This is a genomic window from Pseudomonas sp. 2725, from assembly GCF_050434585.1.
In the GTDB taxonomy this organism is placed as follows: Bacteria; Pseudomonadota; Gammaproteobacteria; order Pseudomonadales; family Pseudomonadaceae; genus Aquipseudomonas; species Aquipseudomonas jessenii.
The window spans coordinates 686,517-744,187 of the sequence record NZ_JBNDIV010000001.1 but is presented as its reverse complement, the minus strand read 5'-3'; the positions used below and the strand labels follow the sequence as shown (position 1 = coordinate 744,187).

Sequence of the window (57,671 nt, the reverse complement as noted above, 5' to 3'; positions counted from 1 at the left end):
CAGACATTGAGAACCATCAACGTAAAACTCCAGGACTCAAGCTGCAACCGTACCGCGCCCCCTCCCTTAAAGAGCGTTCGCAGCACACGACATAGCAAAACCCCGACTGAGCGCTCGAACACCCAGCTTCAATCTTAATGAGAAACTTGCCGCACTCTCCTCCTGGATCTCAAGGCATAAACGGCCACCATCAACCCACCCATGATCATTCCGACCAGGAATGCGACAACTCCAACAATTGATACCTGCAGCTCGGGGGATGAAAAACCGAAAAAGGAAACGACAACAAGCTGCTGATTTTCCAATACAAAAAGTAAACACGCGACCGCGACCAACAATACCAGCCCCGTGATCGCAAACCGCACGAAGCGACTCCTGGCATGCCAGCTACTCCTCAACGTAACCTTCCTCTTCTTCATTCACCCGATCACGCAACTCTTTCCCCGGCTTGAAATGAGGAACAAATTTGCCATCGAGACTGACTGACTGACCGGTTTTCGGATTGCGACCGACACGCGGCGCTCTGTAGTGCAAGGAGAAGCTGCCAAACCCACGGATCTCGATGCGATCACCGGTAGCCAGACATTGGGACATTTGTTCAAGCATGGTCTTGATGGCCAGTTCCACATCCTTGGATGAGAGCAGCCCTTGGTGGGTGACTATTCGTTCGATCAACTCCGACTTCGTCATATTTTTCCCTTCTTTTTCAAGCAGCTAGATCAAGCGCTTCAAAGGTTTTAGCACGCCCAGATCAATTTGAACAGCCCGAGTTTTTGACATTTTCCACCTGCAAAGGGATGCCCACTTCCAAAGCAGCGGAACACTGATCGTGCACTCTCACGCCGACCTAAAGACAACCAGCATGGTGCGCGTCAGATAGCCTGCAGAGTTGAAGCAAAAGGGGCCCTCATCCTCATCTTTGGCATCATCGGACCTGGCTAGAACTTTGTAGCCCTGCGCCTTGCACTCTTTGTTCGCTCGCTCGCGGCACTTCTCCCATCCCGACCCCTGTCCCGAACAATCAATCTCGATACCACTGCCCCCACGCACCGCGTGAGTCTTGGCATTAGTGCCGCAGCCAGCCCAGTACTGCCATTACTAAGATGAGCTTGTTCATTCGCTTCCTTAGGCCTGGCACGCAGCCCGACTGTCGTTCGCCTCAAGCAAAAGACTAGCTGTAAATAAACGATTCATGCTGATGTAGAAAGGGACCACTTGCCATGGGTACTAGTTTCACGACTGAAGCAAAACAAGGAGGCCAGCCAAGGATCCCAAGGAAACCGTCACATCATCCACAGAAGGCGAAACGAGTACTACTCACCCCCCCCTCGTGTGCATCGTTTTGAAATCCCGGCCCGCCTCGATCACTGCCTGATCTGCACCGAGCGGCGCACACCATCCGAGAAGATTGCGGGCTTTACTAGAGTCCACTACCAGAGATCCACAGAGCTGTTCAAAGGCACCTCCCAACCCCGCAACGCGAGCGCCCCAACGCATAAGTCCTGGCGGCATAGGCACGAGCGAGGTCCGCTTACCCATTCCTTCCGCCAAGCGCTCGATAATCTGGGGCGTGGAAAGATCCACCCCATCAGAAATCAGGAATGTTTCGTTAGCGGCCGCTGGATGCTCAATACACAGGGAAATGAAATCCACCAGGTTTCGCAGTGACACCATGCTGCGGCGATTATCGACCGACGCAAGTGGCAACGGCAGGCCAGTGGCAACCAGTTTCAATAAACGCCGAAAGTTTCCAGGGGCGTGACCAGCATACACAAGCGGTGGACGAATGATTACGAGCTCCATATCAGAACCCTTCAGAAGCTCACGCAGACCTTGTTCGGCCTCCCACTTGGATATCGCATAGTCCGCTTTGGGGGCAGGTATCGAGGACTCATCGAATGGCGTGTTTGTTGTGCTTGATCCGTTCACACCAATGGAGCTAATAAAAATGAAGCGCTTCACACCGGTGGCCAGTGCCTTTCGAGCCAGATTCAATGTGAATTCAACATTGTCTGCGCGATAGAGATCGAGAGGCGAACTCGAGGTTTCTTTCAATACGTGCGCACGACCGGCAAGGTGGATCAGCGTGGTGACGCCTTCAGGAAAGGGCGCATCGGCCCAGGCTACGTTGCTGTTGATTATGACTTGAGCTACTTCGCCCGGAACTTCCTGACTCTGTCTGCGAACCAGCGCAGTGAGATCCGCATTCTTTTTTGCTATGAGTTGCTGCAGAAGCTCCTGCCCGATAAAGCCGGTAGCTCCGGTGATCAGTATCTTTTGTGAGGGAGTCAAGAATGCTGCTCCGAGAGTCGAAGGATTGAATTCATAGCGCCGCGAGCCAATGACGTTTACGCGGGACGCATCAAATTTTACATATAAAAAAAGGGCGACCGAAGGCGCCCTTTTTTATGGTTTGACAGAACTTAGTTCTGTTTTTCCATTTGTGCACGCAGCAGGTCACCCAGAGTGGTGGCCACAGGAGCATCAGTAGCTACTGGCTTGTCGCGCAGGCTCTGGATTGCTTCTTTCTCGTCTTCAACGTCTTTCGACTTGATCGAGAGCTGAATTACACGGCTCTTGCGGTCAACGCTGATGATCTTGGCTTCTACTTCTTCGCCTTCTTTCAGAACGTTGCGCGCGTCTTCAACGCGGTCACGGCTGATTTCGGAGGCTTTCAGAGTCGCTTCGATATCGTCGGCCAGAGTGATGATGGCGCCTTTAGCGTCAACTTCCTTCACGATGCCTTTAACGATGGCGCCTTTGTCGTTCTCTTGAACGTACTCGGAGAACGGATCGCTTTCCAGTTGCTTGATACCCAGGGAGATGCGCTCGCGCTCTGGGTCAACCGACAGGATAACGGTGTCCAGCTCGTCGCCCTTCTTGAAGCGGCGAACGGCTTCTTCGCCCACTTCGTTCCAGGAGATGTCGGACAGGTGAACCAGACCGTCGATGCCGCCGTCCAGACCAATGAAGATACCGAAATCGGTGATCGACTTGATGGTGCCGGAGATTTTATCGCCCTTGTTGAACTGGCCAGAGAAATCTTCCCATGGGTTAGATTTGCACTGCTTGATGCCCAGGGAGATACGACGACGCTCTTCGTCGATGTCCAGAACCATGACTTCCACTTCGTCGCCGACTTGTACGACTTTCGAAGGGTGGATGTTCTTGTTGGTCCAGTCCATTTCGGAAACGTGTACCAGACCTTCAACGCCTTCTTCCAGCTCAGCGAAGCAGCCGTAGTCGGTCAGGTTGGTTACACGCGCGGTAACGCGAGTGCTTTCTGGGTAACGGGCTTTGATAGCAACCCATGGATCTTCGCCCAGCTGCTTCAGGCCCAGGGAAACACGATTGCGCTCGCGATCGTATTTCAGAACCTTGACATCGATCTCGTCGCCAACGTTGACGATTTCGGAAGGATGCTTGATACGCTTCCAAGCCATGTCGGTAATGTGCAGCAGGCCATCGACGCCACCCAGATCGACGAATGCGCCGTAATCGGTGAGGTTCTTGACAATACCTTTGACTTGTTGGCCTTCCTGCAGGGATTCCAGCAGAGCTTCGCGCTCGGCGGAGTTCTCGGCTTCCAGGACGCTGCGACGGGAAACGACAACGTTGTTGCGCTTCTGGTCCAGCTTGATGACCTTGAATTCCAGCTCTTTGCCTTCCAGGTGCGTGGTGTCGCGCACTGGACGGACGTCAACCAGAGAACCTGGCAGGAACGCACGGATGCCGTTAACGTCGACAGTGAAGCCGCCTTTAACCTTACCGTTGATAACGCCCTTGACCACTTCTTCGGCTGCGAAGGCTGCTTCCAGAACAATCCAGCATTCAGCGCGCTTGGCTTTTTCACGGGACAGCTTGGTTTCACCAAAGCCGTCTTCAACCGAGTCCAGAGCAACGTGAACTTCGTCACCGACGTTGATGTTCAGTTCGCCAGCGTCGTTGTAGAACTGCTCAAGCGGGATGAGTGCTTCAGACTTCAGGCCAGCGTGAACGGTTACCCAGCGAGCTTGGTAATCGATATCAACGATAACACCGGTGATGATGGAGCCTGCCTGAAGGTTCAGGGTTTTTAGGCTTTCTTCAAAGAGTTCCGCAAAGCTTTCGCTCATTTTAATTCCTGTTGATGAGGGCGAAGAATACGCCCATCTCCACACCCCAGACGGTGTGGGTTAGTTTCATTTAAAAGAAGCCACCGCAGGACTATGACTGGTCCCCTGCGGCCTTCTTGGTCACCCGGCGATATCGCGAATGGCGATCTCGCTCATGATGCGTTCCAGCACCTGGTCGATGGATAATTCCGTGGAATCCAGCTGTATGGCGTCAGCCGCCGGTTTAAGCGGGGCTACCGCTCGCTGGGTGTCACGCTCATCGCGCGCACGTATCTCATCTAGCAGACTCGACAGACTAACACCCTCGACCTTGCCCTTCAACTGCAAATATCGACGGCGCGCCCGCTCCTCGGCGCTGGCGGTCAGAAAAATTTTCAGCGGTGCGTCAGGAAAAACCACTGTGCCCATGTCGCGACCATCCGCCACAAGGCCCGGCGCCTCCTGAAAAGCCCGCTGGCGCTGCAGCAGCGCCTCGCGCACAGCCGGCAACGCAGCTACCTGGGAAGCGCCGGAACCGACGCTTTCGGTACGAATGACATCGCTGACTTCATCACCTTCCAGGATGATGCGTTGCAACTGACCGTCCGTCGCCGCGATGAACTGCACATCCAGATGAGCGGCGAGTTTCTTCAGCAGCTCTTCATTGGTCAGGTCGACACCATGGTTATGCGCGGCGAAGGCCAGCAATCGGTACAACGCACCGGAATCCAGCAGGTTCCAGCCCAGGCGCTTGGCCAGAATCCCGGCTACCGTGCCCTTGCCCGAACCACTTGGCCCATCGATGGTGATGACCGGTGCAATGTTGTTCACGACTGTGCCTCTTGTGCCACGCGAATACCGACCTGTGCGCACAGCGCCAGGAAGTTCGGGAACGACGTCGCGACGTTGGCGCAATCATGAATGCGGATTGGCGCACTGGCGCGCAGCGAAGCAACGCTGAACGCCATGGCAATACGGTGATCACCATGACCATGCACTTCACCGCCGCCGATCTGGCCGCCGTCGATGATGATGCCATCCGGGGTTGGTTCGCACTTGACGCCCAGCGCCAGCAAACCATCCGCCATGACCTGGATGCGATCCGACTCCTTGACCCGCAGCTCTTCGGCACCACGCAACACGGTGCGCCCTTCGGCACAGGCGGCGGCGACGAACAGCACCGGGAACTCGTCGATCGCCAGCGGAACCAGCGCCTCGGGAATCTCGATACCTTTGAGTTTAGCTGCACGTACGCGCAAATCCGCCACCGGCTCGCCACCCACTTCACGCTGGTTTTCCAGAGTGATGTCGGCGCCCATCAGGCGCAGGATGTCGATCACGCCGGTACGGGTCGGGTTGATGCCGACGTGTTCAAGCACCAGCTCGGAACCCTCGGCGATCGATGCCGCCACGAGGAAGAACGCCGAGGACGAAATGTCACCCGGGACTTCGATGTGGGTCGCGGTCAGCTTGCTGCCGGACTCGACCGATGCGGTCGCACCGTTGACCGTTACCGGGTAGCCGAAGCCACGCAGCATGCGCTCGGTATGGTCGCGGGTCGGAGCAGGCTCGGTCACCGTGGTCTTGCCTTCGGCATACAGACCGGCCAGCAGCAGGCAGGACTTAACCTGGGCACTGGCCATCGGCATGGTATAGGTCAGGCCCTTGAGCTTGTTGCCACCACGAATGGTCATCGGCGGACGACCTTCGGCGGCGGTTTCGATCACCGCGCCCATTTCACGCAGCGGATTGGCGACGCGATTCATCGGGCGCTTGGACAGCGAAGCGTCGCCGGTCAGGGTGCTGTCGAAGTTCTGCGCAGCCAACAGGCCGGACAGCAGACGCATCGAAGTACCGGAGTTGCCCAGATAGATCGGGCCCGGTGCCGGCTTCAGGCCATGCAGGCCAACGCCGTGAATGGTCACGCGACCGTGGTGCGGACCTTCGATGACCACGCCCATGTCACGGAACGCCTGCAAGGTCGCCAGGGCATCTTCGCCCTCGAGGAAACCTTCGACTTCGGTGACGCCTTCGGCCAGGGAGCCAAGCATGATCGAACGGTGGGAAATCGATTTGTCACCCGGTACGCGAATCCGACCGGACAGGCGGCCACCAGGTTGAGCCAGGAAAATCAGATCGTTGGAATTCATAGCGTCCACATAGGCCCTGCGGGCCAGGATTTTACTGAAATGCTCGCGGGCAACCCGGGCGCGAGTGAAAACGCCCAACAATTGGTGCCCATCCCCTGCATCGACCGCGTCGCGCAAGGCGTCGAGATCGCTGCGAAATGTATCGAGTGTGCGCAGGACAGCTTCGCGGTTGGCGAGGAAGATGTCGTGCCACATGACCGGGTCGCTTCCGGCGATTCTTGTGAAATCGCGGAAACCGCCCGCAGCGTAACGGAAGATCTCAAGATTTTCATTGCGCTTGGCCAACGAATCGACCAGGCCGAACGCCAACAAGTGCGGCAGATGGCTGGTCGCGGCCAGTACTTCGTCGTGACGCTCGACCTGCATGTGCTCGACATCGGCGCCCAACTCGCGCCACAAACGGTCGACTACCGCCAAGGCTGCCGGATCGGTTTGCTCCAGCGGCGTCAGGATCACCTTGTGGCGACGGAACAGTTCAGCGTTGGAGGCTTCCACCCCACTCTGCTCTGAACCGGCAATCGGGTGCCCCGGCACAAAGCATGACGGCATCTTGCCAAATGCTTCGGTGGCCGCGCGCACCACATTGCCCTTGGCACTGCCGACATCGGTCAGGATCGCCTGCCCCAGATCCATGCCCGCCAGACGCGCAAGCACTTTCTCCATGGCCAGGATCGGCACCGCCAGCTGGATGACGTCGGCGCCCTGACAAGCAACGCCCAGGTCTTCCTCGCAGCGATCCACCACACCCAACTCGACCGCGAGCTTGCGCGATTGCGGATCGAGATCGACTCCGACCACTTCGCGGCACAGACCGCTTTCACGCAAGCCCTTGGCAAACGAACCGCCGATCAACCCGAGACCGACCACCACCAGGCGACCGATCATAGGTTCAGCAGATTGCAGCGCAGTGACATCAACCACGAGCCAGAACCTTGGTCAGCGCCTCAAGGAAGCGGCTGTTCTCTGCCGGCAGGCCAATAGTGATGCGCAGGTGGTTTGGCATGCCGTAGTTGGCCACCGGACGCACGATCACGCCTTCACGAAGCAAGCCCTGGAACACCGGGGCCGCGACCTGATCGAGATCGACGCAAATGAAATTGCCTTTGGATGGTATCCAGCTTAGCCCCAGCTCACGGAAACCGGCCTCCAGCTGCTGCATGCCGGACTCGTTCAACTGACGGCTTTGCGCCAGATACTCTTCGTCCTTCAACGCCGCACAGGCCGCGGCCAGGGCCAGGCTGTTGACGTTGAACGGCTGGCGTACACGGTTCAGCACGTCTGCGACCACCGCCGTGGACAAGCCATAACCCACGCGCAGCGCCGCCAGGCCATAGGCCTTGGAGAAGGTGCGGGAAACCAGCAGGTTCGGATAAGCCGCCAGGAAATCCAGGCCATCCGGCAGATCGCTGCCTTCGGCGTATTCGATGTAAGCCTCGTCCAGCACGACCAGCACATGCTCCGGCACATCCTGCAGGAATTCGTCGAGCGCCTCGGCGTCGAACCAGGTCCCGGTCGGGTTGTTCGGGTTGGCGATGAACACCACGCGGGTGTTGGCATCGATCGCCGCCAGCATGGCAGGCAGGTCATGCCCCCAATCCTTGGCCGGAACCACTTTGGCCTGTGCGCCGACCGCCTGGGTGGCAATCGGGTAGACAGCGAACGCATGCTCGCTGAACACGGCGTTCAGGCCCGGCGCCAGATAAGCACGCGCAACCAGTTCCAGGATGTCGTTGGAACCGTTACCCAACGTGACCTGGTCGAGTTCGACGCGGCACTGCTCGGCCAGCAGGCTCTTGAGGGCAAAACCGTTGCCGTCCGGATAACGGGTCAGCTCGGCCAGCGCATCGCGGATCGCCGCCAGCGCCTTGGGGCCAGCGCCCAGCGGGTTTTCGTTGCTCGCCAGCTTGACGATACTGGCTGGATCGAGGTCCAGCTCACGCGCCAGTTCGTCCACGGGTTTGCCCGGAACGTAAGGCGAAAGTTGTTGCACGCCCGGCTGTGCCAGAGCGAGGAAATTGCCACTCATTTGCTACCGCCCCTTAGAGAACTGCTTTCGGGTAGGAACCCAGCACCTTGAGTGCCACTGCTTCCTGACTGATCTTTTCCAGCACACCTTTGACCAAGGGGTCGCGGTGGTGGCCGACGAAGTCGATGAAGAACACATAGGTCCATTTACCGCTGCGCGACGGACGAGTCTCGATTCGCGTCAGGTCGATGCCATTGTCGTGGAACGGCACCAGCAACTCGTGAAGCGCACCCGGCTTGTTGCTCATCGAAACGATGATCGATGTCTTGTCGTCGCCGGTCGGTGGCACTTCCTGGTTGCCGATCATGAGGAAGCGCGTGGAGTTATCCGGACGGTCCTCGATTTTTTCGGCCAAACGGGTCAAGCCGTACAGGCCGGCCGCCATATCGCCGGCAATCGCCGCCGAGTTCCACTCACCCTTGACCCGCTTGGCCGCTTCGGCGTTGCTGGACACCGCCACGCGCTCGACATTCGGGTAATGGGCGTCCAGCCACTTGCGGCACTGGGCCAGTGACTGGGCGTGGGAGTAGATGCGACTGATGCTGTCGGTCTTGGTGTTTTCACCGACCAACAGGTGATGGTGGATACGCAGCTCGACTTCACCGCAGATCACCATGTCATGTTCGAGGAAGCTGTCGAGGGTGTGGTTGACCGCGCCTTCGGTGGAGTTCTCCACCGGCACCACACCAAAATTCACCGCCCCCGCCGCCACTTCACGGAACACTTCGTCGATCGCCGCCATCGGCTTGCTGATCACGGCGTGGCCGAAGTGCTTCATGGCCGCCGCCTGAGTGAAGGTGCCTTCAGGGCCGAGATAAGCCACTTTCAGCGGCTGTTCGAGCGCCAGGCACGAAGACATGATTTCACGGAACAACCGCGCCATCTCTTCGTTGCCCAGCGGCCCCTGGTTGCGCTCCATGACACGCTTGAGCACCTGAGCTTCGCGCTCGGGACGATAGAACACCGGCACTTCGCCTTCGGCCAGCGAGGCCATCTTTACTCGCGCGACTTCCTGGGCGCAGCGCGCACGCTCACTGATCAGCTCCAGGACCTTTTCGTCCAGGGCATCAATGCGCAGGCGCAGTGCCTTGAGTTCTTGCTCAGACATTAGCCGTGTTCCTTCTCGAACTCTGCCATGTACGAAATCAGCGCATTGACGGCGTTGATGTCGACGGCGTTATAGATGGAGGCGCGCATGCCACCCACGGAACGGTGGCCCTTGAGGTTCAACAGGCCACGCTCGTCGGCACCGGCCAGGAACGGCTTGTCCAGGCGATCATCAGCCAGACGGAACGGCACGTTCATCCACGAGCGGTCCGACTTGTTGATCGGGTTGCTATACAGGCCGCTGGCATCGATGAAGCTGTACAGCGTGCGCTGCTTGACTTCGTTGAGCTTGCCGATGGCCTCGACGCCGCCCTGTTCCTTGAGCCACTCGAACACCAGGCCGGACAGGTACCAGGCCAGCGTCGGCGGGGTGTTGTACATCGAGCCGTTATCAGCCGCGACCTTGTAGTCGAGCATGGTCGGGCACAGGGAACGGGCCTTGCCCAGCAGGTCTTCGCGTACGATGTTGACGACGATACCGCTCGGGCCAATGTTTTTCTGGGCACCGGCGTAGATCATGCCGAAACGCGACACATCCACCGGGCGCGACAGGATGTCCGAGGACATGTCGGCCACCAGCGGAACATCGCCGGTTTCCGGGATCCACTGAAACTCCAGCCCGCCGATGGTTTCGTTCGGCGCGTAGTGAACGTAGGCCGCGTCTTTCGACAGCTTCCACTCGTTCTGGCCGGGAATGGCGAAATAATCGTAAGGCTTGGCGGTGGCGGCAACGTTGACGTGGCCGAAGCGCGAAGCTTCTTCGATGGCCTTCTGCGACCAGATACCGGTGTCGATATAGTCGGCCGAGCCGTTTTCCGGCAACAGGTTCAGAGGAATCTGAGCAAATTGCTGGCTGGCGCCGCCTTGCAGAAACAGCACTTTATAGTTCGAGGGGATATTCAGCAGATCACGCAGATCCTGCTCGGCCTTGGTGGCGATGGACACGAACTCATCACTGCGATGGCTCATTTCCATGACCGACAGACCCTTGCCGTGCCAGTCGAGGAGTTCACCCTGGGCGCGCTGCAGGACAGCTTCGGGAAGCGCCGCAGGACCGGCACAGAAGTTATAGGCTCTCTTGCTCACATCCAATCTCGCTCTGATTTGGTGGTATCACTGTAGGAGCGAGCTTGCTCGCGAAAAACCTGAGAGCGCAAGGGTGCACCAGACGCCCTGCGTTATCGTTGACGACCATCGCGAGCAAGCTCGCTCCTACAGGGGATCTCATTATTTCAAAAGGGACAAACAACAAGGGGGCGAATTTTCATCCGCCCCCTGCTTGCCCACTTATTCCTGTGGTTCTTCGTCAGCGGCGGCGTCGAGTTGCTGGTCTTCGGCAACGTCGTCGATCACGACTTCACCGACAAACCCTTCACCCTCTTCACCTTCCAGCTCTTCACCCTCGACTTCCGACGGTTCTTGAACCCGCTCCAGCCCGACCAGTGTTTCGTCGTTGGCCAGTTTGATCAGGGTCACGCCCTGGGTGTTACGACCCAGGCTGGACACTTCGTCGACACGGGTACGCACCAGGGTGCCCTGGTCGGAAATCAGCATGATTTCCTCGCCGTCGAGTACCTGGACCGCACCGACCAGACGGCCGTTACGTTCGTTGCTGACCATGGCGATAACGCCCTGACCGCCACGTTTGTATTCAGGGAACTCGGTGATCGCCGTGCGCTTGCCGTAGCCACGCGCCGAAGCGGTGAGGATCTGGCTGCCTTCTTCCGGAATCAGCATGGAAATCAGCTTCTGACCTTCCGGTAGACGCATGCCGCGCACACCGCGGGCGGTACGGCCCATGGCGCGAACGTCGGATTCCTTGAAGCGCGTCACTTTGCCTCCGTCGGAGAACAGCATGACTTCACGCTCGCCATCGGTGATGGCAGCAGAAATCAGCACGTCGCCTTCGTCCAGTTCCAGTGCGATCAGGCCGACGCTACGTTGACGGCTGAAGGATTCCAGCGGGGTCTTCTTCACGGTGCCGTTGGCGGTGGCCATGAAGATGTAGTGACCTTCGGTGTATTCCTCGACCGGCAGCATGGTGGTGATGTATTCACCGTCATCCAGTGGCAGCAGGTTGACCAGCGGACGACCACGGGCAGCGCGGGACGCTTCAGGGATTTCGTAGGTTTTCAGCCAGTACACCTTGCCCTTGCTGGAGAACAGCAGCAGCGTGGTGTGGCTGTTGGCAACCAGCAGGTGAGCGATGTAGTCCTCATCCTTGACGCCGGTCGCCGACTTGCCTTTACCGCCACGACGCTGGGCCTGGTACGCAGCCAGCGGCTGGGTCTTGGCGTAGCCACCGTGGGAAATGGTCACGACGCGCTCTTCTTCCGGGATCATGTCACCCAGGGTCAGGTCGAGACGGGCATCGAGGATTTCGGTACGACGCACGTCGCCGTACTCGGCGCGAATCACTTCCAGCTCTTCGCGAATCACTTCCATCAGGCGCGTGGCGCTGTTGAGGATGCGGATCAGCTCGCCGATCTGGTTGAGGATCTCTTGATACTCGGCCAGCAGCTTTTCGTGTTCCAGGCCGGTCAGGCGGTGCAGACGCAGTTCCAGAATGGCTTGCGCCTGCTCTGGCGACAGGAAGTACTTGCCGTCGCGCAGACCGTATTGCGGATCGAGGTTTTCCGGACGGCACGAATCAGCGCCGGCACGTTCAACCATTGCCACCACAGCAGAGGATTCCCAAGGGGTGCTGACCAGCGCTTCCTTGGCTTCCGACGGCGTTGGCGATGCCTTGATCAGGGCGATGACCGGGTCGATGTTCGACAGGGCAACCGCTTGACCTTCAAGGATGTGACCACGCTCGCGCGCCTTGCGCAGTTCGAACACGGTACGACGGGTCACCACTTCGCGACGGTGGCGGACGAAGGCTTCCAGCAGATCCTTGAGGTTCAGGATCCGCGGACGGCCGTCGATCAGCGCGACGATGTTGATACCGAACACCGCTTGCAGTTGGGTCTGGGCGTAGAGGTTGTTGAGGATGACCTCAGGTACTTCGCCGCGACGCAACTCGATCACGACGCGCATACCGTCCTTGTCGGACTCGTCGCGCAGCTCGGTGATGCCTTCGAGCTTCTTCTCTTTTACCAGCTCGGCGATCTTCTCGATCAGACGCGCCTTGTTCAGCTGGTAAGGGAGTTCGGTGATGACGATCTGCTGGCGGCCACCGACCTTGTCGATGTCTTCGATCATCGAGCGGGCGCGCATGTAAATGCGCCCGCGACCGGTGCGGTAGGCTTCGATGATGCCGGCACGACCGTTGATGATCGCGGCGGTCGGGAAGTCCGGACCGGGGATGTATTGCATCAGCTCGTCGACAGTCAGCTCTGGATTGTCGATGAGCGCCAGGCAACCGTCGATGACTTCACCGAGGTTGTGCGGCGGAATGTTGGTCGCCATGCCCACGGCGATACCGCTGGAGCCGTTGACCAGCAGGTTGGGAATACGGGTCGGCATGACCGCCGGGATCATTTCGGTGCCGTCGTAGTTCGGCACCCAGTCCACGGTTTCTTTATGCAGGTCAGCCAGCAGCTCGTGCGCCAGCTTGGTCATGCGCACTTCGGTGTATCGCATGGCCGCGGCGTTGTCGCCGTCCACCGAGCCGAAGTTGCCCTGGCCGTCTACCAGCAGGTAGCGCAGGGAGAATGGCTGCGCCATCCGAACGATGGTGTCGTACACCGCGGTATCACCGTGCGGGTGATACTTACCGATCACGTCACCGACAACACGGGCAGATTTCTTGTACGGCTTGTTGAAGTCGTTGCCCAGCTCGCTCATCGCGAACAGCACGCGCCGGTGCACGGGCTTCAAGCCATCGCGCGCATCCGGCAGTGCCCGCCCGACAATTACGCTCATCGCGTAGTCGAGGTAGGACTGCTTCAGCTCGTCTTCGATATTGACCGGGAGGATTTCTTTGGCCAGTTCGCCCATGAGAAGCCTGATTCCTTTTTCTGGTGAAACTTCGTCACATCCATATGGGACCAACGAAGCTCGCCGATACAGGCTGAGTGCCATGCACCGACTTACGACAAATCAACGAGTTATGCCATGGATCTGCGCAGTACGGGTCGCCACTTCGGGCAACCCTGGAAACCGCCGGATGTTATCACAAGAGCCGCCACGCACCTATCCCCCAGACGCGCATGGAGAGTAGTTAGTTGACCGGTGACAGGCTTGAAGGGGACGAGAGGGGCTTAGAGCCGTGTTGAATGGAGAATTTGTGGCTGATTCGGGTTGGTTCATTGGGTTTGACGACCCCATCGCGAGCAAGCTCGCTCCCACAGGTTTTGTGTACACCGAAAACACTGTGGGAGCGAGCTTGCTCGCGATGGCTATCTTTCAGACGCCAGAAGCTATTAATGCAGGCGCTTGCGGCACATCAACTGCGCCATCTTCGCCGTATCCGGGCGCTCGACGATGCCTTTTTCGGTGACGATCGCATCGATCAGGTCCGCCGGAGTCACATCGAACACTGGATTGAACGCTTCGACATCCGCGCCCACCCGCTTGCCACCGACCTCCAGCAACTCGCGGCCATCACGTTCCTCAATCGGGATGTCATCGCCGCTGGCCAGGTGCATGTCGATGGTCGAACTCGGCGCCACCACCATGAAGCGCACGCCGTGGTGCATGGCGTTGACGGCCAGTTGATAGGTGCCGATCTTGTTGGCCACGTCGCCATTGGCGGTGATCCGGTCAGCACCGACGATGACCCAGGTAGGGCCTTTGGTCTTCATGATATGCGCGGCGGCGGAATCGACATTGAGGGTCACGGGAATGCCTTCATTGGTCAGTTCCCACGCGGTCAGCCGCGAGCCCTGCAGCCATGGGCGGGTTTCGTCGACATACACCCGCTCGACCATGCCCTCGATGAAAGCCCCACGAATCACCCCCAGCGCCGTGCCAAAGCCGCCCGTGGCCAGTGCGCCGGTGTTGCAGTGGGTCAGGATCGCCTGCGCGTTGCCCTGATGCTTGCGGATCAGGTCCACACCCAGTTGCGCCATGGTCAGGTTGGCTTCGCGATCACTTTCGTGAATGGCAATGGCCTCTGCCTCCAGCACCTCCAGCGGATCGGCATTGTCTTTCAGGCGATCAAGCCGGTCGTGCATGCGGCCCAGCGCCCAGAACAGGTTGACCGCAGTGGGACGGGAATCGGCCAGCAGCGCGAAATCCTCTTCCAGCGCCGCGTACCAGTCGCCACCTTCGGCAATCCGGGCACGGGCCGCGAGCACGATGCCATAAGCGGCACTGATACCAATCGCCGGCGCACCGCGCACCACCATCGAGCGAATGGCCTCGGCCACACCGGCCGCACTGGTGTAGGCGATCCAGGTTTCCTCGAACGGCAAAATGCGCTGATCCAGCAGATGGAGAGCGCCATCACGCCAATCGATGGCCTTTACCTTTTCCGCAGCCAACAGTCGATCGCGCATCCCTCACCCCGCACTCATGAACAAAAGCCGCCGATTATAGCGATCCCCCCGCGAAGACGCTCGGGTATACTTCGCCATCCTTTACAAAAGCACTGGAACCGACCCTCGATGCCGAACACTGCCGCTGCGCTCGACCTGTTATTGCTGCCGACCTGGCTGGTACCCGTCGAACCTGCTGGTGTTGTCCTCAAGGAACATGGCGTGGGCATCCGTGATGGACGCATCGTGTTTATCGGCCCACGTTCCGCCGCACTGAAGCTTAACGCAACCGAAACCCGCGAGTTGCCCGACATGTTGCTCAGCCCCGGCCTGATCAATGCCCACGGGCACGCGGCGATGACGCTGTTCCGTGGCCTGGCCGATGACCTGCCATTGATGACCTGGCTGGAGAACCACATCTGGCCCGCCGAAGCCAAGTGGGTCGACGAGGACTTCGTGCGCGACGGCACGGATCTGGCCATCGCCGAGCAAATCAAAGGTGGCATCACCTGTTTCTCTGACATGTACTTCTTCCCGAAGGTTGCCAGCGAGCGCGTGCACAACAGCGGCATTCGCGCGCAGATCGCGATTCCGATCCTCGACTTCCCCATTCCGGGCGCCGCTACAGCGGACGAAGCCATTCGTCAGGGCGTCGAGTTGTTTGGCGATCTCAAGCACCACGAGCGCATCAAAATCACCTTTGGCCCCCATGCACCCTACACCGTGGGCGACGAAAACCTGGAAAAAATCCGGGTGATCGCCGAAGAACTGGACGCCTCGATCCATATGCACGTGCATGAAACGGCATTTGAAGTGCAGCAATCGGTCGAGCAGCGCGGTGAACGACCGCTGGCCCGACTGGCGCGCCTGGGCTTGCTGGGGCCACGCTTCCAGGCGGTTCACATGACCCAGATCAGCGAAGAAGACATGACGCTGCTGGTAGAAAGCAACAGCAATGTGATTCATTGCCCGGAATCGAACCTGAAGCTGGCCAGCGGGTTCTGCCCGGTAGAGCGTTTGTGGCAGGCCGGGGTCAATGTCGCGGTCGGCACCGATGGCGCGGCCAGCAACAACGACCTGGACCTGCTCGGCGAAACCCGCACCGCAGCCCTGTTGGCCAAGGCTGTCGCCGGCTCGGCCACCGCACTGGATGCCCATCGTGCCTTGCGCATGGCCACCCTCAACGGTGCCCGGGCACTGGGTATCGAAGCCGAAGTCGGTTCGCTGGAAATCGGCAAGGCCGCGGACATGGTGGCTTTCGATCTCTCGGGCCTGGCCCAGCAGCCGGTCTACGACCCGGTTTCGCAGCTTATATACGCCACCGGCCGGGACTGCGTGAAACACCTTTGGGTTGCCGGCAAGCAGTTGCTCGACGACCGTCGCCTGACGCGCCTGGATGAACAACAGCTAAGTACTGTCGCGAAGGCCTGGGGCCGGCGCATCAGTGGCCGCACCGAATCGTAAGCACCCTGGAGCACAAACCGGGGCAACAGGATTTTTCAAGTTTTAGAGGACTTAAACCATGAGCAACGTCGACTACGCCGAAATCGCCAAATTCGAGGCCCTGGCCCATCGCTGGTGGGACCGCGAAAGCGAATTCAAACCGCTGCACGACATCAACCCGCTGCGGGTCAACTGGATTGACGAGCGGGTCAACCTGGCCGGCAAGAAGGTCCTCGACATCGGTTGCGGCGGCGGCATCCTCAGCGAAGCCATGGCTCAGCGCGGCGCGACCGTGATGGGTATCGACATGGGCGAAGCGCCGCTGGCGGTTGCCCAGCTTCATCAGCTGGAGTCGGGCGTGAGCGTCGAATACCGGCAGATCACCGCCGAAGCCCTGGCCGAGGAAATGCCCGAGCAGTTCGACGTGGTCACCTGCCTGGAAATGCTTGAGCACGTGCCAGACCCGTCGTCGGTCATCCGTGCCTGCTTCCGCATGGTCAAGCCCGGCGGCCAGGTGTTCTTCTCGACCATCAACCGCAATCCGAAGGCGTACCTGTTCGCCATCGTCGGCGCCGAATACATCATGAAGCTGTTGCCGCGCGGCACCCACGACTTCAAGAAATTCATTCGCCCTTCCGAACTTGGCGCCTGGAGCCGCATGGCCGGCCTGACCGTCAAGGACATCATCGGCCTGACCTACAACCCGCTGACCAAGCACTACAAACTGGCCTCCGACGTGGACGTCAACTACATGATCCAGACCCTGCGCGAGGAATAAGCCGATGCCAATCAGAGCAGTTCTTTTCGACATGGACGGCACCCTGCTCGACACCGCGCCGGACTTCATTGCGATCTGCCAGGCGATGCGTGCCGACCGTGGCTTGCCACCGATGAACGACAAACACATTCGCGACGAGATTTCCGGCGGCGCCAAGGCGATGGTCGCAGTGACCTTCTCCATGGACCCGGAATCGCCGGGATTCGAGGAGTTGCGCCTGGAGTTCCTAGAGCGCTACCTCGTCGGTTGTGCCGTCCATAGCAAGCTGTTCGACGGCATGGGCGAACTGCTGGCGGACATCGAGAAGGCCAACCTGATCTGGGGCGTGGTCACCAACAAGCCGCTGCGCTTCGCCGAGCCGATCATGCAACAGCTGGGACTGGCCGAGCGTTCGGCGCTGCTGATCTGCCCGGATCATGTGAAAAACAGCAAACCGGATCCCGAGCCGCTGATCCTCGCCTGCAGGATGCTCGACCTGGACCCGGCCAGCGTGCTGTTCGTCGGCGATGACCTGCGCGACATCGAATCAGGCCGCGATGCCGGCACCAAGACTGCTGCGGTGACCTTCGGCTACATCCACCCGGATGACAACCCGCGGCATTGGGGGGCGGATGTGGTGGTTGATCATCCGTTGGAGCTGCGCAAGGTTTTGGATAGCGCCCTCTGTAGCTGCTGAGACTGTCGTTGACCTCTGTAGGAGCGAGCCTGCTCGCGAAGAACCTGAGAGCGCCACGGGTCGTCATCGTTTACGCCCGTCGCGAGCAAGCTCGCTCCTACAGGGATAGCGCTTGACCTGAAGAATTTTCGTAGAGGTTTTTTATGTTTGATTATTCCGCCCGCCCCGAACTGCTCAAGGATCGGGTCATTCTGGTCACCGGCGCAGGACGCGGTATCGGTGCCGCAGCGGCAAAAACCTACGCGGCACACGGCGCAACCGTGCTGCTGCTGGGCAAGACCGAAGCCAACCTGACCCAGGTCTACGACGAAATCGAAGCCGCCGGCCATCCACAACCGGCAGTCATCCCCTTCAACCTCGAAACCGCCCTGCCCCATCAATACGATGAGCTGGCAGCGATGATCGAAAGCGAATTCGGGCATCTCGACGGTCTCCTGCACAATGCCTCGATCATCGGCCCGCGCACGCCGATCGAGCAGCTTTCCGGCGAAAACTTCATGCGGGTCATGCAAGTCAACGTCAATGCCATGTTCATGCTCACCAGCACCCTGCTGCCGCTGCTCAAGTTGTCGCAGGATGCCTCGGTGGTGTTCACTTCCAGCAGCGTCGGCCGCAAGGGGCGTGCGTATTGGGGCGCTTACGGCGTCTCCAAATTCGCCACTGAAGGCTTGATGCAAACCCTGGCTGACGAAGTCGATACCGTGGCCCCGGTGCGCTCCAACAGCATCAACCCGGGCGCCACCCGCACCAGCATGCGCGCCCAGGCTTACCCGGGTGAAAACCCACTGAACAACCCGACGCCCGAGGAGATCATGCCGGTCTACCTTTACCTGATGGGCCCGGACAGCACCGGTATCAATGGCCAGGCGTTCAACGCCCAGTAACGACCGTACGTCGCTTTTTAGTGCCGCGCCAGCTTCCTGTCGCGGCACTTGAAGGCTCTCGGGTTCGAGCCAGGCACCTGTCAAACAAACGTCACACGCCGCGCTACACAGGCAGCATACAACCAACAACCCATTGATTTAATAGAGTTTTTGTTCGGATGAACCGAATGGCACGACTTTCGCTCTAAGTTTGCTCAGACACGTAAAGTGAAAGCAGACGGGGGTGAAGCTTGAGCGCAGAGATTACTCATCTTCTACAAAGCGGATTAAACTTGTACGAAATGTCCTACGGGACTGACGGACCAGTACGACGCGCAGCCCTAAGCCGCTCTCACCCTGCTTGTAAGACAGCCTTACTGCTTAGGGGCGCATGCCTTATGAAACCACCTTCCCAGACCAACGCAATTGACTTCGATAGCGCCAAATTGCAGCGCCTGGGCTTTGGTCAGCAGCCGCCTCTCCTGGAAAGACCTGTCAGTCTTGCGCAATTGCGCCAGCAACTGAGCCTGCAGTTGCAAACCAGTCTGGAGCCGCAACGCATTCTTGGGACGTTCTATCGCGAGATTCAGCGGTTGGTACCGTTGGACGCCTTGTGCTACCAACACAAGAGCAGTGACCTGCGCCTGGAGTTCGGCCAACGCGGCCACCACTCCATCAGTTACAGCCTCAGCCACGAAGGCGAACACCTGGGTGAGCTGATCTTCCGTCGCAATCAGCGTTTCAGCGAACAGGATCAGGGCAATCTCGAATCACTGCTAGCCGCACTGCTTTTCCCGATGCGCAATGCGCTGCTGTACCGTACCGCCACCCAAAGCGCACTGCGCGACCCGCTGACGGGTGCCGGTAACCGCATCGCCATGGACCAGACGCTGCAAAGGGAAATCGAACTGTCCCGGCGCCATCTACAACCGTTGTCAGTACTGATGCTGGACATCGATCATTTCAAGCTAGTCAATGATACCCATGGCCACAGCACAGGTGATGACGTGCTCAAGGCGGTCGCCGCCACGATCAAAAACCAGCTGCGCAACGTGGACATGGTGTTCCGCTATGGCGGCGAGGAGTTCCTGATCCTGCTGTCGAATACCTGTCGCGAGGCCGCGTCCATGGTCGGTGAGCGGCTGCGGTTTGCAGCCCAGTCTGAAGAGTACCTGGCCGATGGTCACAGGATCCTGCTGACGGTCAGCCTCGGCTGTTCGACCCTGTTGCCCGGCGAGTCTGCCGAAAGTCTGTTGCGACGGGCAGACAGCGCGTTGTATGTGGCCAAGCGCGAAGGTCGTAACCGGCTGGAGATGGCGGGCTGACTTTTCAGCCACGACACAAACCAATGTGGGAGCGGGCTTGCTCGCGAATGGGATCTGACTTTCAACGATGATGTTGACTGACAGTCCGTATTCGCGAGCAGGCTCGCTCCCACAGTTGTTTTTCAAGCAGCGATTGAATCAGCCTTCGGCCAATGCCATCCGCTCACGCACGACCGGTACCCACTCTGCGTGCTCCATTTGCATGCAACGTTCGAGAAACAGGTACATATAGTCGTAGCTCTTGCAAACGGCCTGACGCAACTCCACCTGCAGAGATTTGCCGGGGTTCGTGCCCGCCAATGTGCAGATGATTTCCAGGGCTTCCCATGGATGGGCATCGTCGTACTGGGCATGCATCTTCAGCCACTTCATCGCCCGCTTGCGATCTTCCTCGGGAAACGAGGCGGCGTAGATACCGTTGGAACACACTACCGCCGACCATTCCCCGGTCGCCCCTTCGATGGCGTAGTTGGTAGCGGCAATCGCAACGATCAGCGAGTCGGCTGAACTGGTGTGCCAGCACCAATGGCTCAGGGCGTGAAGCTCGGGGGGAACCTGCTGAGCCTGCAGCTCTTCCAGGCTGACACCGTGCGCGCGACTCCAGTTCACCCAGTAATCGGCGTGGTTCAGTTCGACGCGGATGTTACGCATCAGCCAGCGACGGGCCATGTCTTCGCCGGGATGACGGGCAAAGCGGGTCTTGGTCAGGTTTTGTGCCATATACAACGCGAACTGTTCGACCACCGGCCAGCCACCGATCAGGTACTGGCGCATGGTCTTCGCACTGAGTTTGTTGTCTCGCATGCGTTGGTACAGTTCGTGTTCGACAACCCGGCGCTTGCTCTCGCTGCAATCCTGGATCAGGCGCTGGGCCCAGGCAGGGTAACTTGCAGCTTCCATGAGCGGTCCGGTTCGGTTGAATGTATCGATCACTGTCGAGCTCCTTTTGATTGTGATTGTAAGACCGGCAGGAGTCTCAACGGAACGTGCCAGGCGCCTTGAACAACAGCGGTTGCGGCCTGGCGGGACGACTTAACAGACTATCACTGGTAAACAACTGCGGGCGTTCAATCACATACCCTTGAGCGTAATCCACCCCGATCTCCAGCAATGCCTGCTCGATCTGGGGCGTTTCGACAAACTCGGCAATCGTGCGCTTACCCATCACATGGCCAATGTGATTGATCACTTCGACCATGGCGCGGTTAATCGGGTCGTCCAGCATATCCTTTACGAAACTCCCGTCGATCTTCAGGAAGTCTACAGGCAAATGTTTCAGGTACGCGAATGAGGACATTCCGGCGCAAAAGTCATCCAGCGAAAAATGGCAGCCTAAGCCTTTGAGTTCATTAATGAATCGAATGGCGCTGCCAAGATTTGAAATGGCACTGGTTTCAGTAATTTCAAAACAAATCATTTCAGGCGGAATCGAATACGTCACAAACTGTTCGCGCAAGAAGTCCAGAAACGCCTCATCCCCAATCGTCGTGCCTGACAGATTGATCGCACACATGGCCAGCGGTCCGTGGCCTTGCTCGGCCCGGCATTGGGCGATGATCTTGAACACGTTCTGCACCACCCAACGATCAAGCGAGCTCATCAGGCCATAGCGTTCAGCTGCCGGAATGAAGCTGTCGGGCAAGATCATCCGCCCGGCTTCATCATGTAATCGCAGCAGGATTTCAATGTGCCCGCCGTCCTGATCGACATGACCCAAGGGGGCGATTTCCTGGGCGTACAGGCAGAAGCGGTCCTCCTCCAGCGCCATGTGCAAACGCTGCACCCAGGCCATCTCGCCGAAGCGCAGGGACAATTCCGAGTCATCCGGATGATAGACCTGGACCCGGTTCCGACCCTTTTCCTTGGCCATGTAGCACGCCATGTCGGCAGCACGCAGCGAGGCTTCGAGCGTCGTCGGGTTCTGCGCGACATGGACCAGCCCGATACTGACAGTGGTCACGAAAGGCCGGCCTTTCCAGACAAAATGCAGATTCTGCACCGTCTGGCGCAGGCTTTCGGCAATTTTCTCCGCCGCTTCCGGTGCGCAGTTTTCCAGCAGGATGCCGAACTCGTCGCCGCCAAGGCGCGCCAGGGTGTCGCCTTCGCGCAGCCCCGATTGCAACAGCGCGCAGATGTGCCGCAGCAGTTCGTCCCCCGCCGCGTGGCCGCAGGTGTCGTTGACCAGCTTGAACTGGTCCAGATCGAGGAACATCAGGGCATGGCGACCCGAATGGCGGGTCAGGTTGTGCAGCGCCTGTTCCAGGCGATATTCGAACTCGCGACGGTTGGCAAGACCGGTCAAGGCATCGTGGGTCGCCTGCCACGACAGATTGGCGATGTACTGCCGCTCCTGGGTCATGTCATGCAGCACCAGCACCGTCCCGCTGACTTTTCCGGCATTGCGGATGGGCGCGCCCACCAGCGTGACCGACACCGTGCTGCCGTCCAGGCGTTGAATCAACTTGGAGTGTTCACTGCCGCCACTGAGCTGGCCGCTCAGAATATGCTCGATCAGGGTGAAACCATCGGTCTGGGCATTTTCGTCCAACAGGTTGAACAGCGCCGCCAGCGGCAATCCCGTCGCCTGCTCGGCCTTCCAGTGGGTCATCGCCTCGGCCGCCGGATTCATGTAGGCGATTGCACCGGAAACATCCGTGGTGATCACCCCATCACCAATTGATTGCAGGGTGATCTGCGCCCGTTCTTTTTCCAGTTGCAGCGCATCGGCGAACGCATGGCGCTGCTTGAGCAGTTTATGGGTGCGCATCAGCGCCAGCGCAATCAATCCAAGAGCAGTGGCGAGGTTAGTCAGCAGCAGCAAACGAAGAATGACCCGCGAACCTTCACCCAAGGCATCGCTGAACGCCTTTGCCGCCGGCGTCACACCGTCGTTGATGGCGAAAATCTGCTCCTTCCAGCGCTGTACGTCCGCGCCGGAGGCCGGGCCGGCAGTGATGTGCTGATGCATGTCCCGCGCAACGTCATCGAGCTGGACCAGATAGGCATCCCCCACGGTCCAAAGGTTGATGGCTTTTTCGAGATAACTGAAGTGACGAAAGTTGAGGTACAGCCAGATCAGGCTGGAAACGTCTTCCGGGTGGTTGCCACCCTTGAGAATCGCCACACGCGCCGCCTCTATATTCGGCGGTTGATGATCCAGCGCCACGCGCAACTCATGCCCGCCCTGAGGCACGGAAATGGCGTGCTGGTATTTACGAAAAATCGCTTCGTCGCCGCTGTCGGCATAGAGGTTGAGGTAATAGATTGCGTCCTTCTGGCCCTTGGACCAGAGGCTTTCCCCAGCAACATAGCCGCGAACCGCCGACAGTACGTAAAGGCTAACGCCGCCCAACAAGGCTTGAAACACTACAACGGCGATAAATGGCCAGACGATGCCCAACAGCCGTGGCGTTCCGAGAGTCCGCGTTTGATTCATGAGGTCCCTTGCATTAGCACCGCTTGCTCGTCTTCCGGACGAAATCGCTATAGCTAGACTAGGTTGCGATTCCGATCCCGGCAAGCGACAAGCTATGCCCGGAGGGAATATCGCGGCCACTGAATTCGGCCGCGATGATGTTTTTTATAGTATTGAAGTGGCGCCCTGCAACCTTGATATCATTTCACTACAACCGCTGCAAATGCCCATACAGCTTGGCGTACAGGCCACCGTCGGCAATCAGTTGCTGATGATCGCCATCCTCGGCAATTTGCCCGCCGTCGAACACCAGCACACGGTCGGCCTGTTTTACCGCCGAAAGGCGGTGGGCAATGATCAACGTGGTGCGGTTGCTCAGAAACCGCGCCAAGGCCTGGTGCAGGTTGTATTCGGTGGCGGCATCCAGCGCAGAGGTGGCTTCGTCGAGGATCACCACCTTGGGCTCGGCCAGTACCATCCGGGCGATGGCCAGGCGTTGACGTTGCCCGCCGGACAACCGCACTCCGGAGCGCCCGACGATGCTGTCCAGGCCCTTGGGCAAATCCCGGACCGTACCGTGTAATTGGGCGATTTCCAGCGCCTGCCAGCAGGCCTCGTCACTGCGTTCACGGCCCATGGTCAGGTTGGCCCGGATGGTATCGTTGAACAGCGCCGGATGTTGCAGGACCACGGCAACATTTTCCCGCACGGTTTCCAGGCCGATCTCCTGTTGGGTCGAACCGCCGAAGCGAATGGTTCCGGCCAACGGCGTGTACAAGCCCAGCAGCAGTTGCACCAGCGTGCTCTTGCCGCCACCACTGGCGCCGACGATCGCGACCTTTTCCCCAGGGGCAATGGACAGGTTCATCTGGTTCAGGACCAGTTCATCACCGTAACCGAAGCTCAGCCCTTGTACTTCCAGCCCGACCGTCTCGCGACCGACGAAAGGGTCTATGCCGCCCGGGTATTGGGGCTCATCGGCTCGGGACAGCAACTCGTTGATCCGCGACAGCGCACCGCCGGCAGCGTAGTAGGCATATTGCAGGTTCAGCAACTGTTCGACCGGGCCGATCATGAACCACAGGTAGCTGAACACCGCGAGCATCTGGCCGATTGAAAGGTCGGAAAACAGCACGGTGAGCATCGCCGCGGCCCGGAAAATATCGATACCGAACTGGAACAGCAAACCGCTGGCCCGGTTCGATGCATCGGTTTTCCATTGCGAATTCACCGCATAGTCACGCACGTCCCGGGCGCGCTGGCCCAAGCGACCGAGGAAAAACCCCTGGCGGTTGCCGGCGCGAACTTCCTGGATGGCATCCAGCGTTTCGGTCAGCGCCTGGGTAAAGCGTGAAGTGCTGTCGTTCTCGAGTTTCTTCAGATGTTTGACCCGCTTGCCCAACTGCACCGTGGCATAGATCACCAGCGGGTTGAACAGCAGAATCAGCAAAGCCAGTTGCCAGTGCATCCACATCAGAATGCCCGCCGTGCCGACCAGGGTCAGCATGGCCACGAGGAAACGGCTGAGGGTTTCGCCGACGAATTTGTCCAGCGTGTCCAGGTCGGTGACCAGGTGTGTAGTCACCGTTCCGCTGCCCAGGCTTTCGTATTCGCCCAGGGAAATACCCTTGAGACGCTCGATCAAGCGTATGCGAATGCGGTAGACGATGTCCTTGGCCAAGCCGGCGAACAATTTCGCCTGCACCACGTTGAACAGCAGAGCCGTGCAACGCAGGGTCAAGGTCACCACCAGCATCAGGCCGATGTAGCCAGCGGCCTTCTGCCAGCCTTCGGGCAGCACGTGGTTCATGATCTTCAGCGCGGCATCACCATGCCCCAGCAACACCTCGTCCACCAGCAACGGCAGGAGCAAGGGAATCGGCACGCTGCACAAGGTCGCCAGCACGGCTACGCCGTTGGCGATCCACAGGGATTTCTTGTGATGCAGGGCCAGGCGGCGGATTTCCGCCCAGCTCAGACGGTCGACACGTTTAGCGGGTGCGACATCATCAGGCAGGTCATGCACAGGCAGCACGCTCCAGCCAGCGGCCGAGCAGCGGGGACAACTCGCTCAACGGCTGATAGCCATTGGTCAACAACGCCAGTTGGCCGTTACGCTCGGCCAGCAGGGTGGGGAAACCGGCAATGCCCAGGTCCTGGACCCAGGTGAAATCGGCTTCAGTCGCAGTGTGCATGTCGGCACGGTCGAAAGCGGCGGCGAACTCGATGCGCGGCACGCCGGCCTGCTCGGCCAGTTCCACCAGCACGCTGGCGCGGGTGACGTCCCGACCTTCGACATAAAACGCATGCTGAATCAGCCCGAGCAGCTTCCAGGCACAATCCGGCGCCAATCCGCGCGCCGTCACCAGTGCCCGGCAGGCAGGCTCGGTGTCGTAGACAAAGCCATCGGGTAACGCGCCCTCAAACTTGAAGGGCTGGCCGGTGGCCTCGGTGACCGCCTGCCAGTGTTCAAGAATGTAGCGTCGGGTGGTCGGCTCCAGCGCCGCACCGCTACCGGTGCGCAAACCACCCACGATCAAGTGCACATCCACACCCGCGGCTTGCGCCTGCTCGACCAGTGACTTGGCCACGGGAGCAAACCCCCAGCACCAGGAACACATCGGGTCCATCACATAGAGCAGGCGCGCAGACATGGTTCAGGCCTCGGAAGATGCTTGCTTGTAGTTGAAGCCGATCGGGTGAGGCTGGTTACGAGCCTTGGCCAGTTCGATCTGCTTCTGCCGGTCGATCGCGCTGCGACGGGTCTTCTCACTCAGCTTATCCCAGCAATGCGGGCAACTGATGCCGGCCACGTAATGCTCGGACGCGCGGTCTTCCACACTCACCGGCGTGCGGCAGGCATGACATTGATCGTAGTCGCCCTCGCTCAGGTCGTGACGAACGGTCACGCGGTTGTCGAACACGAAGCAATCGCCCTGCCACTTGGTTTCTTCCTGCGGCACCTCTTCGAGGTACTTCAGGATGCCACCCTTGAGGTGAAAAACCTCACCGTAGCCCTCGCTGAGCATGTAGCTAGAGGCCTTCTCGCAACGGATGCCGCCAGTGCAGAACATCGCGACCTTCTTGTGCACGGCCGGGTCGAAGTTGGCTTTGATGTAATCGGGAAATTCGCGAAAACTGGTGGTTTTCGGGTCGATGGCGCCTTCGAAGGTACCGATCGAGACTTCGTAGTCGTTACGGGTGTCGATCAACAACACTTCCGGGTCGCTGATCAGCGCGTTCCAGTCCTGTGGATCGACGTAGGTGCCGACCTTTTTGTTCGGGTCCACGCCTTCCACGCCGAGGGTAACGATTTCTTTCTTGAGTTTGACCTTGGTGCGGTAGAACGGCTGCTCGTCGCAGTACGACTCTTTGTGGTCGATGTCGTCCATGCGCGGGTCGTTCTTGAGCCAGGCCATCAGCCCGTCGATGCCTTCGCGGCTGCCGGACACGGTGCCGTTGATGCCTTCTTCGGCAATCAGCAGGGTGCCTTTGATGCCGTTGTCGACCATCGCTTGCAGCAGGGGCTCGCGCAGGGCGACGTAATCTTCCAGGGTGACGAACTTATACAGTGCCGCCACGACAATCTGTTGTGTCATGGGTAAATCTCCAGGTGGCTACCCTCGTAAGGGGTGAACCGGATGCGAAAAAAAACGCGCCGGGTTAGCGGCGCGTTGGGCATTCTAACAAAAAACCGGAGTTTAGTGCTTGCTGCCGCCGGCACAGGTCGGCGAGGCCGGAGCTGCGTCAATCTGTGCCCATTCCTCTGGCGTGTAGGTATGCAGCGCCAACGCATGGAACTCGCCCATCAGCTCGCCGAGCGTGCCGTAGACCTTCTGGTGGCGCTTGACCCGGTTCAGGCCTTCGAACTGCGTACTGACGACCACAGCCTTGAAATGGGTTTGCAGCCCACGGCTGTGCATGTGGCTTTCATCCAGCACTTGCAGATGCTCGGGCTGAAGCAGGCCCAGCGTCGATTCGATGCGTTGTTGCATGGTCATACCGAACTCCGCTTAAGGCTTTTTCTTGGCTGGCGCGGCTGCGTCTTTCGGCGTCAGCTCGGCGGTCATGTCAGCCAGCAGCTTGTTGACCACAGGCACCGCGCTTTCCAGCTTCGCCTGGGTCATCTGGGCCGACTGCTGGGTCAGCTGAGGCATTTTTTCCAGGACTTTCTTGCCCAGTGGCGACTGGTAGAACGCAACCAGGTCCTTGAGCTCGGATTCGGTGAAGTTGGTGGTGTAGAGCTTGACCATGTCCGGTTTCAGCTTGTTCCAGCCAATGGCCTGGTCCAGAGCGGCGTTGGCCTTGGCCTGGTAGGTTTCCAACACGGCCTTTTTCGACTCAGGGGCTTTGGTCTGTTCGAAACGCTGGGCAAACATCTGCTGTACTTGCATGTACACCGGGGTGCCCAGTTTGTCAGCGTGCGCCATGGTCAGGAAAGCCTCGGCACTGGCGTTATGGCTGGCGGTGTCGGCAAGAACCTGGCCGCTGGCGCAGACCAAAGCAACGGCGGTACAGATGGCACGAAGACGAGTCATCGAGTTTCCTTTTCTAGCTGGCGAGGTAAGACCCCAAGGGCGTCCATTCTGCGCCTAAAAAAGTGTGCCGCTCAACCCCAAGCCTTGTCGCACCTGATTTAGAGGGGTTGAATGGTCAAATTCAGACTGATGGAACCACGGCCGTCGATCACGGCCTAAACTGCGCAATCGGACCTACAGGAGTGAGCAAGATGAGCCGTATCGAAACCGACAGCCTCGGCCAGGTTGAAGTCCCGGATGAAGCCTATTGGGGCGCTCAGACGCAACGCTCGCTGATCAACTTCGCCATCGGCAACGAACGCATGCCGCTGGCCGTGTTGCATGCCCTGGCGCTGATCAAGAAAGCCGCGGCACGGGTCAATGATCGCAACGGCGATGTGCCCGCCGATATCGCCCGCCTGATCGAGCAGGCGGCCGACGAAGTGCTCGCCGGCGACCACGACGACCAGTTTCCGCTGGTGGTCTGGCAAACCGGCAGCGGTACCCAGAGCAACATGAACGTCAATGAAGTGATCGCCGGTCGCGCCAACGAGCTGGCCGGCAACCCCCGTGGCGGCAAGTCCCCGGTGCACCCCAACGATCACGTCAATCGCTCCCAGAGCTCCAACGACTGCTTCCCCACCGCCATGCATATCGCGGCTGTCCAGGCGGTGCAACAGCACTTGCTGCCGGCGATCAGCGAACTGTCTGGCGGGCTGGCCGAACTGGCCGCACGCCACATGAAACTGGTCAAGACCGGCCGCACCCACATGATGGATGCGACACCCATCAGCTTCGGCCAGGAGATCTCAGCCTTCATCGCGCAACTCGATTACGCCGAGCGGGCAATCCGCAGCGCACTGCCCTCGGTCTGCGAGCTGGCCCAGGGCGGAACGGCCGTCGGCACCGGGCTCAATTCACCCCACGGCTTCGGTGAGGCCATCGCCGCAGAATTGGCCGCCCTCTCGGGTTTGCCGTTTATCACCGCGCCGAACAAGTTTGCCGCGCTGGCCGGTCATGAGCCGCTGACCACGCTGTCCGGCGCGCTGAAAACCCTCGCCGTGACGCTGATGAAAATCGCCAACGATCTGCGCCTGCTGGGTTCCGGCCCGCGCGCCGGCTTCGCCGAAGTCAGGCTGCCGGCCAATGAACCGGGCAGTTCGATCATGCCGGGCAAGGTCAACCCGACCCAATGCGAAGCGCTGTCGATGCTGGCCTGCCAGGTATTGGGCAACGATGTCGCCATCGGCTTTGCCGCCAGTCAGGGCCACTTGCAGCTCAACGTGTTCAAACCGGTGATCATCCACAACCTGCTGCAATCGATCCGTTTACTGGCGGATGGCTGCAGCAACTTCCAGCAGCACTGCGTGGCCGGTCTGGAGCCGGATGCGGAAAAAATGGCTGAGCACCTGGAGCGTGGCTTGATGCTGGTGACGGCACTCAACCCGCACATCGGCTATGACAAATCGGCGGAGATCGCCAAGAAAGCCTATAGCGAAGGCCTGACCTTGCGCGAGGCGGCGTTGCAGCTCGGGTATCTGACAGACGAAGAGTTCGATGCGTGGGTGAGGCCGGAGAACATGCTGGAGGCTGGGGCCAAGGGCTGAATCGGCAGCGCCTGATCGTCCGTCATCGCGGGCAAGCCGCGCTCCCACAGGTTTTGCGTCGTTCATTGATACTGTGGACGACGCAAACCCTGTGGGAGCGTGGCTTGCCCGCGATGAACGATAACGCGGTCTAACCGGCTGCCATCCGCACCTTCCGCGCCTTCAGCCCGGCAATCAACGAAGGCCCCAACGCCACCAGCGCCGACCCCAGCACCACCAGCACCGCACCGCCATATCCCAGGCCATTGATCGTCTCGGCATGCACATAGTCGGGCCACAGCCACGCAGCCATGGCAACCGCGGCAAAGGTCACCAACGGCGTGATGGCCAGCGTCGCGCTGACCCGGGAGGCTTCCCAATGGGCCAGGGCCTCGGCAAACGCGCCATAGGCAATCAGGGTGTTGAGGCAGCACGCCAGCAGCAACCAACCCTGCAAGGGGCTTAATTGCAACGCTTCGAGCGGATGCACCCACGGCGTCAACAGCGCTGCGCAGAACAGGTAGATCACCATCATCACCTGCAGCGAATTCCACACCGTCAGCAATTGCTTCTGCCCCAGGGCATAGAAGGTCCAGACCGTGGACGCCAGCAGCACCAGCAGCACGCCGGCGGTGTAGTCGGTCAGAGACGTGAGCAACTCACTCAAGCGCTGGTTGAAAAACAGCGCAAAGCCGATCAGCAGCACCAGCAGGCCAATCCCCTGCCCCAGGCTGAAACGCTCCTTGAACACAAACAGACTGGCGATCAGCAGCATGATCGGTCCCATCTGCACTACCAGTTGCGCCGTACCGGGGCTGAGCAGCTTCAGGCCCATCAGATACAACACATAGTTACCGACCAGGCCGAGCACCGCCATCAGCACCAACCAGCCACCACGAGGACCGAGCACCTTGCGGCTGGGCAGACGCCTGGTGGCCGCCAGGTAAATGAACAGGCAGCCGCCGGATACCATCAGGCGAAACCAGGTCACCGTCACCGGGTCCATTACCAGCAACACTTGTTTGAGCTTGATCGGCAGGATTCCCCACAACAACGCGGTCAACAAGGCCAGGAACAGACCATAACCCCAGCGACCCGATGAAATGTGCATGTGAACCCCAACGCCAACTGACAGGAGTCGACATTCTAGGCCCGCAGCGGTGGCGTACACAGGCACAGTTTCGGTCTGGCCGCGAATGAAACTGTGCGGGTCGTAATCTTCAGGTGATTTTTTTGACCGTGGCGCACCCATCGCGAGCAAGCTCGCTCCCACAGGTTTTGCGACGTACACAACATTTGTGATCGCCGCTGAACACTGTGGGAGCGAGCTTGCTCGCGATGACTATCGAACTGACAACGAGAAATATCGAGGCTTACCGCACCGCTTCAAACAGCCCGGTTGCCCCCATCCCGCCACCCACGCACATGGTGACGATGCCGTACCGCAGATTGCGTCGCTGCAATTCACGAACCAGATGCCCGACCTGGCGCGAGCCGGTCATGCCAAACGGGTGACCGATGGAAATCGAGCCGCCGTTGACGTTGTACCGGGCGTTGTCGATTTCCAGGCGATTGCGGCTGTACAGGCACTGCGAGGCGAACGCTTCGTTGAGTTCCCACAGGTCGATGTCGTCAATCCGCAAGCCTTTGGCCTTGAGCAGTTTAGGTACCGAAAACACCGGGCCGATACCCATCTCGTCCGGCGCGCAACCGGCCACGGTAAAGCCGCGGAAGAACGCTTTCGGCTTGAGCCCCAGCTCCAGCGCTTTCTCCAGGCTCATCACCAGGGTCATGGACGCGCCGTCAGACAGCTGCGAAGAGTTGCCCGCCGTGACCGAGCCATCTTCGGCGAACACCGGCTTCAACCCGGCCAGGCTTTCCAGGGTGGTGTCCGGGCGGTTGCAGTCATCGCGGTCGACGATGCCGTCGAGGATCTGTGCCTGACCTGTGGCCTTGTCTTCAACGCGATACTTCACCGACATCGGCACGATTTCATCAGTGAACAGCCCGGCGGCCTGAGCCTCTGCGGTGCGCTGCTGGCTTTGCAGCGCATACAGGTCCTGCTCTTGGCGGCTGACGTTGTACCGACGCGCGACGATTTCAGCAGTCTGGCCCATCGGGAAGTAGATGCCCGGCACCTGTTCCTTGAGCAGCGGATTGATCAGGTTGTCGGTGTTGACGCTCTTCATGGTCAGGCTGATGGACTCGACGCCGCCGGCGACGATGATGTCGCTGCAACCCGAAGCGATCTGGTTGGCGGCAATGGCGATCGCCTGCAGGCCCGAGGAACAGAACCGGTTGAGGGTCATGCCGGCCGTGCCGATGCCCAGGCGCGAAAGCACCGCGACATTGCGACCGATATTGAAACCCTGGGCGCCTTCGTTGGAGCCGGCGCCAACGATGCAGTCCTCGACGCTCGCCGGATCGATACCGGTGCGCGCCAACAGTGCATCGACACAGTGTGCCGCCATGTCGTCCGGGCGGGTCATGTTGAATTTACCGCGAAAGGATTTGGCCAGGCCGGTCCGCACGCTGTCGACGATCACCACTTCACGCATGACATACCTCATTGCTGTTATCGGTTGAGAGTGGACCGAGCATAAGTCCAGCTCTTGACCGACCGCGACGATCATTCACCCCGCGTATGCGTAACCATGGCCTCAATCCTTGTCCTTACGCTTGCGTTCATGCCGGGCGGATTTTTCGAAAGCCTCCTCCAGTGCCCGGTTGATGGTGCGCAAGACTTTTACCCGCGCCCAGCGTTTGTCGTTGGCTTCCACCAGGGTCCATGGCGCAATCTCGGTGCTGGTCCGATCGACCATGTCGCCGACCGCCGCGCGATAGTCGTCCCATTTATCACGGTTGCGCCAGTCGTCCTCAGTGATCTTGAAGCGTTTGAAGGGGATCTTTTCGCGCTCTTCGAAGCGCTCCAGTTGCGTCTGTTTGTCGATGGACAGCCAGAACTTGACCACGATCACACCGGCGTCGGTGAGCTGTTCTTCGAAATCGTTGATTTCACCGTAGGCACGCAGCCAGTCTGCCGGGCTGCAAAAACCTTCGATGCGCTCCACCAACACCCGGCCATACCAGGAGCGGTCGAACACGGTGAACTTGCCCCGGGCCGGCAGGTGCCGCCAGAAGCGCCATAGATACGGTTGCGCCCGTTCTTCCTCGGTGGGCGCGGCAATCGGCACGATGCTGTACTGGCGCGGATCAAGCGCTGCCGCTACCCGGCGGATCGCCCCGCCCTTGCCGGCCGCGTCGTTGCCTTCGAACACCGCCACCAGCGCGTGGCGGCGCATGCGTTTGTCACGCATCAACCCGGAAAACCGCGCCTGCTCGGTGATCAGTTGTTCTTCGTAATCTTCTTTGTCCAACTGCAGGGTCAGGTCCAGGCTGTCGATCAGGTTCACTTGATCGACACTGGGGAACACTGGCGCGGCGCTGACCTTTTCCGGATGGATCTTCGGTCGCTTCAATGCGCCCTGCAGGCCCGCCAGCAGAATCCGCCCCACGGCCAGGCTGCGATAATGGGCATCCGCCCCGGCGATCACATGCCAGGGTGCATAAACGCGGCTGGTGCGGCGCAACGCCCGTTCACCATACTTCACGAACCTGTCGTAGGTTTGCGACTGCTGCCAGTCCAGCGGGCTGATGCGCCAGCTGTGCAGCGGGTCGTCGGCCAGTGCCTTGAGGCGTGCCTTCATTTGCTTCTTTGAAAGGTGAAACCAGAACTTGAAGATCAGCGCACCTTCATCGCAGAGCATCTTTTCCAGGCGCTCGGCGGCATTGATCGCCTGATCCAGGCGCGGATCCTTGAACTCGCCATGGACCCGCCCCTGCAGCATCTGGCTGTACCAGTTGCCGAAGAAAATCCCCATGCGCCCCTTGGCCGGGAGCATCCGCCAGTACCGCCAGGCCGGTGGCCGCGCCAGTTCTTCGTCGGTTTGCTGATCGAACGTGCGGACCTCGATCAGGCGCGGGTCCATCCACTCGTTGAGCACCTTGATCGTCTCACCCTTGCCGGCACCTTCGATGCCATTGATCAAAATGATCACCGGGAAGCGGCGTTGCTGCTGCAATTCGAATTGCGCTTCGAGCAACGCTTCGCGCAGGGCCGGGATTTCGGCGTCGTAGGTTTCTTTGTCGATCGCGTGATCGATTTCGGCAGATTCAAACATGGGCGGCTCCCTTCCAGATGTGAGCAAGACTAGCGGATGGACCTGAAGGTCAGTGGAGATTTTCCGGATGGTTGCGGATTCCTGTGGCGAGGGGGCTTGCCCCCGTTGGGTTGCGAAGCAGCCCTGAATCAACCAACCGGGCCTGTCAGGTAAATCCGGTTGGCTGGTTTTACGACTGCTTCGCAGCCGAACGGGGGCAAGCCCCCTCGCCACAGGGCTTTGTGCAGGTTGATGATTTTCCCGGTTTCAGCCCGTTCATACCTTGCCACGGATCAAGCACCACACCTTCAATCGGCTAGAATGGCCGCCTTGCCGCTGCAGAGCCTGCCATGAAACCTGTATTGCCCCACGCCCAGCTCGACTGGGACGACCAAGGTCGCCCGTATTCGCGAGTGTTCGACGATGTGTACTTCTCCGACAAGTCAGGGCTGGATGAAACCCGCTATGTATTCATCGAGCAGAATCGACTGGCCGAACGCTTTGCCGCCTTGCCCGAGGGTGGGCGGCTGGTCATCGGTGAGACGGGGTTCGGCACCGGGCTGAATTTTTTGTGCGCCTGGCAGATGTTCGAGCAACACGCAGCGGCCGGAGCGCGGCTGCATTTTGTCAGCGTAGAGAAATACCCGTTGAGCCCGGCCGACTTGCAACGTGCCCTGGCACTGTGGCCGGAACTCAAGGTATTTGCCGATCAACTGCTTGAGCAATACGTGGCCATCCATCAGGGTTTTCAGCGCCTGACGCTGGACCACGGCCGCGTCACCCTGACGCTGCTGATCGGTGATGCACTGGAGCAACTGCCGCAACTCGATGCCCGAATCGACGCCTGGTTCCTCGACGGTTTCGCCCCGGCGAAAAACCCCGACATGTGGACCGCCGAACTGTTTGCCGAGCTGGCTCGCCTGGCCGCTCCCGGTGCATCCATCAGCACCTTCACCAGCACCGGCTGGGTGCGGCGTCTGCTCAACGCCGCCGGCTTCAAGATGAAACGCACCCCCGGCATCGGCCACAAATGGGAGATCCTGCGCGGTGAGTTCCTCGGCTGGCCCCCGGAAACGCCGGCCCCGGCCCTGGATAAACCCTGGTTCGCACGCCCGGCCCCGCTGACCGGCGAGCGCCAGGCACTGGTGATCGGTGCCGGCCTGGCCGGTTGTGCCAGCGCCGCCAGCCTCGCCGCGCGGGGCTGGCAAGTGACATTGCTGGAGCGCCACGACGCCATCGCCCGGGAAGCCTCGGGCAACCCGCAGGGTGTGCTCTACCTGAAGTTATCCGCCCATGGCACGGCGCTGTCGCAAATGATCGTCAGCGGATTCGGCTACACCCGACGTCTGCTCGAACACTTGCAACGGGGCCGCGACTGGGACGATTGCGGCGTATTGCAACTGGCCTTCAATGCCAAGGAAGCCGAACGCCAGGCGCAATTGGCCGCGGCGTTTCCAGCGGACTTGCTGCATCTGCTGGATCAATCCGAAGCACAGGCCGTGGCCGGTATCGGGCTGGCACAGGGGGGCCTGTTCTATCCCGAAGGCGGCTGGGTCCACCCACCGGCGCTGTGCCAGTGGCAGGCTGCGCATCCACAGATTCAATTGCTCACCCATCACGATGCGCTGGAACTGCGCAAGGTTGAAGGCCGTTGGCAAGCCTGGGACGGCGAGCGGTTGCTTGCCGATGCTCCCGTGGTGGTGCTCGCCGGGGCCGCCGAAATCCAGCGTTTCCCCGAGAGCGCCGAGCTGCCGCTCAAGCGCATTCGCGGGCAAATCACCCGCTTGGCGCAAACTCCGCAAAGCCAGGCCCTGAGCACCGTGGTGTGTGCCGAAGGCTATGTCGCCCCCGCCCGTTTGGGCGAACACACCCTGGGGGCCAGTTTCGATTTCAAGAGCGATGACCTGACACCGACCACGGCAGAACACCTGGGCAACCTGGCCATGCTCGAAGAGATTTCCCACGATCTGGTCGAGCGTTTACAGGCCGATAAACTTGCGCCTGAAAGTCTCCAGGGTCGCGCTGCTTTTCGCTGCACCAGCCCCGACTACTTGCCAATCGTCGGCCCCTTGGCCGACACCCAGGCGTTCACTCAGGCGTATGCGGCGCTGGGCAAGGATGCCCGGCAGGTGCCGGACGTCGAATGCCCATGGCTTGACGGTTTGTACATCAACAGCGGTCACGGCTCGCGCGGCCTGATCACCGCGCCGCTGTCCGCAGAACTGCTGGCAGCCTGGCTGGACAACGAACCCCTGCCGTTGCCCAGAGGCGTGGCCGAAGCCTGTCACCCCAACCGATTTGCCCTGCGACGCCTGATCCGGGGCAAGTAGTCGATACAGCAGCCGAAGTCGCCCTCACGGGGCGATTCGGCCGTGGTCTGGCCCGCATATAACTCATCGATCTAAAACTCCCCTTACCGAGGAGGGTCACTTTCTGAGTACCCGCCGTTTCGGCGCGGTATCGATCGACCCTCCCCAACGGAAAAACCGGTAAGGAATTTATGTGCGGATTAGCTGGCGAGTTACGTTTTGATCATCAACCTGCAGACCTTGCAGCCATTGAACGAATCACCCATCACCTGGCCCCCCGCGGCCCCGACGCCTGGGGATTTCATAGCCAGGGGCCGGTTGCCCTGGGCCATCGACGCCTGAAGATCATGGACCTGTCGGACGGCTCGGCGCAGCCGATGATCGACCCGCAACTGGGCTTGTCCCTGGCCTTCAACGGGGCGATCTACAACTTTCCGGAACTGCGCGCGGAACTTGAAAGCCTGGGTTACGCCTTCTATTCCGGTGGCGACACCGAAGTGTTGCTCAAGGGTTATCACGCCTGGGGCGAAGCCTTGCTGCCGAAACTCAACGGCATGTTTGCCTTTGCCGTTTGGGAGCGCGATGCCCAACGCCTGTTCATCGCCCGCGACCGTCTCGGCGTGAAACCGCTGTACCTCTCGCGCACCGGCCAGCGCCTGCGCTTCGCCTCGGCGCTGCCGGCATTGCTCAAGGGCGGCGACATCAACCCGATCCTCGATCCCGTGGCGCTCAATCACTATCTGAATTTCCACTCCGTGGTCCCGGCACCGCGCACTTTGCTGGCGGGCATTGAAAAACTGCCGCCGGCCACCTGGATGCGCATCGAAGCCGATGGCCGCACCGAGCAGAAAACCTGGTGGACCCTGCCCTACGGCCCTCACGCCGATGAGACGAATCTGACCCTCGAGGACTGGCGCGACCGTGTGCTCGAGAGCACCCGCGAAGCGGTAGCGATTCGTCAGCGTGCGGCGGTGGATGTCGGCGTGCTGCTGTCCGGCGGTGTCGATTCAAGCCTGCTGGTGGGTCTGTTGCGGGAAGTCGGCGTGGACAATCTGTCGACCTTCTCCATCGGCTTCCAGGATGCCGGCGGCGAACGTGGAGACGAGTTCCAGTATTCGGACCTGATCGCCCGACACTACGGCACGCAGCACCATCAACTGCGCATCGACGAAAAGGAAATCATCGAACAACTGCCCGCCGCGTTCCGTGCCATGAGCGAGCCGATGGTCAGCCATGACTGCATCGCCTTCTACCTGTTGTCACGAGAGGTGGCCAAACACTGCAAAGTCGTCCAGAGCGGCCAGGGCGCCGATGAACTGTTCGCCGGTTACCACTGGTATCCGCAAGTGGACGGCGCGAGTGATTCGTATGCCGCGTACCGCGAAGCGTTTTTCGACCGCAGTTACGACGACTACGCCGCCACCGTGCAACCGAAATGGCTGACCGCGAATGACGCCGCCGGTGACTTCGTCAAAGCGCATTTCGCCCAGCCCGGTGCAGATGCGGCGGTGGACAAGGCCTTGCGTCTGGACAGCACGGTGATGCTGGTGGACGACCCGGTCAAACGGGTCGACAACATGACCATGGCCTGGGGCCTGGAAGCGCGCACGCCGTTTCTCGATTACCGCCTGGTGGAGCTGTCGGCACGGATTCCGGGGCGTTTCAAACTGCCGGACGGCGGCAAGCAAGTCTTGAAAGAAGCCGCGCGACAAGTGATTCCCAGTGAAGTGATCGACCGCAAGAAAGGTTACTTCCCGGTGCCGGGCCTCAAGCATTTGCAGGGCGATACGCTGGAATGGGTGCGCGAGCTGCTGCTTGACCCCAGCCAGGATCGCGGCCTGTTCAACCCCGCGATGCTCGACCGTCTACTGACTGATCCACAGGGGCAATTGACACCGTTGCGCGGCTCGAAGCTGTGGCAACTGGCGGCCCTCAACCTGTGGCTCAGCGAACAAGGAATCTGACCGATGAAACCTCACGCCACGGCTTTCAGCCAACGCCTGTTGCGCGGCCAGTCGCCCTCCTACGAACGCTTGCAGGCACGTCTGGCCGAGGATGGCAGTGAACTCGGCGGGGCGCCGATTGCCGTCCATTGCGGCTGGGGGCGCTTGCTGATCGGCCACACCTTTGCCGATGCCGCGAGCCTGGCCGGGGAGTTGCTCAACGAGCAGCCCGGCGAACGGGACATTGCCCTGTACGTTGCCGCGCCCCAGCAAGTGCTGGGGCTGGAGCCGACGCAGCTGTTCCTCGACCCGTCCGATACCTTGCGCCTGTGGTTCAGCGACTACCGTCAGGCGACCCGGGTGTTTCGCGGTTTCCGCATTCGACGCGCGCAAAGCGATGCCGACTGGCAGGCGATCAATCAGCTGTATCAGGCCCGCGGTATGTTGCCGATCGATGCCACCCTGCTGACGCCGCGCCATCTGGGCGGCCCGGTGTACTGGCTGGCCGAAGACGAGGACAGCGGCGCGGTCATCGGCAGCGTCATGGGCCTCAACCACCACAAGGCCTTCAACGACCCGGAAAACGGCAGCAGCCTGTGGTGCCTGGCGGTCGACCCGCATTGTGCGCGGCCGGGTGTCGGTGAAGTGTTGGTGCGGCATTTGATCGAACACTTCATGAGTCGCGGGCTCGCCTGCCTCGACCTGTCGGTGCTGCACGACAACCGCCAGGCGAAAAACCTTTACGCCAAGCTCGGTTTTCGCAACCTGACGACCTTCGCCATCAAGCGCAAGAACGGCATCAATCAGCCGCTGTTTCTCGGGCCCGGCCCGGAAGCCGCGTTCAACCCCTACGCGCGGATCATTGTCGAAGAAGCACACCGTCGTGGCATCGATGTACACGTCGATGACGCCGACGCCGGGATGTTCACCCTCAGCCATGGCGGGCGCCGGGTACGCTGCCGTGAATCCCTGAGCGACCTGACCAGCGCCGTCAGCATGACCCTGTGCCAGGACAAAAGCCTGACCCACAAAGTGCTAAAGGCAGCAGGGTTGAATCTGCCAGCGCAGCAACTGGCGGGTAACGCCGATGACAATCTGGCCTTCCTCGATGAACACCAGCGCGTGGTGGTCAAGCCACTGGATGGTGAACAGGGCCAAGGGGTGGCGGTGGATTTGCGCACCATAGAGGAAGTGCAACAAGCCATAGAAGCCGCTCGCCACTTCGACAGCCGCGTGCTGCTGGAAAGTTTCCACGAGGGCCTGGACCTGCGCATTGTGGTGATCGGTTTTGAAGTGGTCGCCGCCGCCATTCGCCGGCCAGCCGAAGTGGTCGGCGACGGCCAACACTCCATCGGTGCATTGATCGAAGCCCAGAGCCGACGGCGACAGGCGGCCACGGGCGGCGAAAGCAAGATCCCGCAGGACCAGGAAACCCTGCGCACCTTGCGTGCCGCCGGATACGACTACAACAGCATTCTGCCGGCCGGTGAGCACCTGTTCGTACGGCGCACGGCGAATCTTCATACCGGCGGCGTGCTTGAGGATGTCACGGCGATCCTGCACCCGACGCTGGTGGACGCCGCCGCCCGCGCGGCTCGGGCGCTGGACATTCCCATGGTCGGCCTCGACTTGATGGTGTCCGCCGCTGACCAGCCGGACTATGTGTTTATCGAAGCCAACGAACGGGCCGGGCTGGCCAACCACGAACCGCAGCCGACGGCGGAGCGGTTTGTGGATCTGTTGTTTCCGTACAGTCAGCCGGTGGTCTCTTAGCCATGTGTTGGCTGGGCTGATGCCATCGCGAGCAAGCTCGCTCCCACCTTTGATTGCATTTCCCTGTGGGAGCGAGCTTGCTCGCGATGGCGGCCTGACAGGCAAAACAAATCCCTCATCGAAACCATCGATGCGCTCAACTCATCAGGAGTTTCCATGACCAGCAAAATCCCCGAACCGGACCTCGGCTATCTGCAAAAAATGCTGCTGGAAATGCTCGCCATTCCCAGCCCCACCGGGTTCACCGACACCATCGTGCGCTACGTCGCCGAACGTCTTGAAGAACTGGGCATTCCCTTCGAGCTGACCCGTCGCGGCACCATCCGCGCCACGCTCAAGGGCAAGAAGAACAGCCCCGACCGCGCCGTTTCCGCCCATCTGGACACCATCGGCGCGGCGGTGCGTGCAGTAAAGGACAACGGCCGTCTGACCCTCGCGCCCGTCGGCTGCTGGTCCAGCCGCTTTGCCGAGGGCAGCCGGGTCAGCCTGTTTACCGACAATGGCGTGATCCGCGGCAGCGTCTTGCCGCTGATGGCTTCCGGGCACGCATTCAATACCGCCGTGGATGAGATGCCGATCAGTTGGGATCACATCGAATTGCGTCTGGACGCCTACTGCGCCACCCGTGCCGACTGCGAGTCGCTGGGCATTAGCGTCGGCGATTTCGTCGCCTTCGACCCGCTGCCGGAGTTCACCGAAAGCGGCCACATCAGCGCCCGTCACCTCGACGACAAGGCCGGGGTGGCCGCACTGCTGGCGGCGCTCAAGGCCATTGTCGACAGTGGTGAAGAGCTGATGATCGACTGCCATCCGCTGTTCACCATCACCGAAGAAACCGGCAGCGGCGCGGCGGCGGCGCTGCCCTGGGACGTCAGTGAGTTCGTCGGCATCGACATCGCACCGGTCGCGCCTGGCCAACATTCCAGCGAGCATGCAGTGAGCATCGCGATGCAGGATTCCGGCGGGCCGTATGACTATCACCTGTCGCGCCACCTCCTGCGCCTGGCCAGCGACAACGACTTGCCGGCACGCCGGGACCTGTTCCGCTACTACTTCAGCGACGCCCATTCAGCGGTGACCGCCGGCCACGACATTCGCACCGCCCTGCTCGCCTTCGGCTGCGATGCCACCCACGGTTACGAGCGCACCCACATCGACAGCCTCGCCGCCCTGAGTCGCCTGCTCGGTGCGTACATCCTCAGCCCGCCCGTGTTTGCCAGCGATGCACAACCGGCCAAGGGCTCACTGGACCGCTTCAGCCATCAGCTTGAACATGACACACAGATGGAAAGCGATACACGGGTGCCGTCGGTGGACAGCCTGGTGGGGCAGCGGTCGGAGAGCTGATCCAGGATCTTCATCGCCAGGTATACCGCTATCGCGAGCAAGCTCGTTCCCACACTCGACCGCATTCCCATGAAAGAACCCGGTCGCCTGTGGGAACGAGCTTGCTCGCGATGGCGTCAGAGCAGACGACATCAAACCCCAGGCTAGCCGATACCGGTCATTCGCCGTAGCATCGCGCCATTGATCCAACCGAGGTGCCTATGCTGATCCCCCACGACCAACTTCAAGTCGACACCCTCACCCGCCTGATCGAGGATTTCGTGACCCGCGACGGCACGGACAATGGTGACGACACTCCCCTGGAAACCCGCGTACTGCGCGTGCGCCAGGCCTTGACCAAGGGTCAGGCACTGATTGTCTTCGACCCGGAAAGCGAGCAGTGCCAACTGATGCTCAAGCACGATGTGCCCAAGCACCTGTTTGACTGAGGTCTTCAGCGTCCCTTGGTTTTCGCCAGTTTGTTCTGGATGCGTTCGTAGATTTCACAGCGGTGCACATTGACGTCCTGAGGCGCTTCAACGCCAAAGCGGATGTTGCTTCCGTTGATCGCGAGAACGCGCACGGAAATGTTTTCACCGATGGAAATGGTTTCGCCCACAACGCGAGTGAGTACGAGCATGAGGAGTGTCCTTCAGGGGTTTCTGGCCCTTGAAGATGCCCGGCCCGCGGTACGCCTACAATGCTCCGACAGCAAACCAGACCGGACTGACAGCCCTTGACGCACACCACTTACGGAAAGGTCTGACAGACCGGTTGATTGTAGGACCGATCTGTCAGGACGCGGAGAATCGCGGCCCGAACAGGATGATGCTCGCGCCGAGCACACACAGCGCCACGCCAAGCCAGTCCGAACCCAGCGGACGAATCCGCTCGACCACGGCCAGCCAGCCGATTGAGGCAATGATGTAGATGCCGCCGTAAGCGGCGTAGGCGCGGCCGGCGTAGGTGGCTTCGATCCGGGTCAGCAGCAGGGCGAACAGGGTCAGGCTCAGGAGCGCCGGCACCACCCACCACATGCTTTTCCCCTGGCGCAGCCACATCCAGAAAGCAAAGCAACCGGCAATTTCGAACAGCGCGGCGAGAAAAAACCACAGGTAATTGAGCATGCAAGCGTCTCGCGAGGATGGCCGATGGCGGCCACCCTAACCACAGCGTTGCCTGCGAGCAAGATCAGCTTGCGGATTGCCTGGCCTTGGCGCGCATTTTGTCGGCCATGGCGGTCATTTCGTTGTAGAGCAATTGCGGGTTCTTCTGCTTGATCGCCCAGGCCATGCGGCCCTGTTCGTGGGGCAGGATCATGAACTCGCCGGCGGCGACCTGCTGATAGATGTAGTCGGCGATGTCGGCGGCGCTGATGGGCGAGCTTTCCAGCAACTTGCCGACCTGGGCTTTCATGGCCGGGGTCGGGCCACGGAAGGAGTCCAGCAGGTTGGTCTGGAAGAACGACGGACACACCACATGCACGCCGACTTCCTGATGCGCCAGCTCGATCAGCAGGCTTTCGGACAACGCCACCACGCCCGCCTTGGCCACGTTGTAGTTGCTCATCGCCGGGCCTTGCATCAGCGCGGCCATGGACGCGATGTTGATGATCTTGCCTTTGCTTTTTTCCAGCAGTGGCAGGAAAGCCTTGCAGCCCTTGACCACGCCCATCAGGTTGATCGCGATCTGCCAGTCCCAGTCCTCCAGGGACAACTCACTGAAGAACCCGCCAGACGCTACACCCGCGTTATTGACGATGACATCGATGCCGCCGAGTTTGACCTCGCAGGCCTGGGCGAACGCTGTCAACTGGCTGTAATCGCGTACGTCGCAGCGCTGGATGAAACCGTCGCCGCCCGCTTCGCGGACCAGCTTGAGGGTTTCCTGCAAGCCGGGCTCGCTGACGTCCGACAAAGCCAGTTGCCAGCCTTCACGCGCCCAGCGCAGCGCGATTTCGCGACCCAGGCCAGAGCCTGCACCAGTGATCATCATGCGATTTTGCATAGCAGACAGCCTTGTTGTTCTTGGAAGATGCACCGAGTGTAGCGAAGGAAATTGCCCGACCCACGCTCCATCAGATTGCTGAATGGCCCGAGCAAACTGCGGGAGCGTCTGACGCAATCAAGGCGACTACAAAAAATAAGAACTCGTGCGAAATACTTCAAAAAAACTTGGAATTTTCCTGCAAACGCAATAGTCCGAATTTTTAAGCAGCTCGAATTTACTTCATTCCCGCTGACCTTGATTGGCATGGTCAATCCACTGCATTTTCGACAAGGAAATAGACATGGGCACAATACTGATCATCATTCTGATCCTGTTACTGATCGGTGGTTTACCGGTCTTCCCGCACTCCAGAAGTTGGGGTTACGGCCCGTCCGGTATCATCGGCGTCGTATTGGTGGTGCTGCTGATCCTGCTCTTGCTTGGCCGAATATAAGTATCCGCCAGGCAAAAAAAAGAGGCCCTTGAAGGGCCTCTTTTTTTGCGTCACAACTTAGTCCGGCTTGCCATCAACAACACCGGCGGTGTTGTCCAGCAGACTCTTGGTCGCTGTTTGCAGGAACGCTTCGAGCTTGAGTTTCAACTCGGCGGTACGCGGCGCATCAGCAATGACTTCGGCGCGAGGGTTGGCACCCAATTCATACTGATACAACTTCGGCGCCATGTCCTTGTCCTTCGGCAGGACCAGAATCTGGTCCGCGGTGAGGACGGCCGTGGTCTGCTCGCTGCCCGACGGCTTGATCACACCAATACCGGCGTCGCCTTCCGGCAGGTTGAGCAGGTCGCGTCCCCAGCACTGATGACGTACTTCGCCACCGATGCGGCCCATGATGGTCGGCACGATGTCGATCTGAGTGCCCACGGTGTGGTCACGTTGGCCGAATTTTTCCTGGATGCCCGGCGCGATCATCAGCATCGGCACGTTGAAGCGGCCCAGGTCCATTTCGGTGATCTGCCGTTCGTTACCAAAACCGTGGTCACCGACGACGACAAACAGGGTTTCCTTGAAGTACGGCTCCTTGCGGGCCTTTTCAAAGAACTGGCCCAGTGCCCAGTCCGAGTAACGCATGGCGGTCAGGTGTTCGTTCAGGTTGCCACGATCGGTCACGCGCTCGACCGGCAATGGCGTCGGCAAGGCGTAAGGCGTGTGGTTGGACAGGGTTTGCAGCAAGGCATAGAACGGCTTGCCGTTTTCCCGCGCCTTGAGCTCGACCAGGCCACGGTCGAACATGTCCTGGTCGGACACGCCCCAGGTCGGATCAGAGAACACCGGATTCACGAAATCGTTACGGCCGATGAAGTTGGTCATGCCCTGGTTGCTGAAGAAACCCGACTGGTTGTCCCAGGCGAAATCGCCGTTGTAGACATACACGTCGTCGAAGTCACGGGCGCTGAGCAACTGCGGCAGACCGGACAGCTTGTGGCTGCCTTCCGGGGTCTGCATCAGGTATTCGAAGCCCGGCAGGTTCGGGAAGCAGGCCATGGTGGCGAACATGCCCTGGTGGGTATGGGTACCGTTGGAGAAGAAGCGGTCGAACAGCAAGCCTTCCTTCGACAGTTGGTCGAGGTACGGCGTGATGTTGCCTGGCCCACCCAGCGCACCCACCGAGTGACCGGCCATGCTTTCCATCAGGATCACGACGACGTTCTTGATCGGCAAGGTCTTGTCGGCTGGCGGGGTGTAATCGCGACGTACCGCCGCGGTCTCGCCATCCACCAGTTTGTCATCCGCCATCACCAGCATGTCACGCACCACTTGCTGGGCTTGTGGCTGTGGCAGCGTGGCTTTCCAGATATTGTCGCGATCCTCGGACATCCGGCTCTTGGCGGCGGCGACCAGAGAAAGCGTACCGTTGAGACCCAACTGGTTGGCGAAGTTGGAATCTGTGGTGTAGACATCACCCCAGCGCATCGGCGGGCCTTGGCGCAAGGTGCCACGGGCCGCGACGACACAGATCAGCAGGCAAACCACGAACACGCCAATGCGTGCATACCACGGCGCGACCTTGCGTGTGCCGATGCTGCCGCCACTGAACGGGCCACGAGGGCGGGTCGCACGGTCGGCGCCCTTGAATGCCATGCTCAGGATCACGGTACCCAGAGCCCACGCCAGCAGATAGCGGACCACCGGAAAACCATACCAGAGCATGCTGGCCACGGTTTTCGGGTCTTCCTTGACGTACTGGAAGACCAGGCCGTTGAGGCGCTGGTGGAATTCACGATAGAAGTCCATCTCCATCAGGCCCAGGAACAGCGCGATGCTGGAGACCACTGTCAGCCAGAGTCGGAACAGCCCGCGTGCCGCCATGGCCCGGGCGCTGAACAAGGCCAGCAGCAACGGAATACTGAGATAGACCACCAGGCGCAGGTCGAAACGCAGACCGTTGGCGAATGCCTCGAGGAAGGTCGAAGCCGGTGTGTCGAGGATCATCGAGCTGTTGTAAGCCAGCAGCGCGACGCGCAGCAGACTGAACATGACCATCATGACCAGGGCACACAACAGCGTGTAGGCCAGATGCGATTTGACGGTCGGTTGCAGCAGGCGACTAGAAGCTCGCTGCTGACTCAGGGCGTCCGGGATTGCCATGTCGTTTTAGGACCCATTGGAAGTTGAAGTTTCAAAAATACAGCTGCGCCTTGCCCTCTTTTCGGCCCGTACCAGGCCTGGGGGTTTGCGCGGTGCGCAAATGTTGCACGATCAACGGCAGCATTGCCATTGATAACTACCCTCATCCCGAGTCTTTCATCCTGCATTCAGCCATACGCTGCGCGTTACGGGAGAGCCGGCGAATTGTCTTGGAGAGTGGGTGAAAATTTCGTGCAACGCATATCCGGTAACAAATTAAAACCTGAGCAGCGTTCAAAAAAGCAAACGCCCCGATCGAGTCGGGGCGTCACGAAGTCACCTCAAAAGAGTGACACAATTACTTCTCGGCGCGTTCCTTGAGGGCTTTCAAGGTATTGAACGGGGCATCCACCACGAACTTGTTGGCCACCATCGACGGCACGCTGCCGCCCGGCTCGGTGTGCACCTGATAGGTCACTTCGATCTGGTCGCCCTTGGGTACGAACTTCCAGAAACCGTCGACCTTGGTGACCCGGACGAAGCCTTTTTCTTCAGGAATGTATTTCGGCACGCCTTCGAGCTTGCGGGTCAGGCTGCCATCGGCCCCTTCGATGGTGGTGATGTGCAACACCGAATCACGGGGAGTAACCGGCCACGGGGTGTTGAACTGAGTGTAGGTCCAGCTCTGCTCACCTTCGTGCTTGAGCAGCTTCTGGGTTTTGCATTCGTGAATCCAGGCGCAGGCTCCGGACACGTCGTCCTGCAACGCACGCAGCTTGGCCATGGTGGTCTTCATCAGCGTGACGCCCTGGTAGGCCTTGTAGTCGGAGCCGGCCACTTCACTCAGGGAGATCTTGATGCCGTCTTCGTCTTTCTTGACCTTCCAGTCTTCGGCCTGGGCCGTCGAGGTAGCCAGCACAACCGTCAAACCACACAGCACAGCCATACGATGCAGCGAACCCATAGTCTTATTCCTTATTGTTGAAGTTCCGTTCGTAGAACACATCACGCCGCCGTCATTTGCTCCCACCAGCCAATCAACCGGATGGCTTCTTCGCTGCTGTTTCCGCACACCTCGGGGTCGGCCTCGAAGGCAGAACACACCGCCGGCCGTTCCGGCTGGCCGAAAATACTGCACAGGTTATCGGAGGAAAGTTGCAGGCAACGCTGCCCCGCGGCCTTGCCATTGGGCATACCGGGAATCGGCGAACTGATGGAAGGGGCAATGCAACAAGCGCCACAGCCCTCACGGCATTTCATGACGACAAGCTCCTCGTGACGAGCAATGTGTTAATGGACGGGGCACAGAGTACCCGTTAAAACAGTTGTTTTAAATTACCTGCGGGCGGGTTTTTCAACGCAAACGAGCATGACCGGCCAGTCTCCGACAAAGCGTCTGGCCTGTGGCTCGCGGATCCTGACGGGGTTACTGCTTGAACTCGAAATCCAGTGCCGCGCCTTCGACCTCGTGGCGTTCTTCATTTCGCAGTTGCAGCTGCATTTCGTTGCTGAGCAGGCGGCCGTTGAGCTGGAACTCGCTGTTGCCGCTTTTGTCACCGAACATCTGGGGTAACAACGGCTCGCGCCTGACCAACGGCACCGTTCCGACCGGCTTGAGCTCTTGAACCATTTCCTTGGGCAAGCTCAGATCCAGTTTGGTAGATGGAAGCTCAGTCTTTGCCACCTCGCTGGCCGGTTTCGATTTGGAGGCAATGGGCGGACGCTTTTTCACGGGCGCAGCCTGCTTACTGGCCGCCGAGGCTTTTTTCGCAGGTGCGGCTTCTTTCGGTGCGACGTGGAAACTGCCGGTAGTCTGATCCTGCTCGGTGGCAGCCACGACGGATGCCGGCTGAATACTCGCAATCAGGCAGAGCCAAAGCCAGGCGGCAGGAAAAGTCGGTTTCATGTATCCAACGGTGGGTGCAAACGGCAGAGATGCATATGCTCGCCTGTTGCAGCCCACAAGACAAGCGCAGTCGCAGCCTGTTACAAACCGCCAGCCATCTCCTGGCAGAGTTGGGTGGCCAGCATGCCCAGGGTCATCAATGCACGCTCGGCCTCGCGGTTCCACGGGGTGCCGCAGTTGAGCCGGATGCAGTGATTGAATTGCTCGGTATTACTGAAGATCAGTCCCGGCGCGATACTGATGCCCTGCTGCAATGCCCGCACGTGCAACTCTTGCGTGTTGACCCGCCCCGGCAGACTGACCCACAGAATGAAGCCGCCGGTAGGTCGGGTCATCTGCGTGCCTTCAGGGAAATACTGCTGCACCGCCAATTGGAAGGCACTGAGGTTTTTCCGGTACTCCTGACGGATGAAGCGCAAATGCCGGTCGTACCCGCCATTTTCCAGGTACGCGGCAATGCCCATCTGGGTCACGCTGCACGCGGAATGCGTACTGAAGGTCTGCAAGCGCTGGATTTCCTGCTGATACTTGCCGGCGATCATCCAGCCGATCCGCACGCCAGGCGACAGGGTCTTGGAGAAGCTCGAGCAATAGATCACCCGGTCCAGCCGATCATAGGCCTTGAGAGACTTGGTGCGCCCCTGCTCGAACATCAGCTCACCGTAGATATCGTCTTCGACAATCTGGATATCGAAGTCCGACGCCAGGCGCAGCAATTGTTTCTGCCGCTCCTCCGGCATGGTGCCACCCAACGGATTGCTCAGGCGGGTGGTCAGCACCAACGCTTTGATCGACCATTGGTTGGCCGCCAGTTGCAGGGCTTCCAGGCTCATGCCCGTGGCTGGATCACTGGGGATCTCGATGACCTTGAGACCCAACAGGTCGGCCAGTTGCAGCAACCCGTAATAGGTCGGCGACTCGGCCGCGATCAGATCGCCCGGACGGGTCAGCACACGCAAGGACATCTGCAGCGCATCGACGCAACCGTGGGTGATCACCACCTCCGACGGATCGACCACCACGCCGGCATCGCGCATGCGGATCGCCACCTGTCGGCGCAACGGCTCGAAACCAGGGCTGAACATGTAGCTGAAGGCCCGCGGGCTATGGAAACGGGTGACTTTGGCCAATTGCTGATGCAGTGCCCGCACCGGCAAATAGTCGACACTCGGCACCGCAGCGCCCAGCGGGAAGACACCTTCACGACGGGACTCGACCAGGACTTGCTGAATGATGCTGCTGCGGGTGACCAGCCCGGGGCGCTCGACCCGGGCGATGTCCGGCGTCGGCGCGGTAAGTGCCGGCGTCTGGTGCACGTAGTAACCCGACTGCGGCCGGGCGCGGATCAGCCCCTGATCCTCGAGATTGGCATACGCCTGCAACACCGTCGCATGGCTGACATTGAGCTGCGAGCTCATCTTGCGCACCGAAGGCACGCGCTCCCCCGGCTGATAGACCCCACGGCGGATGTCTTCGGCCAGTTGTTGAGCAATACGTTGATAGAGCAAAAGATTGGTCATGACGCAGCACTCGATTTCACGGGCATTTTATTCTTGTGTGAAACAATACCGGAACAGTTTAGAAGTGTACGGGGACAGTTGCCACAATAGTCGACCGTACAGTGCAGTGTCAGCAAAATCTGTACTGTTTTGTGCGGTAATCGGCAGGCAAAAAAAACCCGGCACTGCATGGCAGGCCGGGCTTTCCAGCGACGCAACCCTTAGCGGGCAGCGCCGAGCTGGCCCTTTTCATCGGAAAACACAATTTCCACCCGACGATTCTGCGCCCGGCCCCGTTCCGACGCGTTCGCGTCCACCGGATACTCGTCGCCATAACCCTCGACCTGGATGCGCTTGTCGTCGATACCCAGGTCCATCAGCACGTCAGCCACCGATTGCGCGCGGTCGCGGGACAGCTTGAGGTTTTCCTGCTTGCCCCCGGTACTGTCCGTATAACCTTCGATCCGCACCACTCGCTTGGGGTTGAGTTGCAGGAACTGCACGATCTTCAACACCACACGGTTGGCCGACGGTTTCAATTCCGCTTCACCAGTGTCGAACAGCATGTCGCCCAAGGTCATCACCAGCCCGCGGTCGGTCTGGCTGGTCGTCAATGCCAGGATCTGCTCCTCGAGCCATTTGCCTTGCTGCTGCACGCTGAACAGTTTGGATTCACGCAATGCCAGTTGCAGACGCTGCCGTTCCAGTTCGAGTTTCGCCGCTTGCTCTTCGTTGAGCACCTGATTGGTGTGCTCCCGGGCAATGGCGCTGTAGCGCTGGCTCAGGTAGGCGTAATGCACCACGTCCGAACCGCTGCCCCAATAGCTGGACAGGCGATCGGCACGGGCCAGGGACTCACCGGCGCGAATCACGTCCTTGGGGGCGATTCGCAGCACATTGGAGTCTTCCTTGACCTTCTGAAAGTCGGCACCGGCCTGCTGCAACGCGGACTCGCTGTGCTGGCTGGCGCAGCCAAAGAGGCTCGCGCAGCCTGCCAGGATCAAACCGCCAAGGGCTTTGCTCTTGAGGCTCATTGGGCATCTCCCAGTTGCTTGCGCAGGCGGGCGATGCGGGTGTTGAGCACGTTCAACTGTTCCTCGCTCTTGGCCGTCAACACCTTGGCTTCCGCCAGGCGCGCATCGAGTTCGGCCTGCTCGGCCCGCATGCGTGCGTTTTTGAAGGATTGATCGGTCATGTTGCCTTTGGCGCGGTTGAACTTGTCTTCGGCCAGTTTCATTTCCGGCACATCGTCGGCGGTGGCGCCTACGGCCTTGGCCTGCTCGAGTGCCTGTTCGGTCAGGCGAATCTGTTCATTCGGCGCAGGATCGGTTGCACAACCCGCCAGGGCGGCAAAGGCCACGGCAGCGAAAAGAGGTCGAATACTCACTGAAAATCCTTACTGTTTTGGGGTACTGACGGGTTGTTGCGGGGGGCTTGGCTGTGGTTGTGAGCGTTGTGCTTTCCATCGCTCGATATTGCGCATCAGCACGGCCTCCGTCAGTCCGGACGCGGGCAATTCTGTCATCTTTTTGGCCAACTGTCCGCGCAACCACGGATCGTTGCACGCCGAGTCATGGGAAATCGCCAGGTACAGGCCAGGTTTGTCGACCGGTTGCGCGCGCGCGACCAGGTCAGCGGCCATGCCCAGTGTCTGTGCGGTCGCCATGCCCGAGTAACGCCCTGCCAGTACAAACTCGACCTCGCCCAACAGCAGTTTCTGAAAGGCCTGGGTCAGGTTGGACGTGCGCGTGAGGGTCAGTTGCTGTCCAGCAAAGGTGCTGAATTGCGGGGTCATTCGGGCCTTTTCCGACACGGCACCGGGATGGCCGTGCAGGTCCTGTGCTTCGTTGTAGACCAGTGTCGAGTCCTTGCGAGTCCAGACCAGGTAGTCGTTTTCCAGCAAGGCTGGATGGATGTAGTCCAGGGTCTCCAGCTCGCTGACGGTCAACGTCGCGTCCGCCAGCATGTCCATGCGCCCGCTGCGCACTTCGTCCAGGGCCTGGGCGCGTTTTCCGGCATAAAGCAGTTCGACCTTGAGCCCCAACTCCCCCGCCACTTGCTGCAGCAAATCGGCGTTGGCACCGATCAGGTATTTGGGATTGTGCGGGTCTTGCCACAGGTACGGCGGTGCATCCGGGCTGCCGGTGACCACCAGCCGCTCGCATTTACCCGCGGCGACAGACAGCGCCGGCAATAGCGTCAATCCCAGCAAGCTCCACACACAGCGCAGATCCATGGCTTCACACTCCACTCATACCTGGTTATGCCCCCCCCTGTAGGAGCGAGCTTGCTCGCGATGGATTCAAAGGCACCGCGTTTATCCAGGATCAACGCGTCATCGTTAACGTCCATAGCGAGCAAGCTCGCTCCTACAGAATGAAGAGCAAAAAAAAGCCCGACCAAAAGGCCGGGCTCTTTATAAGTGAAGCAGCCGGATTAGACCAGCTTCTCCAACTCAGGGATGGCTTCGAACAGGTCCGCCACCAGGCCGTAATCGGCCACCTGGAAGATCGGCGCTTCTTCGTCCTTGTTGATCGCAACGATCACTTTGGAGTCTTTCATGCCGGCCAGGTGCTGGATCGCGCCGGAGATACCGACGGCGATGTACAGCTGTGGAGCAACGATCTTGCCGGTCTGACCGACCTGCATGTCGTTCGGAACAAAACCTGCGTCGACCGCGGCGCGCGATGCACCGACGGCAGCGCCCAGCTTGTCGGCCAGGGCGTACAGGTGTTTGAAGTTGTCGCCGTTCTGCATGCCGCGACCGCCGGAAACGACGATCTTGGCAGCGGTCAGTTCCGGACGATCGGACTTGGCCAGCTCTTCGCCAACGAAGCTGGAGATGCCAGCGTCGTGGGCAGCGCCAACAGCTTCAACGGCAGCGGAGCCACCTTCGGCTGCAACCGGGTCGAAACCGGTGGCACGCACGGTGATCACCTTGACCGCAGCGTTCGACTGAACGGTAGCGATGGCGTTACCGGCGTAGATCGGGCGCTTGAAGGTGTCAGCGCTTTCTACCGAGATGATCTCGGAGATCTGGTCAACGTCCAGTGCAGCGGCAACGCGCGGCAGGATGTTTTTGCCGTTGGAAGTAGCGGCAGCCAGGATGTGGCTGTAGCCCTTGCCCAGCTCTGCAACCATAGGAGCGACGTTTTCCGGCAGCTGGTGAGCGTAGGCAGCGTTATCGGCTACCAGCACTTTAGCCACGCCAGCGACTTTCGCAGCGGCTTCAGCCACGGCGCCAGCGCCCTGACCTGCAACCAGCACGTGGATGTCGCCACCGATTTTGGCGGCAGCAGCAACGGTGTTCAGCGTGGCCGGGGCCAGCACTTTGTTGTCGTGTTCAGCAATAACCAAGATAGTCATTTAGATTACCTTCGCTTCGTTTTTCAGTTTCTCGACCAGTTCAGCCACCGACTTGACCTTGATACCCGCGCTACGTGCAGCCGGCGCTTCGACTTTCAAAGTCTTGTTGGTGGAGGCGGTGGAAACGCCCAAAGCATCCGGAGTCAGCACTTCGAGAGGCTTCTTCTTGGCTTTCATGATGTTTGGCAGAGACGCATAACGCGGCTCGTTCAAACGCAGGTCGGTGGTGACGATCGCCGGCAGTTTCAGGGAAACCGTCTGCGCGCCGCCGTCGATTTCACGGGTCACAGCTACGCTGTCGCCGCTGATTTCGACTTTCGAAGCGAACGTGCCCTGACCGTAACCGCTCAATGCAGCGAGCATCTGGCCAGTCTGGTTGTTGTCGCTGTCGATGGCCTGTTTGCCAAGGATCACCAGCTGAGGCTGTTCCTTGTCGACAACAGCTTTCAACAGTTTGGCAACAGCCAGGGAAGTCAGGTCTTCGGCGGACTCGACGAGGATGGCGCGGTCGGCACCCAGAGCCAGCGCGGTGCGCAGTTGCTCTTGAGCGGTGGACGGGCCTACGGAGACGACGACGATTTCAGTCGCAACACCCTTCTCTTTCAGGCGTACGGCTTCTTCCACGGCGATTTCGCAGAACGGGTTCATCGACATCTTGACGTTGGCAAGATCGACGCCGGAATTGTCCGCCTTGACGCGAACCTTGACGTTGTAATCCACAACGCGTTTGACAGCTACAAGAACCTTCATGGATTCCTCGTTACTCTCCGGTGAAAAGAAAGTCGCCTAGGCGAACCTGGCGGTTGATGCTCATCGGGCGCAAGGGCACCTCCAAAAACGCCGGCAAAGCTGTCAAGTGACCATCGCTCATGATCTGGATGACCATTGGTCAGTGGTGACTGACGAGTCATTCAACATCGCGGCGTGTAAACTGCACATCAAACCCGCGCAGCGCATCACTCTCTACTGCCATCGCCCTGTCTTTAGAGGTGCTCTTGAAACCAACAGCCAGCCTACGGCGAGCGCAAAACCGCCCGTATCTTGACCGGAACGCCTATTCCGGTCAATACGCCAAAATGGCCGTTCATAAGGCGCGTGACTTTGATTTCTCTGGCTTTGAGCCAATTCAAACAAACGTTTGTATTGGACGCTGAGAGTGGTGTAGATATAATGCGCCACCAAAAGAGAAAGGTGGTCAATCGATTGTCCTCTTCCGGCGTTGCGCCGGAATTCATGGATGCGACACCCGACTTCCAAATTAGAAAAAAAACTGTTGAGCCTTGAGTAGGAGATAACCTGTGGAACGCGAATACATGGAATTCGACGTGGTCATCGTCGGTGCCGGCCCCGCTGGTCTTTCCGCCGCCTGCCGCTTGAAGCAGAAGGCCGCCGAAGCCGGTAAGGAAATCAGCGTCTGCGTGGTCGAAAAAGGCTCCGAAGTCGGTGCTCACATTCTGTCCGGCGCCGTGTTCGAACCACGGGCCCTGAACGAACTGTTCCCGAACTGGAAAGAACTCGGCGCGCCGCTGAACACGCCCGTCACCCGCGACGACATCTTCGTGCTCAAGAACGCTGAAAGCGCGCAGAAAATTCCAGACTTCTTTGTGCCCAAGACCATGCACAACGAAGGCAACTACATCATCTCCCTGGGCAACCTGTGCCGCTGGCTGGCCCAGCAGGCCGAGAACCTGGGCGTGGAAATCTACCCTGGCTTCGCCGCTCAGGAAGCGCTGATCGACGAAAACGGCGTGGTTCGCGGGATCATCACCGGCGACCTGGGCGTTGACCGCGAAGGCAACCCGAAGGAAGGCCTGTATACCCCGGGCATGGAACTGCGTGGCAAGTACACGCTGTTCGCCGAAGGTTGCCGTGGTCACATCGGCAAGCAACTGATCAAGCGCTTCAACCTGGACACTGACGCTGATGCCCAGCACTACGGCATCGGCCTGAAGGAAATCTGGGAAGTCGACCCGGCCAAGCATCAGCCAGGCCTGGTAGTGCACACCGCCGGTTGGCCGATGGACATCATGGGCACCGAGAACACCGGTGGCTCGTTCCTCTATCACCTGGAAAACAACCAGGTCGTGGTTGGCCTGATCGTCGACCTGTCCTACAGCAACACCTACCTGTCGCCGTTCGACGAGTTCCAGCGTCTCAAGCATCACCCGGTGCTTGCTCAGTACCTGGAAGGCGGCAAGCGCATCAGCTACGGCGCACGTGCCATCTGCAAGGGCGGCCTGAACTCGCTGCCGAAAATGGTGTTCAAGGGCGGCGCGCTGATCGGTTGCGACCTCGGCACCCTGAACTTTGCCAAGATCAAAGGCAGCCACACTGCGATGAAGTCCGGCATGCTCGCCGCTGAATCCGTGGCCGAGGCGCTGTTCGCCGAGAAGGACGGCACCGAAGAGCTGACCACTTATGTGGACGCGTTCAAGAAGAGCTGGCTCTACGAAGAGCTGTTCGCCAGCCGCAACTTCGGCCCGGCGATCCACAAGTTCGGCGCCATCGTCGGCGGCGGCTTCAACTGGCTCGACCAGAACATCTTCGGCGGCAAACTGCCGTTCACCCTGCACGACACCAAGCCGGATTACGCTTGCCTCAAGCTCGCGGCCGACTGCAAGAAGATCGACTACCCGAAACCGGACGGCAAGCTCAGCTTCGACAAATTGAGCTCGGTGTTCATCTCCGGTACCAACCACGAAGAAGAACAGCCGTGCCACCTGAAGCTGGCCGACGCGAGCATCCCGATCAGCAAGAACCTGCCGCTGTACGATGAGCCGGCACAGCGTTACTGCCCGGCCGGCGTGTATGAAGTGATCACCAAGGAAGACGGCGAGAAGCGCTTCCAGATCAACGCCCAGAACTGCGTTCACTGCAAGACCTGCGACATCAAGGATCCTGCTCAGAACATCACCTGGGTGGCGCCGGAAGGTGCCGGCGGCCCGACTTACCCGAACATGTAAGCCGAACCGCTGAACATCAAGGCTCCCGAAACGGGGGCCTTTTTGTTGCGTGCGATTCAGGACATAACACCGCCCCCACAGGGGATCTATTACCAACTCAGGCAGCGCGTTCATCCCCGGGATTACGCTCGAAGTACCGCTTGTACTCGCGACTGAACTGCGACGTGCTCTGATACCCCACCCGATGCGCCACCTGCGCCACACCCAGCCCCTCCCCCACCAACAACTGCTGTGCCCGCAGCAGACGCAATCGCTTCAGGTACTGCACCGGTGACAACAAGGTGCTGCGCTTGAAATGCTCGTGAAAGGTCGACGCACTCATGTTGGCGCAACTGGCCAGGGTCTCGACGTTCAACGGTTCGGTGTAATGCGCATGCAGATGACTGAGGGATGCCGCGATCCGGGCGAACTGCCCCTGCTGCTCAACCAGTGCCCGCAATACATCGGCTTGCGGACCGCGCAGGGCGACGAACAGCAACTCACGCAAACGCGCTTGCCCCATGATCTGGCATTCCAGCGGATCGTGCAGGCAACGCAGCAGCCGCTCGACACAACCGCGCATGGCGTCATCGAGCACTGCCGAGGTCATGGACTCCGGTGTTTGCGCCGGAATATGCCGCCCCGGCGCCAGGCCCATCGCCAACACCAACTCGCCCAGCATCACCCGGTCGATCGCGACGGAAACACCCAGCATCGGCCCGCTGGGCGCGGCAAAGGTTTCACACTCGAACGGCACCGGCAGCGCCTGAATCAGGTAATGCCCAGCACCATATTCCAGGGTGCGCGGCCCCAGGTACGCCAGTTTGCTGCCCTGGGCGATGATCACCAGGCTCGGCTCATAGATCTGCGGCCCACGGGCCACGTCGCAACTGGCCCGCAGAACCTGTACGCCCGGCAACGCAGTCGGGACGAAACCGTCGCGAGTGGACAGCGGCTCGATCAGCGAAACCAGGGTGGCATTGGCATCAAGGTAACGGGTCAACAGCATCGGGGCTCTTCACAAAAAAGGTCACGGAACAAGGGACGAAAGCATCATCGCAGGTCTGATTGCCAATGGCTTCGAACAGAGGCGGATGCCGGAGGAATAGGCATGACACCCGGAGGAATCGCCATGGCCGGTACAGGGGACGACGCCCAGAATGCGCCACCTCACCCGTCAGCGCTTTTGCGAGGTTCACCATGTACACCGCCATCGGATACGCCGCCCAGTCGGCCACCACTCCCCTCGCCCCCGTGAAATTCGAACGTCGCAGCCCAAGGCCTGACGACGTTGCCATCGAGATTCTCTACTGCGGCGTCTGCCATTCCGACATCCATCAGGCCCGCAACGAGTGGGGCATTGCCGTTTACCCGCTGATGCCTGGCCACGAAATCGTAGGCAAGGTGACCGCCGTGGGTGCGAGTGTCACCCAGCATAAAGTCGGCGATCTGGTCGGTGTCGGCTGCATGGTCGATTCGTGCCGCAGCTGCGAAGCCTGCCAGGCCAACCTCGAGCAATACTGCCTCGAAGGTCCGACCATGACCTACGCCACCCCGGACCGCGTGGATGGCAGCAACACCATGGGCGGCTACTCCGACAGCATCGTGGTCAGCGAGCACTTTGTGGTGCGTATCCCGGAAAAACTGCCCCTGGCCAGCGCCGCGCCGATCCTGTGCGCCGGCATCACCACCTACTCACCGCTCAAGCACTACGGCGTGAAGGCCGGTGACAAGGTCGGGATTCTCGGCATGGGCGGCCTGGGCCACATGGGCATCAAGTTCGCCAAGGCCATGGGCGCCGAGGTGACCTTGTTCACCCGTTCGGCGAGCAAGGCCGAAGAGGCTCGTCGTCAGGGCGCGGACCATGTGATCGTGTCCACCGATGATGCCCAGATGCAGGCTGCGGCCGGGCACTTCGATTTCCTGCTCGACACCATTCCGGTGCAGCACGACCTCAACCCTTACCTCGATACGCTGCGATTCGACGGCGTACATATCCTGGTGGGGTTGATCGAACCGGTGGAGCCACCGGTACATGCCGCCAAACTGGTGTTGGGGCGTCGCGTGCTCGCCGGCTCGCTGATCGGCGGCATCGCCGAAACCCAGGAAGTGCTGGATTTCTGCGCCGAACACAACATCACCTGCGACATCGAAATGCTCGACATCCGCCAGATCAACGAGGCTTACGCCCGCATGATCGCCGGTGACGTGAAGTACCGCTTCGTCATCGACATGGCGACCTTGAAAATCTAAACCTTCAAGCCAAGCTCCGCCGACAGCCGGGCCGTGACCCCTTTGATCAGGGGAATCAGCTCGGCCATTTTTTCCAGCGGCATGTAAGGCACGGTACTGGCAATGCTGATGCCGGCAACAATGCGCTTGCTGGCATCACGGATCGGAGCGGCCACACAGCGGATCGACGGTTCGTTGTCTTCCAGGTCGAACGCATAACCGCCGGCCACATACTCGAC

General features: G+C 60.0%; 50 protein-coding genes and 2 pseudogenes (1 of these 52 only partly in view). 14 read left to right on the top strand and 38 right to left on the bottom strand.

Going from position 1 to position 57,671, the window contains the following annotated elements; all coding sequences use genetic code 11:
• Window positions 1-134: 134 nt before the first annotated feature.
• The 13 genes and pseudogenes from ABIE16_RS03510 to mtnA all read right to left on the bottom strand — a co-directional run bounded on the left by ABIE16_RS03510 (window position 135) and on the right by mtnA (window position 14,821).
• Entirely contained in the window at window positions 135-365 is a 231-nt protein-coding gene (locus ABIE16_RS03510) for a lipopolysaccharide assembly protein LapA domain-containing protein (protein ID WP_340313595.1), read from the bottom strand.
• Between the two features lie 22 nt (window positions 366-387).
• Window positions 388-690, bottom strand: coding sequence for an integration host factor subunit beta (gene ihfB, locus ABIE16_RS03505; protein ID WP_102700288.1), 303 nt, complete (start codon window positions 688-690; stop codon window positions 388-390).
• A 147-nt stretch (window positions 691-837) separates the two neighbouring features.
• Window positions 838-1,117: pseudogene (locus ABIE16_RS03500) on the bottom strand (hypothetical protein).
• A 200-nt stretch (window positions 1,118-1,317) separates the two neighbouring features.
• The gene (locus ABIE16_RS03495; protein WP_429520570.1) at window positions 1,318-2,292 is read right to left on the bottom strand and encodes a UDP-glucose 4-epimerase family protein; all 975 of its coding nucleotides are present in this window, start codon (window positions 2,290-2,292) and stop codon (window positions 1,318-1,320) included.
• 131 nt (window positions 2,293-2,423) lie between these two features.
• Window positions 2,424-4,115, bottom strand: coding sequence for a 30S ribosomal protein S1 (rpsA, locus tag ABIE16_RS03490; RefSeq protein WP_007973639.1), 1,692 nt, complete (start codon window positions 4,113-4,115; stop codon window positions 2,424-2,426).
• Window positions 4,116-4,235: 120 nt separating this feature from the next.
• Window positions 4,236-4,925, bottom strand: coding sequence for a (d)CMP kinase (gene cmk / locus ABIE16_RS03485; RefSeq protein WP_007973641.1), 690 nt, complete (start codon window positions 4,923-4,925; stop codon window positions 4,236-4,238).
• Window positions 4,922-7,129 (bottom strand): bifunctional prephenate dehydrogenase/3-phosphoshikimate 1-carboxyvinyltransferase, encoded by a 2,208-nt coding sequence (locus ABIE16_RS03480; RefSeq protein ID WP_235863965.1) that lies wholly within the window; start codon window positions 7,127-7,129, stop codon window positions 4,922-4,924. The genes cmk and ABIE16_RS03480 overlap by 4 nt, the downstream gene beginning before the upstream one ends.
• A gap of 28 nt (window positions 7,130-7,157) precedes the next feature.
• Window positions 7,158-8,270: a histidinol-phosphate transaminase gene (gene hisC / locus ABIE16_RS03475; protein ID WP_340313604.1), complete on the bottom strand. Its 1,113-nt coding sequence runs from the start codon at window positions 8,268-8,270 to the stop codon at window positions 7,158-7,160.
• Between the two features lie 13 nt (window positions 8,271-8,283).
• Window positions 8,284-9,378, bottom strand: coding sequence for a prephenate dehydratase (pheA, locus tag ABIE16_RS03470; protein ID WP_007939916.1), 1,095 nt, complete (start codon window positions 9,376-9,378; stop codon window positions 8,284-8,286).
• Complete coding sequence (serC, locus tag ABIE16_RS03465; RefSeq protein WP_057713770.1) at window positions 9,378-10,463, bottom strand: 3-phosphoserine/phosphohydroxythreonine transaminase; 1,086 nt, start codon at window positions 10,461-10,463, stop codon at window positions 9,378-9,380. Before serC ends, pheA begins: the two co-directional genes overlap by 1 nt.
• Window positions 10,464-10,491: 28 nt before the next feature.
• Window positions 10,492-10,605: pseudogene (locus ABIE16_RS03460) on the bottom strand (outer membrane lipoprotein carrier protein LolA); the annotation flags it as partial.
• Window positions 10,606-10,664: 59 nt separating this feature from the next.
• Window positions 10,665-13,319: a DNA gyrase subunit A gene (gene gyrA / locus ABIE16_RS03455; protein ID WP_057713769.1), complete on the bottom strand. Its 2,655-nt coding sequence runs from the start codon at window positions 13,317-13,319 to the stop codon at window positions 10,665-10,667.
• Window positions 13,320-13,744: 425 nt separating this feature from the next.
• Window positions 13,745-14,821 (bottom strand): S-methyl-5-thioribose-1-phosphate isomerase, encoded by a 1,077-nt coding sequence (mtnA, locus tag ABIE16_RS03450; RefSeq protein WP_429520569.1) that lies wholly within the window; start codon window positions 14,819-14,821, stop codon window positions 13,745-13,747.
• A gap of 108 nt (window positions 14,822-14,929) precedes the next feature.
• Here mtnA and ABIE16_RS03445 point away from each other — a divergent pair, with 108 nt between their 5' ends.
• The 5 genes from ABIE16_RS03445 (at window position 14,930) to ABIE16_RS03425 (ending at window position 19,885) form a co-directional block, all read left to right on the top strand.
• Window positions 14,930-16,264, top strand: coding sequence for a TRZ/ATZ family hydrolase (locus ABIE16_RS03445; protein WP_090457151.1), 1,335 nt, complete (start codon window positions 14,930-14,932; stop codon window positions 16,262-16,264).
• Between the two features lie 58 nt (window positions 16,265-16,322).
• Window positions 16,323-17,021 carry a bifunctional 2-polyprenyl-6-hydroxyphenol methylase/3-demethylubiquinol 3-O-methyltransferase UbiG gene (ubiG, locus tag ABIE16_RS03440; RefSeq protein ID WP_008148706.1) on the top strand — a complete coding sequence of 233 codons (699 nt, stop codon included), beginning with the start codon at window positions 16,323-16,325 and terminating at the stop codon, window positions 17,019-17,021.
• A 4-nt stretch (window positions 17,022-17,025) separates the two neighbouring features.
• A complete protein-coding gene (mupP, locus tag ABIE16_RS03435) occupies window positions 17,026-17,697 on the top strand; it encodes an N-acetylmuramic acid 6-phosphate phosphatase MupP (protein WP_218494429.1) in 672 nt (223 codons plus the stop codon).
• 143 nt (window positions 17,698-17,840) lie between these two features.
• Complete coding sequence (locus ABIE16_RS03430; RefSeq protein WP_007999919.1) at window positions 17,841-18,581, top strand: YciK family oxidoreductase; 741 nt, start codon at window positions 17,841-17,843, stop codon at window positions 18,579-18,581.
• Window positions 18,582-18,958: 377 nt separating this feature from the next.
• Window positions 18,959-19,885 (top strand): GGDEF domain-containing protein, encoded by a 927-nt coding sequence (locus ABIE16_RS03425; RefSeq protein ID WP_429520568.1) that lies wholly within the window; start codon window positions 18,959-18,961, stop codon window positions 19,883-19,885.
• 138 nt (window positions 19,886-20,023) lie between these two features.
• On the opposite strand, the gene ABIE16_RS03420 is transcribed toward ABIE16_RS03425, so the two are convergent.
• The 7 genes from ABIE16_RS03420 to ABIE16_RS03390 form a co-directional block, all read right to left on the bottom strand.
• The gene (locus tag ABIE16_RS03420; RefSeq protein WP_219733187.1) at window positions 20,024-20,785 is read right to left on the bottom strand and encodes a TenA family transcriptional regulator; all 762 of its coding nucleotides are present in this window, start codon (window positions 20,783-20,785) and stop codon (window positions 20,024-20,026) included.
• A 76-nt stretch (window positions 20,786-20,861) separates the two neighbouring features.
• Window positions 20,862-23,321 carry an EAL domain-containing protein gene (locus ABIE16_RS03415; RefSeq protein WP_090457153.1) on the bottom strand — a complete coding sequence of 820 codons (2,460 nt, stop codon included), beginning with the start codon at window positions 23,319-23,321 and terminating at the stop codon, window positions 20,862-20,864.
• A 187-nt stretch (window positions 23,322-23,508) separates the two neighbouring features.
• Window positions 23,509-25,326 (bottom strand): ABC transporter ATP-binding protein, encoded by a 1,818-nt coding sequence (locus tag ABIE16_RS03410; protein ID WP_429520567.1) that lies wholly within the window; start codon window positions 25,324-25,326, stop codon window positions 23,509-23,511.
• Entirely contained in the window at window positions 25,319-25,954 is a 636-nt protein-coding gene (locus tag ABIE16_RS03405; RefSeq protein WP_057713760.1) for a DsbA family protein, read from the bottom strand. The genes ABIE16_RS03410 and ABIE16_RS03405 overlap by 8 nt, the downstream gene beginning before the upstream one ends.
• Before the next feature lie 3 nt (window positions 25,955-25,957).
• On the bottom strand, window positions 25,958-26,899 hold the full coding sequence (locus tag ABIE16_RS03400; protein WP_090457157.1) for a rhodanese-related sulfurtransferase: 942 nt from the start codon (window positions 26,897-26,899) through the stop codon (window positions 25,958-25,960).
• A gap of 102 nt (window positions 26,900-27,001) precedes the next feature.
• Window positions 27,002-27,301: a BolA family protein gene (locus tag ABIE16_RS03395; protein WP_090457159.1), complete on the bottom strand. Its 300-nt coding sequence runs from the start codon at window positions 27,299-27,301 to the stop codon at window positions 27,002-27,004.
• 12 nt (window positions 27,302-27,313) lie between these two features.
• Complete coding sequence (locus ABIE16_RS03390; protein ID WP_007997268.1) at window positions 27,314-27,838, bottom strand: DUF2059 domain-containing protein; 525 nt, start codon at window positions 27,836-27,838, stop codon at window positions 27,314-27,316.
• Between the two features lie 191 nt (window positions 27,839-28,029).
• Here ABIE16_RS03390 and ABIE16_RS03385 point away from each other — a divergent pair, with 191 nt between their 5' ends.
• On the top strand, window positions 28,030-29,424 hold the full coding sequence (locus ABIE16_RS03385) for a class II fumarate hydratase (RefSeq protein ID WP_057713757.1): 1,395 nt from the start codon (window positions 28,030-28,032) through the stop codon (window positions 29,422-29,424).
• A gap of 130 nt (window positions 29,425-29,554) precedes the next feature.
• Here the strand turns inward: ABIE16_RS03385 and ABIE16_RS03380 are convergent, their stop codons facing one another.
• The 3 genes from ABIE16_RS03380 to pap form a co-directional block, all read right to left on the bottom strand.
• Window positions 29,555-30,514: a DMT family transporter gene (locus tag ABIE16_RS03380; protein WP_429520566.1), complete on the bottom strand. Its 960-nt coding sequence runs from the start codon at window positions 30,512-30,514 to the stop codon at window positions 29,555-29,557.
• A gap of 262 nt (window positions 30,515-30,776) precedes the next feature.
• Entirely contained in the window at window positions 30,777-31,961 is a 1,185-nt protein-coding gene (locus tag ABIE16_RS03375) for a thiolase family protein (protein ID WP_102671649.1), read from the bottom strand.
• A 102-nt stretch (window positions 31,962-32,063) separates the two neighbouring features.
• Window positions 32,064-33,584, bottom strand: coding sequence for a polyphosphate:AMP phosphotransferase (gene pap / locus ABIE16_RS03370; protein WP_057713754.1), 1,521 nt, complete (start codon window positions 33,582-33,584; stop codon window positions 32,064-32,066).
• Between the two features lie 329 nt (window positions 33,585-33,913).
• On the opposite strand from pap, the gene mnmC reads away from it, so the two are divergent.
• The 5 genes from mnmC (at window position 33,914) to ABIE16_RS03345 (ending at window position 41,363) form a co-directional block, all read left to right on the top strand.
• Window positions 33,914-35,893 carry a bifunctional tRNA (5-methylaminomethyl-2-thiouridine)(34)-methyltransferase MnmD/FAD-dependent 5-carboxymethylaminomethyl-2-thiouridine(34) oxidoreductase MnmC gene (gene mnmC / locus ABIE16_RS03365; protein WP_429520565.1) on the top strand — a complete coding sequence of 660 codons (1,980 nt, stop codon included), beginning with the start codon at window positions 33,914-33,916 and terminating at the stop codon, window positions 35,891-35,893.
• Window positions 35,894-36,063: 170 nt separating this feature from the next.
• Window positions 36,064-37,836, top strand: a complete 1,773-nt coding sequence (locus tag ABIE16_RS03360; RefSeq protein WP_429520564.1) for an N-acetylglutaminylglutamine amidotransferase — start codon at window positions 36,064-36,066, stop codon at window positions 37,834-37,836.
• A gap of 3 nt (window positions 37,837-37,839) precedes the next feature.
• Complete coding sequence (gene ngg / locus ABIE16_RS03355; protein WP_429520563.1) at window positions 37,840-39,588, top strand: N-acetylglutaminylglutamine synthetase; 1,749 nt, start codon at window positions 37,840-37,842, stop codon at window positions 39,586-39,588.
• A 156-nt stretch (window positions 39,589-39,744) separates the two neighbouring features.
• Window positions 39,745-40,935, top strand: coding sequence for an osmoprotectant NAGGN system M42 family peptidase (locus ABIE16_RS03350; protein WP_429520562.1), 1,191 nt, complete (start codon window positions 39,745-39,747; stop codon window positions 40,933-40,935).
• 200 nt (window positions 40,936-41,135) lie between these two features.
• A complete protein-coding gene (locus ABIE16_RS03345) occupies window positions 41,136-41,363 on the top strand; it encodes a YheU family protein (protein WP_056727184.1) in 228 nt (75 codons plus the stop codon).
• A gap of 5 nt (window positions 41,364-41,368) precedes the next feature.
• Here the strand turns inward: ABIE16_RS03345 and csrA are convergent, their stop codons facing one another.
• From csrA to ABIE16_RS03330, 3 genes are all read right to left on the bottom strand, one after another.
• Entirely contained in the window at window positions 41,369-41,554 is a 186-nt protein-coding gene (csrA, locus tag ABIE16_RS03340) for a carbon storage regulator CsrA (RefSeq protein ID WP_057713749.1), read from the bottom strand.
• Between the two features lie 154 nt (window positions 41,555-41,708).
• Window positions 41,709-42,041: a YnfA family protein gene (locus ABIE16_RS03335; protein ID WP_322616217.1), complete on the bottom strand. Its 333-nt coding sequence runs from the start codon at window positions 42,039-42,041 to the stop codon at window positions 41,709-41,711.
• Window positions 42,042-42,105: 64 nt separating this feature from the next.
• Window positions 42,106-42,921, bottom strand: coding sequence for an SDR family oxidoreductase (locus ABIE16_RS03330; RefSeq protein WP_057713747.1), 816 nt, complete (start codon window positions 42,919-42,921; stop codon window positions 42,106-42,108).
• 277 nt (window positions 42,922-43,198) lie between these two features.
• On the opposite strand from ABIE16_RS03330, the gene ABIE16_RS03325 reads away from it, so the two are divergent.
• Entirely contained in the window at window positions 43,199-43,357 is a 159-nt protein-coding gene (locus ABIE16_RS03325; protein WP_172435350.1) for a DUF3309 family protein, read from the top strand.
• Window positions 43,358-43,414: 57 nt separating this feature from the next.
• Here ABIE16_RS03325 and ABIE16_RS03320 read toward each other — a convergent pair whose 3' ends face one another.
• The 10 genes from ABIE16_RS03320 to ABIE16_RS03275 all read right to left on the bottom strand — a co-directional run bounded on the left by ABIE16_RS03320 (window position 43,415) and on the right by ABIE16_RS03275 (window position 53,008).
• The gene (locus tag ABIE16_RS03320) at window positions 43,415-45,508 is read right to left on the bottom strand and encodes an LTA synthase family protein (protein ID WP_090457170.1); all 2,094 of its coding nucleotides are present in this window, start codon (window positions 45,506-45,508) and stop codon (window positions 43,415-43,417) included.
• Between the two features lie 337 nt (window positions 45,509-45,845).
• Window positions 45,846-46,451: an START domain-containing protein gene (locus tag ABIE16_RS03315; RefSeq protein ID WP_057713745.1), complete on the bottom strand. Its 606-nt coding sequence runs from the start codon at window positions 46,449-46,451 to the stop codon at window positions 45,846-45,848.
• A gap of 41 nt (window positions 46,452-46,492) precedes the next feature.
• Window positions 46,493-46,747, bottom strand: a complete 255-nt coding sequence (locus ABIE16_RS03310) for a YkgJ family cysteine cluster protein (RefSeq protein ID WP_057713744.1) — start codon at window positions 46,745-46,747, stop codon at window positions 46,493-46,495.
• 166 nt (window positions 46,748-46,913) lie between these two features.
• Window positions 46,914-47,393: a hypothetical protein gene (locus tag ABIE16_RS03305; RefSeq protein ID WP_057713743.1), complete on the bottom strand. Its 480-nt coding sequence runs from the start codon at window positions 47,391-47,393 to the stop codon at window positions 46,914-46,916.
• Between the two features lie 80 nt (window positions 47,394-47,473).
• Window positions 47,474-48,913, bottom strand: a complete 1,440-nt coding sequence (locus tag ABIE16_RS03300) for a PLP-dependent aminotransferase family protein (RefSeq protein WP_007973699.1) — start codon at window positions 48,911-48,913, stop codon at window positions 47,474-47,476.
• 200 nt (window positions 48,914-49,113) lie between these two features.
• The gene (locus tag ABIE16_RS03295) at window positions 49,114-49,926 is read right to left on the bottom strand and encodes an OmpA family protein (RefSeq protein WP_057713742.1); all 813 of its coding nucleotides are present in this window, start codon (window positions 49,924-49,926) and stop codon (window positions 49,114-49,116) included.
• Complete coding sequence (locus ABIE16_RS03290) at window positions 49,923-50,279, bottom strand: DUF4398 domain-containing protein (RefSeq protein WP_056727192.1); 357 nt, start codon at window positions 50,277-50,279, stop codon at window positions 49,923-49,925. The genes ABIE16_RS03295 and ABIE16_RS03290 overlap by 4 nt, the downstream gene beginning before the upstream one ends.
• A 9-nt stretch (window positions 50,280-50,288) precedes the next feature.
• On the bottom strand, window positions 50,289-51,128 hold the full coding sequence (locus ABIE16_RS03285) for a substrate-binding periplasmic protein (RefSeq protein WP_429520561.1): 840 nt from the start codon (window positions 51,126-51,128) through the stop codon (window positions 50,289-50,291).
• A gap of 200 nt (window positions 51,129-51,328) precedes the next feature.
• The gene (locus ABIE16_RS03280) at window positions 51,329-52,258 is read right to left on the bottom strand and encodes an electron transfer flavoprotein subunit alpha/FixB family protein (RefSeq protein ID WP_429520560.1); all 930 of its coding nucleotides are present in this window, start codon (window positions 52,256-52,258) and stop codon (window positions 51,329-51,331) included.
• Window positions 52,259-53,008, bottom strand: a complete 750-nt coding sequence (locus tag ABIE16_RS03275) for an electron transfer flavoprotein subunit beta/FixA family protein (RefSeq protein ID WP_015093946.1) — start codon at window positions 53,006-53,008, stop codon at window positions 52,259-52,261.
• Window positions 53,009-53,556: 548 nt separating this feature from the next.
• Between ABIE16_RS03275 and ABIE16_RS03270 the strand changes: the two genes are divergently transcribed.
• Entirely contained in the window at window positions 53,557-55,221 is a 1,665-nt protein-coding gene (locus ABIE16_RS03270) for an electron transfer flavoprotein-ubiquinone oxidoreductase (RefSeq protein ID WP_057713739.1), read from the top strand.
• A 97-nt stretch (window positions 55,222-55,318) separates the two neighbouring features.
• On the opposite strand, the gene ABIE16_RS03265 is transcribed toward ABIE16_RS03270, so the two are convergent.
• A complete protein-coding gene (locus ABIE16_RS03265; RefSeq protein WP_057713738.1) occupies window positions 55,319-56,209 on the bottom strand; it encodes an AraC family transcriptional regulator in 891 nt (296 codons plus the stop codon).
• Window positions 56,210-56,400: 191 nt separating this feature from the next.
• On the opposite strand from ABIE16_RS03265, the gene ABIE16_RS03260 reads away from it, so the two are divergent.
• Window positions 56,401-57,453, top strand: coding sequence for an NAD(P)-dependent alcohol dehydrogenase (locus ABIE16_RS03260; protein WP_057713737.1), 1,053 nt, complete (start codon window positions 56,401-56,403; stop codon window positions 57,451-57,453).
• Here the strand turns inward: ABIE16_RS03260 and ABIE16_RS03255 are convergent.
• A protein-coding gene (locus ABIE16_RS03255) for an IclR family transcriptional regulator (RefSeq protein ID WP_429520559.1) crosses the window boundary here: on the bottom strand, window positions 57,450-57,671 show its 3' portion. 582 nt of this gene lie beyond the right edge of the window; only the last 222 of its 804 coding nucleotides appear in the window; its start codon lies off the right edge, out of view — the gene reads right to left on this strand; the stop codon is at window positions 57,450-57,452. The genes ABIE16_RS03260 and ABIE16_RS03255 overlap by 4 nt on opposite strands.

Excerpts from the sequence above, each read along its gene's own strand:
- ihfB (WP_102700288.1), bottom strand. The coding sequence starts at position 690 with ATGACGAAGTCGGAGTTGATCGAACGAATAGTCACCCACCAAGGGCTG.
- rpsA (WP_007973639.1), bottom strand. The coding sequence starts at position 4,115 with ATGAGCGAAAGCTTTGCGGAACTCTTTGAAGAAAGCCTAAAAACCCTG.
- ABIE16_RS03480 (WP_235863965.1), bottom strand. The coding sequence starts at position 7,129 with ATGATCGGTCGCCTGGTGGTGGTCGGTCTCGGGTTGATCGGCGGTTCG.
- hisC (WP_340313604.1), bottom strand. The coding sequence starts at position 8,270 with ATGAGTGGCAATTTCCTCGCTCTGGCACAGCCGGGCGTGCAACAACTT.
- pheA (WP_007939916.1), bottom strand. The coding sequence starts at position 9,378 with ATGTCTGAGCAAGAACTCAAGGCACTGCGCCTGCGCATTGATGCCCTG.
- gyrA (WP_057713769.1), bottom strand. The coding sequence starts at position 13,319 with ATGGGCGAACTGGCCAAAGAAATCCTCCCGGTCAATATCGAAGACGAG.
- mtnA (WP_429520569.1), bottom strand. The coding sequence starts at position 14,821 with ATGCGCGATCGACTGTTGGCTGCGGAAAAGGTAAAGGCCATCGATTGG.
- ABIE16_RS03445 (WP_090457151.1), top strand. The coding sequence starts at position 14,930 with ATGCCGAACACTGCCGCTGCGCTCGACCTGTTATTGCTGCCGACCTGG.
- ubiG (WP_008148706.1), top strand. The coding sequence starts at position 16,323 with ATGAGCAACGTCGACTACGCCGAAATCGCCAAATTCGAGGCCCTGGCC.
- mupP (WP_218494429.1), top strand. The coding sequence starts at position 17,026 with ATGCCAATCAGAGCAGTTCTTTTCGACATGGACGGCACCCTGCTCGAC.
- ABIE16_RS03430 (WP_007999919.1), top strand. The coding sequence starts at position 17,841 with ATGTTTGATTATTCCGCCCGCCCCGAACTGCTCAAGGATCGGGTCATT.
- ABIE16_RS03425 (WP_429520568.1), top strand. The coding sequence starts at position 18,959 with ATGAAACCACCTTCCCAGACCAACGCAATTGACTTCGATAGCGCCAAA.
- ABIE16_RS03420 (WP_219733187.1), bottom strand. The coding sequence starts at position 20,785 with ATGGAAGCTGCAAGTTACCCTGCCTGGGCCCAGCGCCTGATCCAGGAT.
- ABIE16_RS03415 (WP_090457153.1), bottom strand. The coding sequence starts at position 23,321 with ATGAATCAAACGCGGACTCTCGGAACGCCACGGCTGTTGGGCATCGTC.
- ABIE16_RS03405 (WP_057713760.1), bottom strand. The coding sequence starts at position 25,954 with ATGTCTGCGCGCCTGCTCTATGTGATGGACCCGATGTGTTCCTGGTGC.
- ABIE16_RS03400 (WP_090457157.1), bottom strand. The coding sequence starts at position 26,899 with ATGACACAACAGATTGTCGTGGCGGCACTGTATAAGTTCGTCACCCTG.
- ABIE16_RS03395 (WP_090457159.1), bottom strand. The coding sequence starts at position 27,301 with ATGACCATGCAACAACGCATCGAATCGACGCTGGGCCTGCTTCAGCCC.
- ABIE16_RS03390 (WP_007997268.1), bottom strand. The coding sequence starts at position 27,838 with ATGACTCGTCTTCGTGCCATCTGTACCGCCGTTGCTTTGGTCTGCGCC.
- ABIE16_RS03385 (WP_057713757.1), top strand. The coding sequence starts at position 28,030 with ATGAGCCGTATCGAAACCGACAGCCTCGGCCAGGTTGAAGTCCCGGAT.
- ABIE16_RS03380 (WP_429520566.1), bottom strand. The coding sequence starts at position 30,514 with ATGCACATTTCATCGGGTCGCTGGGGTTATGGTCTGTTCCTGGCCTTG.
- ABIE16_RS03375 (WP_102671649.1), bottom strand. The coding sequence starts at position 31,961 with ATGCGTGAAGTGGTGATCGTCGACAGCGTGCGGACCGGCCTGGCCAAA.
- pap (WP_057713754.1), bottom strand. The coding sequence starts at position 33,584 with ATGTTTGAATCTGCCGAAATCGATCACGCGATCGACAAAGAAACCTAC.
- mnmC (WP_429520565.1), top strand. The coding sequence starts at position 33,914 with ATGAAACCTGTATTGCCCCACGCCCAGCTCGACTGGGACGACCAAGGT.
- ABIE16_RS03360 (WP_429520564.1), top strand. The coding sequence starts at position 36,064 with ATGTGCGGATTAGCTGGCGAGTTACGTTTTGATCATCAACCTGCAGAC.
- ngg (WP_429520563.1), top strand. The coding sequence starts at position 37,840 with ATGAAACCTCACGCCACGGCTTTCAGCCAACGCCTGTTGCGCGGCCAG.
- ABIE16_RS03350 (WP_429520562.1), top strand. The coding sequence starts at position 39,745 with ATGACCAGCAAAATCCCCGAACCGGACCTCGGCTATCTGCAAAAAATG.
- ABIE16_RS03345 (WP_056727184.1), top strand. The coding sequence starts at position 41,136 with ATGCTGATCCCCCACGACCAACTTCAAGTCGACACCCTCACCCGCCTG.
- csrA (WP_057713749.1), bottom strand. The coding sequence starts at position 41,554 with ATGCTCGTACTCACTCGCGTTGTGGGCGAAACCATTTCCATCGGTGAA.
- ABIE16_RS03335 (WP_322616217.1), bottom strand. The coding sequence starts at position 42,041 with ATGCTCAATTACCTGTGGTTTTTTCTCGCCGCGCTGTTCGAAATTGCC.
- ABIE16_RS03330 (WP_057713747.1), bottom strand. The coding sequence starts at position 42,921 with ATGCAAAATCGCATGATGATCACTGGTGCAGGCTCTGGCCTGGGTCGC.
- ABIE16_RS03320 (WP_090457170.1), bottom strand. The coding sequence starts at position 45,508 with ATGGCAATCCCGGACGCCCTGAGTCAGCAGCGAGCTTCTAGTCGCCTG.
- ABIE16_RS03315 (WP_057713745.1), bottom strand. The coding sequence starts at position 46,451 with ATGGGTTCGCTGCATCGTATGGCTGTGCTGTGTGGTTTGACGGTTGTG.
- ABIE16_RS03310 (WP_057713744.1), bottom strand. The coding sequence starts at position 46,747 with ATGAAATGCCGTGAGGGCTGTGGCGCTTGTTGCATTGCCCCTTCCATC.
- ABIE16_RS03305 (WP_057713743.1), bottom strand. The coding sequence starts at position 47,393 with ATGAAACCGACTTTTCCTGCCGCCTGGCTTTGGCTCTGCCTGATTGCG.
- ABIE16_RS03300 (WP_007973699.1), bottom strand. The coding sequence starts at position 48,913 with ATGACCAATCTTTTGCTCTATCAACGTATTGCTCAACAACTGGCCGAA.
- ABIE16_RS03295 (WP_057713742.1), bottom strand. The coding sequence starts at position 49,926 with ATGAGCCTCAAGAGCAAAGCCCTTGGCGGTTTGATCCTGGCAGGCTGC.
- ABIE16_RS03285 (WP_429520561.1), bottom strand. The coding sequence starts at position 51,128 with ATGGATCTGCGCTGTGTGTGGAGCTTGCTGGGATTGACGCTATTGCCG.
- ABIE16_RS03280 (WP_429520560.1), bottom strand. The coding sequence starts at position 52,258 with ATGACTATCTTGGTTATTGCTGAACACGACAACAAAGTGCTGGCCCCG.
- ABIE16_RS03275 (WP_015093946.1), bottom strand. The coding sequence starts at position 53,008 with ATGAAGGTTCTTGTAGCTGTCAAACGCGTTGTGGATTACAACGTCAAG.
- ABIE16_RS03265 (WP_057713738.1), bottom strand. The coding sequence starts at position 56,209 with ATGCTGTTGACCCGTTACCTTGATGCCAATGCCACCCTGGTTTCGCTG.
- ABIE16_RS03260 (WP_057713737.1), top strand. The coding sequence starts at position 56,401 with ATGTACACCGCCATCGGATACGCCGCCCAGTCGGCCACCACTCCCCTC.